The 57,671-nt window shown below is 38.2% G+C and carries 48 protein-coding genes and 1 pseudogene (1 of these 49 cut by a window edge); 21 read left to right on the forward strand and 28 right to left on the reverse strand.

Annotated elements, in window-relative coordinates; genetic code table 11:
* Window positions 1-22 precede the first annotated feature (22 nt).
* Complete coding sequence (locus DRF67_RS03460; protein WP_115926687.1) at window positions 23-1,642, reverse strand: phospholipase effector Tle1 domain-containing protein; 1,620 nt, start codon at window positions 1,640-1,642, stop codon at window positions 23-25.
* 36 nt (window positions 1,643-1,678) lie between these two features.
* A complete protein-coding gene (locus DRF67_RS03465; RefSeq protein WP_228435727.1) occupies window positions 1,679-3,652 on the reverse strand; it encodes a type VI secretion system Vgr family protein in 1,974 nt (657 codons plus the stop codon).
* A 396-nt stretch (window positions 3,653-4,048) separates the two neighbouring features.
* Between DRF67_RS03465 and ppk1 the strand changes: the two genes are divergently transcribed.
* From ppk1 to DRF67_RS03500, 7 genes are all read left to right on the forward strand, one after another.
* Entirely contained in the window at window positions 4,049-6,121 is a 2,073-nt protein-coding gene (ppk1, locus tag DRF67_RS03470; RefSeq protein WP_115926689.1) for a polyphosphate kinase 1, read from the forward strand.
* Window positions 6,118-7,002, forward strand: coding sequence for a Ppx/GppA phosphatase family protein (locus DRF67_RS03475; protein ID WP_115926691.1), 885 nt, complete (start codon window positions 6,118-6,120; stop codon window positions 7,000-7,002). Before ppk1 ends, DRF67_RS03475 begins: the two co-directional genes overlap by 4 nt.
* Before the next feature lie 284 nt (window positions 7,003-7,286).
* Window positions 7,287-7,940 carry an NAD-dependent epimerase/dehydratase family protein gene (locus DRF67_RS03480; protein WP_115926693.1) on the forward strand — a complete coding sequence of 218 codons (654 nt, stop codon included), beginning with the start codon at window positions 7,287-7,289 and terminating at the stop codon, window positions 7,938-7,940.
* Entirely contained in the window at window positions 7,937-8,086 is a 150-nt protein-coding gene (locus DRF67_RS21450) for a hypothetical protein (protein ID WP_165851733.1), read from the forward strand. Before DRF67_RS03480 ends, DRF67_RS21450 begins: the two co-directional genes overlap by 4 nt.
* Before the next feature lie 147 nt (window positions 8,087-8,233).
* Window positions 8,234-11,272 (forward strand): choice-of-anchor I family protein, encoded by a 3,039-nt coding sequence (locus DRF67_RS03485; protein WP_115926695.1) that lies wholly within the window; start codon window positions 8,234-8,236, stop codon window positions 11,270-11,272.
* A gap of 251 nt (window positions 11,273-11,523) precedes the next feature.
* Window positions 11,524-11,916, forward strand: a complete 393-nt coding sequence (locus tag DRF67_RS03495; RefSeq protein WP_115927076.1) for a DUF3060 domain-containing protein — start codon at window positions 11,524-11,526, stop codon at window positions 11,914-11,916.
* Between the two features lie 25 nt (window positions 11,917-11,941).
* On the forward strand, window positions 11,942-12,652 hold the full coding sequence (locus DRF67_RS03500; protein ID WP_115926699.1) for a barstar family protein: 711 nt from the start codon (window positions 11,942-11,944) through the stop codon (window positions 12,650-12,652).
* Between the two features lie 114 nt (window positions 12,653-12,766).
* On the opposite strand, the gene DRF67_RS03505 is transcribed toward DRF67_RS03500, so the two are convergent.
* Window positions 12,767-13,015, reverse strand: a complete 249-nt coding sequence (locus DRF67_RS03505; protein ID WP_002977212.1) for a NifU family protein — start codon at window positions 13,013-13,015, stop codon at window positions 12,767-12,769.
* A gap of 47 nt (window positions 13,016-13,062) precedes the next feature.
* Window positions 13,063-14,169: an Mrp/NBP35 family ATP-binding protein gene (locus tag DRF67_RS03510; protein WP_115926701.1), complete on the reverse strand. Its 1,107-nt coding sequence runs from the start codon at window positions 14,167-14,169 to the stop codon at window positions 13,063-13,065.
* 147 nt (window positions 14,170-14,316) lie between these two features.
* Here DRF67_RS03510 and DRF67_RS03515 point away from each other — a divergent pair, with 147 nt between their 5' ends.
* Window positions 14,317-14,775 (forward strand): hypothetical protein, encoded by a 459-nt coding sequence (locus DRF67_RS03515; RefSeq protein ID WP_115926703.1) that lies wholly within the window; start codon window positions 14,317-14,319, stop codon window positions 14,773-14,775.
* Window positions 14,776-14,778: 3 nt separating this feature from the next.
* Here the strand turns inward: DRF67_RS03515 and DRF67_RS03520 are convergent, their stop codons facing one another.
* The gene (locus tag DRF67_RS03520) at window positions 14,779-17,121 is read right to left on the reverse strand and encodes an outer membrane beta-barrel family protein (RefSeq protein WP_115926705.1); all 2,343 of its coding nucleotides are present in this window, start codon (window positions 17,119-17,121) and stop codon (window positions 14,779-14,781) included.
* A gap of 94 nt (window positions 17,122-17,215) precedes the next feature.
* Here DRF67_RS03520 and DRF67_RS03525 point away from each other — a divergent pair, with 94 nt between their 5' ends.
* Entirely contained in the window at window positions 17,216-20,017 is a 2,802-nt protein-coding gene (locus tag DRF67_RS03525; RefSeq protein ID WP_115926707.1) for a GH92 family glycosyl hydrolase, read from the forward strand.
* A 196-nt stretch (window positions 20,018-20,213) separates the two neighbouring features.
* On the opposite strand, the gene DRF67_RS03530 is transcribed toward DRF67_RS03525, so the two are convergent.
* Together DRF67_RS03530 and DRF67_RS03535 are read right to left on the reverse strand one after the other, a co-directional pair.
* A complete protein-coding gene (locus DRF67_RS03530) occupies window positions 20,214-20,936 on the reverse strand; it encodes a phytanoyl-CoA dioxygenase family protein (RefSeq protein ID WP_115926709.1) in 723 nt (240 codons plus the stop codon).
* A gap of 8 nt (window positions 20,937-20,944) precedes the next feature.
* Window positions 20,945-22,195 carry a dicarboxylate/amino acid:cation symporter gene (locus tag DRF67_RS03535; RefSeq protein WP_115926711.1) on the reverse strand — a complete coding sequence of 417 codons (1,251 nt, stop codon included), beginning with the start codon at window positions 22,193-22,195 and terminating at the stop codon, window positions 20,945-20,947.
* Window positions 22,196-22,415: 220 nt separating this feature from the next.
* Here DRF67_RS03535 and DRF67_RS03540 point away from each other — a divergent pair, with 220 nt between their 5' ends.
* The 4 genes from DRF67_RS03540 (at window position 22,416) to DRF67_RS03555 (ending at window position 28,233) form a co-directional block, all read left to right on the forward strand.
* On the forward strand, window positions 22,416-22,898 hold the full coding sequence (locus tag DRF67_RS03540; protein ID WP_115926713.1) for a BON domain-containing protein: 483 nt from the start codon (window positions 22,416-22,418) through the stop codon (window positions 22,896-22,898).
* A gap of 6 nt (window positions 22,899-22,904) precedes the next feature.
* Window positions 22,905-23,324 carry an SH3 domain-containing protein gene (locus DRF67_RS03545; RefSeq protein WP_115926715.1) on the forward strand — a complete coding sequence of 140 codons (420 nt, stop codon included), beginning with the start codon at window positions 22,905-22,907 and terminating at the stop codon, window positions 23,322-23,324.
* A 77-nt stretch (window positions 23,325-23,401) separates the two neighbouring features.
* Window positions 23,402-26,116 carry a TonB-dependent receptor gene (locus DRF67_RS03550; protein ID WP_115927078.1) on the forward strand — a complete coding sequence of 905 codons (2,715 nt, stop codon included), beginning with the start codon at window positions 23,402-23,404 and terminating at the stop codon, window positions 26,114-26,116.
* A gap of 257 nt (window positions 26,117-26,373) precedes the next feature.
* Window positions 26,374-28,233 carry a CocE/NonD family hydrolase gene (locus DRF67_RS03555; RefSeq protein WP_115926717.1) on the forward strand — a complete coding sequence of 620 codons (1,860 nt, stop codon included), beginning with the start codon at window positions 26,374-26,376 and terminating at the stop codon, window positions 28,231-28,233.
* Window positions 28,234-28,942: 709 nt separating this feature from the next.
* On the opposite strand, the gene DRF67_RS03560 is transcribed toward DRF67_RS03555, so the two are convergent.
* From DRF67_RS03560 to speB, 3 genes are all read right to left on the reverse strand, one after another.
* Entirely contained in the window at window positions 28,943-29,551 is a 609-nt protein-coding gene (locus DRF67_RS03560) for an alpha-ketoglutarate-dependent dioxygenase AlkB family protein (protein WP_115927080.1), read from the reverse strand.
* Between the two features lie 188 nt (window positions 29,552-29,739).
* Window positions 29,740-30,582 carry a bifunctional helix-turn-helix domain-containing protein/methylated-DNA--[protein]-cysteine S-methyltransferase gene (locus tag DRF67_RS03565; protein WP_115926719.1) on the reverse strand — a complete coding sequence of 281 codons (843 nt, stop codon included), beginning with the start codon at window positions 30,580-30,582 and terminating at the stop codon, window positions 29,740-29,742.
* A gap of 69 nt (window positions 30,583-30,651) precedes the next feature.
* Entirely contained in the window at window positions 30,652-31,509 is an 858-nt protein-coding gene (gene speB / locus DRF67_RS03570) for an agmatinase (protein ID WP_115926721.1), read from the reverse strand.
* Window positions 31,510-31,759: 250 nt separating this feature from the next.
* Between speB and DRF67_RS03575 the strand changes: the two genes are divergently transcribed.
* Window positions 31,760-32,419 carry an HAD family hydrolase gene (locus DRF67_RS03575; protein ID WP_115926723.1) on the forward strand — a complete coding sequence of 220 codons (660 nt, stop codon included), beginning with the start codon at window positions 31,760-31,762 and terminating at the stop codon, window positions 32,417-32,419.
* Between the two features lie 112 nt (window positions 32,420-32,531).
* Here the strand turns inward: DRF67_RS03575 and DRF67_RS03580 are convergent, their stop codons facing one another.
* The 6 genes from DRF67_RS03580 to DRF67_RS03605 form a co-directional block, all read right to left on the reverse strand.
* Window positions 32,532-33,926 (reverse strand): type III PLP-dependent enzyme domain-containing protein, encoded by a 1,395-nt coding sequence (locus DRF67_RS03580; protein ID WP_115926725.1) that lies wholly within the window; start codon window positions 33,924-33,926, stop codon window positions 32,532-32,534.
* 122 nt (window positions 33,927-34,048) lie between these two features.
* Window positions 34,049-34,924: a tyrosine-protein phosphatase gene (locus DRF67_RS03585; protein ID WP_115926727.1), complete on the reverse strand. Its 876-nt coding sequence runs from the start codon at window positions 34,922-34,924 to the stop codon at window positions 34,049-34,051.
* Between the two features lie 155 nt (window positions 34,925-35,079).
* Entirely contained in the window at window positions 35,080-35,709 is a 630-nt protein-coding gene (locus DRF67_RS03590; RefSeq protein WP_115927082.1) for a thiamine diphosphokinase, read from the reverse strand.
* The gene (locus tag DRF67_RS03595) at window positions 35,699-36,268 is read right to left on the reverse strand and encodes a cob(I)yrinic acid a,c-diamide adenosyltransferase (RefSeq protein ID WP_115926729.1); all 570 of its coding nucleotides are present in this window, start codon (window positions 36,266-36,268) and stop codon (window positions 35,699-35,701) included. Before DRF67_RS03595 ends, DRF67_RS03590 begins: the two co-directional genes overlap by 11 nt.
* 187 nt (window positions 36,269-36,455) lie before the next feature.
* A complete protein-coding gene (locus DRF67_RS03600) occupies window positions 36,456-38,876 on the reverse strand; it encodes a TonB-dependent receptor plug domain-containing protein (protein WP_115926731.1) in 2,421 nt (806 codons plus the stop codon).
* Window positions 38,877-39,209: 333 nt separating this feature from the next.
* A complete protein-coding gene (locus DRF67_RS03605) occupies window positions 39,210-39,794 on the reverse strand; it encodes a hypothetical protein (protein WP_123912702.1) in 585 nt (194 codons plus the stop codon).
* Between the two features lie 182 nt (window positions 39,795-39,976).
* Between DRF67_RS03605 and DRF67_RS03610 the strand changes: the two genes are divergently transcribed.
* Window positions 39,977-40,468 carry a DinB family protein gene (locus tag DRF67_RS03610; RefSeq protein WP_115926736.1) on the forward strand — a complete coding sequence of 164 codons (492 nt, stop codon included), beginning with the start codon at window positions 39,977-39,979 and terminating at the stop codon, window positions 40,466-40,468.
* Between the two features lie 146 nt (window positions 40,469-40,614).
* Here the strand turns inward: DRF67_RS03610 and DRF67_RS03615 are convergent, their stop codons facing one another.
* The 4 genes and pseudogenes from DRF67_RS03615 to lptB form a co-directional block, all read right to left on the reverse strand.
* Window positions 40,615-41,568, reverse strand: coding sequence for a helix-turn-helix transcriptional regulator (locus DRF67_RS03615; RefSeq protein WP_115926738.1), 954 nt, complete (start codon window positions 41,566-41,568; stop codon window positions 40,615-40,617).
* Between the two features lie 60 nt (window positions 41,569-41,628).
* Window positions 41,629-43,356, reverse strand: a complete 1,728-nt coding sequence (locus DRF67_RS03620; protein ID WP_115927084.1) for an ABC transporter ATP-binding protein — start codon at window positions 43,354-43,356, stop codon at window positions 41,629-41,631.
* A gap of 181 nt (window positions 43,357-43,537) precedes the next feature.
* The gene (locus DRF67_RS03625) at window positions 43,538-44,617 is read right to left on the reverse strand and encodes a baeRF3 domain-containing protein (RefSeq protein ID WP_115926740.1); all 1,080 of its coding nucleotides are present in this window, start codon (window positions 44,615-44,617) and stop codon (window positions 43,538-43,540) included.
* Between the two features lie 508 nt (window positions 44,618-45,125).
* A pseudogene (gene lptB, locus DRF67_RS03630) lies at window positions 45,126-45,851 on the reverse strand (LPS export ABC transporter ATP-binding protein); the annotation flags it as partial.
* A 224-nt stretch (window positions 45,852-46,075) separates the two neighbouring features.
* On the opposite strand from lptB, the gene DRF67_RS03635 reads away from it, so the two are divergent.
* From DRF67_RS03635 to DRF67_RS21455, 3 genes are all read left to right on the forward strand, one after another.
* The gene (locus DRF67_RS03635; RefSeq protein WP_185142043.1) at window positions 46,076-46,369 is read left to right on the forward strand and encodes a TM2 domain-containing protein; all 294 of its coding nucleotides are present in this window, start codon (window positions 46,076-46,078) and stop codon (window positions 46,367-46,369) included.
* Between the two features lie 77 nt (window positions 46,370-46,446).
* Window positions 46,447-47,175, forward strand: a complete 729-nt coding sequence (locus DRF67_RS03640; RefSeq protein WP_115926744.1) for a hypothetical protein — start codon at window positions 46,447-46,449, stop codon at window positions 47,173-47,175.
* Window positions 47,176-47,223: 48 nt separating this feature from the next.
* The gene (locus DRF67_RS21455) at window positions 47,224-47,397 is read left to right on the forward strand and encodes a hypothetical protein (RefSeq protein WP_165851734.1); all 174 of its coding nucleotides are present in this window, start codon (window positions 47,224-47,226) and stop codon (window positions 47,395-47,397) included.
* A gap of 201 nt (window positions 47,398-47,598) precedes the next feature.
* Here DRF67_RS21455 and hemB read toward each other — a convergent pair whose 3' ends face one another.
* Window positions 47,599-48,588, reverse strand: coding sequence for a porphobilinogen synthase (gene hemB / locus DRF67_RS03650; protein WP_115926748.1), 990 nt, complete (start codon window positions 48,586-48,588; stop codon window positions 47,599-47,601).
* A 118-nt stretch (window positions 48,589-48,706) separates the two neighbouring features.
* On the opposite strand from hemB, the gene DRF67_RS03655 reads away from it, so the two are divergent.
* The 3 genes from DRF67_RS03655 (at window position 48,707) to DRF67_RS03665 (ending at window position 51,390) form a co-directional block, all read left to right on the forward strand.
* A complete protein-coding gene (locus tag DRF67_RS03655) occupies window positions 48,707-49,057 on the forward strand; it encodes a T9SS type A sorting domain-containing protein (RefSeq protein ID WP_115926750.1) in 351 nt (116 codons plus the stop codon).
* A gap of 106 nt (window positions 49,058-49,163) precedes the next feature.
* Window positions 49,164-50,075 (forward strand): ABC transporter ATP-binding protein, encoded by a 912-nt coding sequence (locus DRF67_RS03660; protein WP_115926752.1) that lies wholly within the window; start codon window positions 49,164-49,166, stop codon window positions 50,073-50,075.
* A 4-nt stretch (window positions 50,076-50,079) separates the two neighbouring features.
* Window positions 50,080-51,390, forward strand: a complete 1,311-nt coding sequence (locus tag DRF67_RS03665; RefSeq protein ID WP_115926754.1) for an ABC transporter permease — start codon at window positions 50,080-50,082, stop codon at window positions 51,388-51,390.
* A gap of 130 nt (window positions 51,391-51,520) precedes the next feature.
* On the opposite strand, the gene DRF67_RS03670 is transcribed toward DRF67_RS03665, so the two are convergent.
* The 7 genes from DRF67_RS03670 to lpxD form a co-directional block, all read right to left on the reverse strand.
* A complete protein-coding gene (locus DRF67_RS03670) occupies window positions 51,521-52,189 on the reverse strand; it encodes a porin family protein (protein ID WP_115926756.1) in 669 nt (222 codons plus the stop codon).
* A 17-nt stretch (window positions 52,190-52,206) separates the two neighbouring features.
* Window positions 52,207-53,079 carry a succinate--CoA ligase subunit alpha gene (gene sucD / locus DRF67_RS03675; RefSeq protein WP_077419253.1) on the reverse strand — a complete coding sequence of 291 codons (873 nt, stop codon included), beginning with the start codon at window positions 53,077-53,079 and terminating at the stop codon, window positions 52,207-52,209.
* 90 nt (window positions 53,080-53,169) lie between these two features.
* Window positions 53,170-54,072, reverse strand: a complete 903-nt coding sequence (locus DRF67_RS03680; RefSeq protein ID WP_115926758.1) for a UDP-3-O-(3-hydroxymyristoyl)glucosamine N-acyltransferase — start codon at window positions 54,070-54,072, stop codon at window positions 53,170-53,172.
* A 67-nt stretch (window positions 54,073-54,139) separates the two neighbouring features.
* On the reverse strand, window positions 54,140-54,706 hold the full coding sequence (gene efp / locus DRF67_RS03685; protein ID WP_105701012.1) for an elongation factor P: 567 nt from the start codon (window positions 54,704-54,706) through the stop codon (window positions 54,140-54,142).
* Between the two features lie 84 nt (window positions 54,707-54,790).
* A complete protein-coding gene (gene lpxA, locus DRF67_RS03690; RefSeq protein WP_115926760.1) occupies window positions 54,791-55,585 on the reverse strand; it encodes an acyl-ACP--UDP-N-acetylglucosamine O-acyltransferase in 795 nt (264 codons plus the stop codon).
* The gene (locus tag DRF67_RS03695; RefSeq protein ID WP_115926762.1) at window positions 55,586-56,983 is read right to left on the reverse strand and encodes a bifunctional UDP-3-O-[3-hydroxymyristoyl] N-acetylglucosamine deacetylase/3-hydroxyacyl-ACP dehydratase; all 1,398 of its coding nucleotides are present in this window, start codon (window positions 56,981-56,983) and stop codon (window positions 55,586-55,588) included. It abuts the gene before it with no gap.
* On the reverse strand, window positions 56,976-57,671 hold the 3' portion of the coding sequence (gene lpxD, locus DRF67_RS03700; RefSeq protein ID WP_115926764.1) for a UDP-3-O-(3-hydroxymyristoyl)glucosamine N-acyltransferase. Its footprint extends 336 nt past the window's final position; only the last 696 of its 1,032 coding nucleotides appear in the window; its start codon lies beyond the right edge, outside the window; it ends in the stop codon at window positions 56,976-56,978. Before lpxD ends, DRF67_RS03695 begins: the two co-directional genes overlap by 8 nt.

A 57,671-nucleotide genomic window follows, 5' to 3' on the forward strand; every position in this document is an offset into this window, starting at 1 on the left:
ATATCTTATTGTATAAGGAGCGTTATCCATATTGTATATTTCTTGTACGATTTTTTCCACTTTCAACTTTTCCTACTCTTGGCCCGTATCCTATTTTAGTAGCACTGGCAGACCAGTGAAGATATTTATTTCTCAATATTTTAAGTTGATCCAAATCTACAAAATCTTCATAATGCAAAGTCTTTATTTTTGAGAGATAATCCCCTGAGGAATTACTCTTATTATATTCAGCAACATAGGTATTTCGCAGTGTATTACATGCATTCATATAATTTCTCAACTGATTATATATCTCAATAAGAAAAGCATCTGTTATTTTATGATTATCAATTCCTTTTTGTGAATATTTAACTCCAAACTGATCTTGACTTGAGTAATAAAACATTGTATTAAGCGAAACTTTATCATAGGTATTAAAGGGTCTTCGCGTTCCTACCAATATGTATTTGGTATTGACACCATATTTGTGGACTGAGATTATTTTTTTCACCACAATTTCTTCGGGAGTATACCAGCCTTCCTCTATCAGTATCTTCCTGAACTGTTCACATTTTCTCCCCTCATTTTCTCTTTCGGTATACAGATCTACTTTTTCTTCATTCTGATTGACATAACAGCCTCCGATATCAGAATGTACTCCAGGTAATATAAATTGTAATCCCTTTACTCCTGTACTGTTAATGTCCGTCAAGTCAAAATTATCACGATATTCATTATCAGCAGCAATCTGTAAAGTAAAATAAGCCTTTTTAACAGCATCCAGCCCAAGCTGTTGGGTATCCCCATGAATAATAGGAACTCCCCCCACCGACTTTAGACGGTGGTCCATCCCATAAGAAGCTACTGTATCATATAGTCCGGCAAAGTTGAATGTTATTTTTTTTGGCATGACCTTATTGTCAATTAAACAAGCTCCAAAATAACCATGATTGAGTATTAGACTATCATCTAATTTCACTTTTATTCTTTTACCTTCTGCTTCATGAGGAGGAATGGCCATCCCATCTTTACTAAATCCTTTAAGTATTCTGGCGCGATTAGTCGCTATATGCAGAAAATGCCTTGCAGCAGTAGCCCCACGGCTAAAACCAAATACGTTTACTTTCAAATGAATATCTTTTCCACTATATTTTGCCAGTTTTTTGCCTGCTTCTACACAGCCTTTGGTCACTTTTGCCCTCACTCCACGTCCATCTGTCCCAAATAGAATACCTGTATTAGGAACATTCCCCCACAAATGCATTTCACTTTCCCCATCTTTGGTTCCAATACCTTCTATATAAACACGGATTTGATGTTCAGCAGTGGGATCTACAGCATCAAAGCCCCTGGCTACATTAGAATAATCATTGGTATAGCTGTCATCATCATGATTGGATTCCTCATAATCTTTCCCGAGTTCAGTATTGGTTTTATTGTTTTGTGTGCCATCAAAAAAAAGATTGAGGCTCACTTCCAACAGATTAACGGGCCTGTCATTAGGATGTAGTGTTTTGGCTTTACCATAGCTAACCCCGGATTCTTTCCCGGATTGTTCCAGAGATACGGCAGCGTTGTGGGTGATATTTTCCTTGGAAAACACCAGATAATCTCCTTTTACCTGAGTTTTTATCTTCCCTTCTACTATATATTCTATACTCATAATAGCGGTATCAAAAATTCTTCCTTACTAAATTGATTAGTGGTTTTTAGATTTTTCATTGCTGTTGTTGTTGATTTCCTTTTCAGCATGATGCTCTATTTTATTCCCACTGCTTACTTCCATTCCTTTTAAGGAAATGGTTTTATGCTCCTTTTCACCGTAAGTCTCCATATCTCCTTTTACATAGTGGGTAAGCTTTCCGATGACATTAGTGACAAAGTCTTTTCCTACCGTCAGCATATTCATCATTCCCACACTGGAGGATTTGTTGATTCCTATAGATTCATTTGAGCTCATCTGAACTGTTGTACTCATATTTTGCCCCACATTAATCGATAAATTTCCACCTGCATTAAAGGTAATATCGTTGGGTGCAGTAATGATTATATTTCCCTGCCCATCCATCAGGTAATTATTTCCGCTTGGATCAATAATGTTCACACTTTTTTCATCATCATTCATCAGAATTTTTATTCCGGATTTGGTCTGTATGGATCTCATATGATTATTGGCTCCGCCCCCAAGGCCAGTTCCCCCATGAAACATGCCTCCCATCACAAAAGGCCTATCAGGATGTCCATGCTGGAAGTTAACCATTACCTGATCTCCTACTTCAGGAATTGCGACATACCCGCGATTTTGTGTAATCTGATCTGTTCCGCCGGCATCAGGACTCATCATCCGGATAAAATCAGTGGTCTCATTCAGCTGCCAGTCAAATCTCACACTAATTCTCCCTTGTCCTGAAGGATCAGTATTGGAAACTACCGTTGCAATCTGGGGCTCCGGTCTTGGAATATAAAATTCCGGCTTTGGCATATAGCCCGTTCCTTCCGCTACAGCCTCAAAACTTCCGGCATAATAGCCTCTGGCATTTACCTCATGGACCGCTTCGGTAATCATAAGTGTTGTAAGGTGGTTCGTTTTGTTGGAGTCCTGCTCCCGTATTTTTATATCGGCCACACATCCCGGATGAAGGAAAGGAATAGAAGTTAAACCTGAAACAGTCATCACTTCTACCGCTTTACTCCCGGAAGCACTTTTCTGTGAGTACTCCACATCCAGATGCGTAACCGCCCTTATAGGAGCAACTCTTAAAGAAGGGGTTTTATAAATTCCGGTATTATTTTTATAAGCTGTCTGAGCCAAATCTCCAAGGTGTTTTATAGAAGTTTCTCCGGAAGTCAGCTTTTTATTTTCATTACTGTTATAGCCGTAAAATTGTGGTTTAATGGGAACTGCCCTAAGCTCTATTCTTACATCATTCACATTACTTCCTTCAATTAACTGGATGTGTTGATTACCGGATTTTGGAAGCTTTCCAAAGTGCAGAACATACCCATCATAAAAGAACTGTTCTCCATAGGCTTCAGCCATTCTTGCGAGGTAATTATAATGGGTTTCTTCATACTGACTGCTATAAAGGATCTGGGAGGTATCATTGGGATCAATATTAAAATCAAAATCAGAGCTGTCAAGTCCCTGTTTGAGAATTTCATTAGCAATAATTCCCATATTTACAGATTGGTTTCCACCAAAGCTTTGAGTATGGGGAGCTCCATCCAGTAAAATCGTAGGACTTTGCCCTTTAAGGACAATATCTCCCAGACTGGTCTTTTCCCGGCTGAACCCTACCTCAGTAATCACTCCTACAAATGACATGCTGGGTGTATCTTCTACATCCTTATAGGAGAAAGTAGCTGTCAGTCTTTTTCCCAATAGCTTATGGGCATCTTCCAGGCTCTGAGTCTGTCTGTTTTCCAGACTGTCGTGGGCAAGGATAATTTCAAATTCATGGTGCTTTATGGCACTTTGTATTAGTTTGAAGTGTTTAAAATGCGCGACAGGTTTGCCATTGGCGTGAATTTCAAGTTTTACCACCCGATTAATTCCCGGTATTTGATTTTCCGAAATCGCTTTAGCATTGCTCTGGTTGATAAAGGCTGCTTTTTTTAATTTTGAATACTCATCATTGGGGGGAATTTCATTGTTGTTGATTTTGTTTTTCATTTGTGTGTTTTTTAAAATAGTTAGCAAGTCTCCCAAAGGGAACTTACTTTTATGAGTCGTTCATATTTTGTGGATCATTTGGTTCTCCATTCCATAGGTTAGAACAATCTATGGAAGTAAAAGCAAATCTCATAGAAGAGATTAGGTAATATATCATTTGTGCTGTTTTAGTGTTTAAATTCAAATATAATAAAATATTCAAATAAATCACACATGATGGAAACATATGCTATTCTCTAAATAACAGTATTCAAAAATAAATGTCACGATGATGCTATCATAAAAAATGTATGGTGCCCCAACGTTTCTGATATGATAAAATTAATCAAAGTTTAACTTTATTAATAGAGGCAGAAACTTCACGAATTATTATTTTTGATAAAATATACATTTAGAATGTCATTACACTTTAATCCACGGGATATTACATGGCTGGCCTTTAATGAAAGAGTTTTACAGGAAGCCATGGACGAGAATGTTCCCCTACATTTAAGAATACGTTTTCTGGGAATTTTCTCCAACAATTTAGACGAGTTTTTCAGGGTACGGGTTGCCGGATTAAAACGTGCTATGGATTTTAAGGAAAAAGTGATCGCCGAGTCATTCTATCAGCCTCCTTCCAAAATTCTCCAGCGGATCAATGAAATCGTCATGCGTCAGCAGCTTAATTTCGACAAAACCTGGAAAAAGATTCTGACTGAGATGGCTGATCACAAAGTTTTCATTAAAAATTCGAAAAATCTGACGGCAAAACAGAAAGAATTCGTGAGACAATATTTTGATGAAGTTGTGGAATCCAATGTAATCCCTATTCTCCTTCATGAGAATACGCCAATGCCATATCTTAGAGATAAAAGTCTTTATCTTGGAGTGGCCATGAGGAAAAAAGACTGGCAATATTCCAGCAATTATGCCATTATTGAAATTCCGTCGCGATTCGTTGGAAGATTTGTATTGCTTCCCACTGAAGATCCTGAAGAAAAAAATGTAATGCTTCTGGAAGACGTCATCACTTTCAATTTACCGCACATTTTCTCATATTTCGGATATGATGAGTTTGCCGCCAATGCTTTTAAAGTCACTAAAGATGCTGAGCTGGATCTTGATAATGATATCCGGACCAATTTTGCCGAGAAAATAGAAAAGGGGCTTAAAAACAGAAGAAAAGGAAAACCTACCCGCTTTGTTTTTGATAAAGATATGGATAAAGCCCTGTTGGAACTCTTGATCAGAAAACTAAATTTAACGAAGAAAGACAGTATCATTCCCGGAGGAAAAATCCATAATTTCAAACATTTTATGGACTTTCCAGACGTTTTTGAAACCTATGAAAGGCCTGTAGAAAGAACGTCTTTCACCCATCAGGCCTTCGAACATGGAGAAAGAGTGACGGATGTTATCCTGAAACAAGACGTATTGCTTACCTTCCCCTACCACAAATACAATCCGGTCATTGATCTGCTTCGGGAAGCTGCGATGGATCCGGACGTAAAATCTATACAGATCACAGCTTACCGTCTGGCAAGCAATTCAAAAATTATCAACGCTCTGATCTATGCTGCCAGAAATGGCAAGGAAGTTACCGTTATGCTGGAACTTCAGGCAAGATTCGATGAAGAATCTAACCTTGAATGGAAAGAAATGCTGGAACCCGAAGGAATCAATGTATTGGTAGGACTTCCCAATAAAAAGGTTCACGCCAAACTCTGCATCATCAAAAAGAGGGCACACAACAAAACCATTCAATACGGATTTATAAGCACCGGAAACTTCAACGAAAAAACAGCAAGAATCTATGGCGACCACCTTGTGCTCACCGCTGACCGTGGCATTATGGCAGACATTAATAAAGTTTTTAATGTTCTGAAGAAACCAAAAGACGATTATCTTCCTGTTTTGAAAACATGTAAAAATTTAGTAGTTTGCCCGCAGTTTATGCGTGAAAAGATCGTTCACCACATCGATAAGGAAATTGAGGAGGCCAAAGCAGGAAGAAAATCAGAAATCATTGTCAAAGCCAATTCATTGAGTGACAGATTACTGATCGAAAAATTATATAATGCAGCTACTGTGGGAGTTTCCATACGCCTCATCGTAAGAGGGATCTACTGCGCCGTTAACCAAAAAGAATTTAAAGAAAAAATAAAAGCAATAAGTATCGTAGATGAATATCTGGAACATGCCAGGGTCATGTATTTCTATAATAAAGGTGCCGAGGATATGTATATTTCTTCTGCCGACTGGATGACCAGGAACCTTGATTACCGGATTGAGGCCGCAGCGAAAATCACTGACAAAAATCTTAAAAAGGAATTGAAGGATATTCTTGACATCCAGCTCAGAGATAACGTAAAAGCCCGGATTCTGGATAAAAAGCTGAGCAACGAATATGTAAGAAATGACAAAAAAGAATGCCGCTCACAAATAGAAACCTATATATACTTAAAAGCTAAAACCAATAAGAAATGAAAATAGCAGCGATAGACATAGGAAGTAACGCCGCCCGACTTCTTATCAATGAAGTAAAAGTAAACAACAGAAAACCTGAATTCATTAAATTAAACCTTTTAAGGATTCCTCTCAGACTGGGCATGGATGTCTTTACCCTGGGAAAAATAGGCCCCGAAAGAGAAAAAATGGTCATCGATTCTATGCAGATCTTCAGTGACCTGATGAAGATCTATAAAGTAGACCATTACAGAGCCTGTGCTACCAGCGCGATGCGCGATGCCGCCAATGGTGATGAGATCATCAGGCAAGTGCATGAAACTTCGGGAATCAATATAGAGATTATCTCCGGAGATGAGGAGGCTACCCTGATCTACGAAAATCATGTAGCAGAAGGTCTTGACAAAGAATTTGCCTATTTGTACATTGATGTGGGTGGTGGTTCCACCGAACTTACCTTTTACGAAAATGGCAAAATGGTATATGAACGCTCTTTCAATATTGGAACGATCCGCCTCCTGAATAATCTTGTCACAGCGGATAACTGGAAAGAGATGAGAGAAGAAATCAAAAAAAATATCATCAGCAAAAAGCCTATCGTAGCCATCGGATCGGGTGGTAATATCAACAAGGTATTCTCCATGAGTAAAACCAAAGATGGAAAACCCATGTCCCTCTCTCATCTTAAAAAAGTGTATAAAGAATTCAATGAGCTGTCTGTGGAAGAAAGAATGACCAAATATAGCCTCAGAGAAGACAGAGCCGATGTCCTGGTACATGCTCTTCATATTTTCAACAATGTCATGTCCTGGTCGGATATCAGTCGGATTTTCGTTCCTAAGATATCTGTGGCAGACGGATTGATCCAGAATATTTACAATCAGTTACAACATAAAGAATAATTTATACAAGATACTATCTGAAAGCCGGGCCCATTTGTCCGGTTTTTCGTTTTTCAGAAGCTATTTGCTGTTATTCATGATCTAAAATTAGGTTGGGGCTAAAGCCAGAGATACTATATTGCTTGATGAAAGCGGACTAAAGTCCACTCCTATTGAATTGTAACAGCAGTATCTTGACTCTTGACTCTTTGTTCTTGACTCTTTATTCTTTAAAATAAAAAATTCCCTAACTTTAAAGTAAATCCTATCTCCCATTCGTCGTACAACTATTTAATAGCAATACAATGAACCCGATCAAAATAATTATTACAGGTGCTACAGGAATGGTAGGTGAAGGTGTTTTAATGGAATGTCTAGAAAATCCTCATGTTTCCGAAATATTAAGCGTAGGAAGAAAAGCCTCCGGAAAAAAACATGCTAAGCTAAAGGAATATATTGTTCCCGACTTTCTTTCCATTGATCTCAATGATGAAAATCTGAAAGGCTATGATGCCTGCTTTTTTTGTGCAGGGATCAGCAGTGTAGGAATAAATGAAGATGCTTATACCTCCATTACCTATGATACCACCATTCACTTTGCGAGAGCCGTTCTCAGTCAGAATCCGGGATTAGTATTCAATTATGTTTCAGGGGCAGGGACCGACCGGTCAGAAAGCGGAAAGGTCATGTGGGCAAGGGTAAAAGGCAGAACAGAAAATGCCCTCAAGAAAATGAATTCTGGAGGGGTTTATAATTTCCGTCCCGGATTTATGAAACCTGTTGAGGGACAATTGAATGTAAAATGGTTTTTCAAACCTTTTATTTGGTTTTTTCCTGTTTTTTTACCGTCAAAATCCTTAACTTTACACGAAGTGGGAAGAGCGATGATCAATACCACACAAAAAGGTTATCCTACCTCAACCTTAGAGATCAGAGACATTAAAAATTTAGCGATATGAGAGATATGTTAAAAAGAATTGTTCTTGTTATTTTTGTACTCTTACTGCTTACTGCTGTTTCGGGGTTTTTCTATATGCAGAAACATCCTCTTGAGGGAAGCAGATCCGGGAAGATTTTAAATTTTTCAGGTCAGCATTCCAAATAACAGCATGGTAGCGTACTGATCTCTGTTTCACCCTTATTTTTTGTCTTTTATCGGAAACAAACCTATTTTTTAAACATTTCTTAAGATTCCATTAAAACAGTTGCAAAGGAGAAAGTTCATTTTTGTATTTATCTAATTGAAATAAAAATGACCCACAACTACTTATTAAAAGGGTCTGTCATTGCCGCTTTCTTTTTACATAGCGGACTTTTTGGACAGACGCTGATCCATTACTGGAATTTTAACAATAATACTTCAGCAGCTTCAATTACCACCCCTTCTTCTACATTGGTGAACGGTTCACTTCTGCCGGTTGCGGGAGGAACAAGCCTTATAGATTTTGCAGGAGGAACCGGACAGAACTTCAATCTTGATAATCTGAATGCGAGAAACGGAGATCTGCCGGGTACTCATCTGCGATTTAATAATCCTATCGGAGGTGCTTTGCAGTTTAACCTTCCTACTACCGGATATAATAACGTGATGGTCAAGTTTTCCACCAGAAGATCCGGCCAGGGTGCGGGAACCCAATTATGGTCTTATTCTACAGACGGAGTCACTTTTACTCCGTACCAGAGTGTTATGCCTCAGGATGCCAACCCACAGCTGGTTAGTTTCGACTTTTCAGCTGTATCAGGGGTTTCCGACAATCCCAATTTCAAACTAAAAGTAGAATTTTCAGCCACAGGAGGAGGAACAGGAGGTAATAACCGTTTTGATAATTTTACAGTAGATGCTTCACCTGCAGGGGGCATAGACACTACACCGCCTGCGGTCACCTATCTCCCTGCCAATACTACCAACAATGCCTCAACAACCGCAAACCCTACCATTTCCTTTAATGAAAATGTGAGGATGAAAGATAATTCAGTAATCAACGATTCTAATGCACAAAGCCTTGTAGAACTCCGTCAGGGAAGCGCTACAGGAATTCAGGTTCCCTTTACCACCACTTTCAACAACAATATCATCACCGTTATTCCGGTTACCGCTCTTGTTCCGGGACAGACTTATTATCTGGCATTAAAGCCCGACACAGTAGAAGATTTCAGTGATAACGGGGTAACGGCAGCAACTTCCAGCACATTCAGCACTGCCGGAACTTCTGTTTCTTTGGATAAAAACTTTATAAAGGTTAATGAGAATGCAGGCAGCCTGGCATTCAAAGTCAATGTCACTAACCCTTCAGCAGCGACAGTCAATCTTGTGGTAAAACCGGCACCCTTCAGCACTGCTGATCATAACGACTTCACTTTATCCAGCCAAATTATTACGATTACCCCTTCTACTTCAAGTTATACAGTTAATATTCCCATTATTGATGACATGCTGGAAGAGCAGCAGGCGGAATATTTTGTACTGAGCCTTGAAAATCCTGTAGGTACTACGATCTCAGGGGAGCCTTCCGCCACGGTATATATTGTAGATAATGATAAACCTGCACCAGTACCTTCTCATCAGATCCAGCTGAACTATATCGGCAGCTTTGATCCTTCGGGAAATAACAGCAGCTCCACGGAAATTGTTATTCACGATCCTGCAACCCAGCGGCTTTTCACGATCAGCTCAATTACTGATGTTTTCGATATTATCGATTTCAGTGATCCAATGGCTCCTTCCGTGATCAAAACAGTTAATATGGCTCCTTATGGCGGGATCACCAGCATCGCTGTAAAAAATGGGATCATTGCCGCAGCATCTCCCCATTCAGATCCGCAACAGAACGGCTCAGTTGTCTTTTTTGATATCAACGGAAACTTCCTGAAACAGGTAACGGTAGGAGCATTGCCAGATATGGTAACATTCACTCCGGACGGCACTAAAGCCGTTACCGCTAACGAAGGAGAACCTAATGATGCCTATACCATAGATCCGGAAGGAACCATCAGCATTATTGATATTTCCGGAGGAATCAGTAATCTTTCCCAGAATAATGTAACGACACTCAACTTCAATAGTTTTGACTCACAAGTTGTATCTCTGACAGCTACAGGACTAAGAAAAGTAAGAACAAACAATACCCTTTCCCAGGATCTGGAGCCTGAATACATTACCATCAGTGCCGACAGCCAAAAAGCGTGGGTAACACTTCAGGAGAACAATGCTATTGCAGAAGTTAACCTGACCACCAAAACCATCACCAATATTTGGGGGCTCGGAAAGAAAGATATGAGTATTCCCGGAAACGGTTTCGATGCGTCGGACAACAATGGCGAGGTTCTCATTGCCAACTGGCCTGTGAAAGCCTATTATATTCCGGATGCGGTTCAAAACTATAAGATTGGTAATACCAACTATATCGTGACCGCCAATGAGGGAGATGAAAAAGACCTGTCAGGATATAGTGAGCGAACAACGGTTGGGGCTAATACTTATACTTTAGATCCTGTTATTTTTCCTCAGTCATCTATTCTGAAAGCGGCTTATAACTTAGGGAGATTTAGAGTTTCATCTGCTACCGGAAATACTGACGGCGATGCAGAATTTGAAGAAATCGCAGCGTTAGGAGCCCGTTCATTTTCTATCTTCAATGCAGATACCCAACAGCACGTATATGACAGCGGAGATCAGTTTGAAAGATACATTGCAGCTTATCAACCATTACTATTCAATGCTGATAATGAATCCAATGCTGTGAAAAACAGAAGCCGCGCAAAAGGTCCTGAACCTGAAGGCGTGGCACTGGGGAACATCAATGGACAGACCTTTGCCTTCATTACACTTGAAAGAACGGGCGGTGTGATGGTGTATAATATTTCAGATCCTGCCCATCCTACTTTCACAGACTATAAACACTCCCGGTCTACATCAGCGTATGGTGGCGATAACGGCCCGGAAGGCATTATCTATATCGCTCCGGAAAATACCACTACCGGTAAAGGCTACGTCATTATAGCCAATGAAATAAGCGGAACTCTGTCAACCTATGAAGTAGCCCTATCACCAACATTGGGAACTGGAGAAACAAAATCTGAAAAGGCCACTTTCAATGTGTTCCCAAATCCTGTGAACAAAGGAAATACTCTTTATTTCAACAGAAAACAGGATTACGAATTATATGATATGTCCGGAAAGCTGATTGGAAAAGAGAAAAATGCTTTAACAATAAATACCTCAAATCTTTCAACCGGTGTTTATCTTATAAAAACATCAGAAGGGCAAATAAAAAGAGTTATTGTAAAGTAAGCCTAGTTTATAGGTATCATTGTGTATAGGCTCCGGATTTTCCGGAGCTTTTTGATTATGAATAAAAGGGATACTCATTGCAAAGGCAGCTTCTTGATGCTCCACCGTTGAATCTTTACCTTTTAGCATGACCTGCAACTTTTGTACGTGAACCATTTTTAAAACCTGTTATTTACGATGATTTAACTTTTGAAATGCCCGAAAAAAACCATTTTATTTCTATATTTACCATCACCAAAACCAAATTCACAATGAATAGTATTAAAACTGCAGGAATTATTGCTTTCCTGCTCATGGGAACAGCCACCGCTTTCTCACAATCAAGAAAAACAGAATCTTCAAAAGGCGTTGAGCAATCAGACAACGATAAGAAAATACAGGTAGACGGTGTAGGACACAAGCTCAACTATACGCTCAACGGCGGAGTCGTTGAGGTAGAAGGTGGCGACAATACCGTAACGATCAAAGGAAGTGCTAAAATGATTGCTGTTTCGGGTACAGGTAACAAAGTATACATTGATAAAGTGGATAGAGTAACAATAGAAGGCGGTGATAACGTAGTCTATTACCGTACTTCCGGAACGAAATCAGGAAAACCGAACGTTGCCCTTACCGGGGTGGGAAACAGGGTAACAAAACAATAGATAACATTCAGAAAACACCAGCTCCATGTTTGGATTTGCATTAGATACAGGTGGAGAGCCTGAAATGATCACATTAATTGATCATGTGAATAACCTTGAAGGCCGCTATCCTATAACTTATAAAAAAGTCAGGCTGATGAATGTTCACAACACTCCTACTCTTGTGTCTGCTATAAAAACTTCATCTGAAATGTATCAAAACAATGGTTTAGTCTGCAGGCTTGACCACGAGAATAATATAATATCAAGCACCTTTATCAGCAGCATCAAAATAAGCAAATCCAAAAAAGGATTGATCTTGAATGGCTTTGTATGGACCCACCCAAAAGGATATCAAAAAGCCATGGATATGAAGCTGAATAATGAAATTAATGAAAAGAATGTGTGGAAAAAATTCCAAAAAGATGAGCTTCAGGGATGGCTTGCGTATGCACTAAATACAGGAAAAAAGCCTGAAAAAAACAGGGAAAATATAACCGTCCGGATTAATGGGAATGATTTTCATAATCTGGATGGTTTTTTCTGTACTTTAGGAGAAGAGATCAATGGTATATCAGGTTACTTTGGTCGTAATTTACCGGCTTTATATGATAGTCTCCGTGGAGATTTTGGAGTAAAATCCATTTCAGAACTCAACTGGACCAATCATATGAGAAGCAAAGTACTATTGAAATCAAAATTTACAAAAATTCTTGAGATTTTTGAAGATTATAGTATCAAGATTGTATTGAACTAATTCTAAAATTCTAAAAGTTCATCCGTTTTCTGTACTTCCACGCTATTGGATAGAAGCAAAATAAAAAAGACAGGACTGTAAGCCCTGTCTTAAAAAAATATCTCAGATATAGTTTTATTCTACGTTGATTACTTTTTCAATTTCCGGAGCATGTTGTTTGATGGTATTCTCAACTCCTAATTTAAGGGTTGAAAAATTCAGTGAACATCCGGAACAGTTACCCAGAAGTTTTACAAAAACCTGATTGTCTTTCACATCAATAAGCTCAATATCACCTCCATCTTTGTTCAAAAACGGTCTGATGCTTTCCAGTGCCTCCATGACTCTTGTTACTGTATCTTCGTGCGTTATGTTTGTTTCCATATTTTTTCAGTTCAATTCGGTTTTTTCAAATTTAATTGAAGTTGTTATTATTTTGCTTTTGGTGAGCATCCTGCCATTGTGGAGATCTTTACCGCTTCAGTGGGAGGAAGGTTTTTATTTCTTTCCACCAAGCTTTCCACCATTTTTCTTGCGGTGTCTGTATAAATATCTGCAATTTTAGACCCTTCCTGAAGGGCCGCAGGTCTTCCTACATCTCCGGCTTCTCTGATACTTTGGATCAACGGGATCTCTCCCAATACCGGAATCCCTAAATCTTCAGCAAGATACTGTGCTCCCTGGTTTCCAAAGATATAATATTTATTCTCAGGAAGTTCTTCCGGCGTAAAATACGCCATATTTTCGATTAATCCAAGCACAGGAATATTGATACTTTCCATCTGGAACATGGCAATCCCTTTTCTTACGTCTGCCAGTGCTACATGCTGAGGGGTACTTACAATCACGGCTCCTGTCACAGGAACTTCCTGAATGATAGACAGGTGGATATCACCTGTTCCCGGTGGAAGGTCAATTAACAAGAAGTCCAGTTCTCCCCATGCCGCATCTCTGATCATTTGATTTAATGCTTTTGAAGCCATGGGTCCTCTCCAAACCACAGCCTGGTTGGATCCTGAAAAATATCCTATTGAAAGCATTTTTACGCCATAGTTCTCAATAGGTTTCATCAGACTTTTACCATTCACTTCTACAGAAATTGGTTTTTCCCCTTCTGTATCGAACATGGTAGGAACAGATGGCCCGTAGATATCGGCATCCAATAAACCTACTTTAAAGCCCATTTTTGCTAATGTTACTGCCATATTTGCAGAAACAGTAGATTTTCCTACGCCCCCTTTACCGGAAGCGATAGCAATAATATTTTGAATCCCAGGAATCTGTTTTCCTTTGATTTGACTTTGCTGAATTTCACTAGGTTCCGGAGAAGCAATTTTAAGTTTTAAATGAACATCTTCTCCAAACTCGCTGGCGAAAGCCTGCTTCATAGCAGCCTCCAGTTTTTTCTTTTCGTGCATTGCCGGTGAATGGGCGGTCATATCAATATAAACATCATTACCCATAATCTGAAGATTATTCACCAAATCGTCTACTTCTATTTCTTTAAGGAAATCTTGAACCTTTTCTTTCGTCAACATATAAATATAAATTGTTTACAAATTTACGGAATTTTTCGGTAATTTAGAATCAATAAAATCTATAATATCAGGTGATAAATCAGATCGTTAAAAATTTTGTTTATTGCTTTTTTTATTTCAGGACTATAGCTCATTACGCATACGATCATGACAAATTTCAACATTTATCCACCCAAATATGCCTCCTCAAAAGGAGTTTTCACTGTGGGAAAAACCAGGTTCAAATGGTACAATCTTGCTTCTGATCCGGCAGAAGTTGTATGGAAGGACATTCAAAAAGCCAGATTTTGTATTGAGAATGCCTCTGAAAACTTCCGGGATATTGATGACCTCGGATTTGTCATCATGCACCGGTGTGGAGAACACTATCTTCTGTTGGTATGTACCTGGAGAAGCGAAAATGAACTCTGGGAAAGTGTCTATTACGACGGATCAGGTGATTTTGAAGTCTGGGACCGAAACAAAACCCATCTTCCGACCTATTGTGTCTGGGAAATGGGCATTGTATATCATGAATCTCAGGCCTGGAAGAGCTATTTGGGATCGGCTAGGGATGAAAATAATAGAATCGACTATCTCAATAACTTTTTTGAAGGGGAAGTCTAACGCCTAGTTTGCTCTGTACTTTTCTTCAAATTTTATATTACGCTCCGCCCCTTTCACTTTTTTATTTCCGAAAGTGTACGTAGCTGAGAGCGTAAGTCTTCTTGCATCGTAGTAATTGTTGAAAAAATGAGTCCCTGTCGTATAATAAATTTGACCAAGGCTTTTGGATTGTTTGAAAATATCAGATACCATCATATTGATCTGAAGATTTTTTTCCATTAAACTCATCTTTAGTCCTGTAGTAAAGTTACCTAAATAATCCCACCGTACATTTCCGGAATCTGAAGGCAGACGCATCCAATAATTGAGAATTATTTGAACAGTTTTGTTAGTATTTAAAGATAGATTATTCTGAAAATTAAATTCATACGCACTTCCTTTTCTTGAAGCGGCGTCAGTAGCAAAAACATCTGTTTTCATATAGGATATATCTGCAGTATAATTAGCTTCCCAGAATTTGAAAAAAGTATCTGAATAGTTCAGGGTAAGCCCTACACTGTTCTGGTTATAATAATTCGCGAAAGTACTGAGCCTGTTTTCCCCGTCGAGATTCACGATCTGGCCAAATCCTTCGAGAGTTCTCTGGAAATAGGCTGAAGCAGATAATTTTCCTTGATAAACGTAAGAGAATTCGAAATTATGGTTGACTGAAGGCTGCAGAAACGGATTTCCGGTAAAATAAGAATTGACATTGATATACCACCGGTAAGGATTGATCGCGCGAAATCCCGGCCTGTTGATCCTTTTGGAATAATTCAGACTGAATGTATTATTTTCATCGCTTTTATAGGAGACATAAGCGGTAGGGAAAAATTTTCCGTATGAATTTTGTGACTGCTGTCCTGAGGTCAGCGAATTCCCGATGACCGTAGAATATTCGTAGCGCAGTCCCGCTTTGGCAGACCACTTTTCACTGAAAGATTTTTCAAAACTGAGGTAAGCTGCATAATTTTTCTCATTATACTGGAATACATTACTTTTTACAGGATCTGTGACATAATTCCCATTGTCCAGGTTCTGATAGGATATTTCTGAATCATTATCAAAATTAGTAAACTTCACCCCTGCTTCCGTCTTTGCAAACTGATAAGGCAATGTAAGATCTGCCTGTCCGGAATAAATTGTATAGTCGACCGTTGAAGGTGATCTCACGATAAACTCCTGACCTGAATTTTCAGTCGTTATAAAATCAATAGTAGTTCTGGGGCTATTGGAAAAATAATTTCCTGTGATGCTTAATTGATGATCCAGCTTTCCGAATTTCATATCGTAATAGGCGCTAACAGTCTGCTGTATGTTTTTGGCTCTATGTTCGGCAGAAGTCGATAAGGTATTTGTATAATTTCCATTTTGAAAATAATCCGACCGGTTCATAACATCCATATTGGAATGTCCGGATCCGTAATCGTAAATAAGTCCTATTTTGGATTTTGGACTCAATTGGTAATCAATACTTACATTAGCTCCTGCTCCATCGCCGAAATCTCTTCTGTCATCCGAGCTTCGAAGGCCATCCGCACCTTCTATCCGATAGTTTTCGTAAGAATGCTTTTCATTTTTTTGCTGTCTTAATTTTAATGAAGACCGTAATTTTTCACTTTGATAATTGACCGTGACACTGTTTGATGTCCCGGTATACGTCTGTTGCTGGAGCGTAGTAGTAAGGCTTCCGTTCCAGCCTAGATTCTGATTTTTTTTTAGAACAATATTGATCAGTCCACTATTTCCTTGTGCTTCATATTTTGCCGGAGGGGCCGTTATCACTTCAATTTTCTCAATATTTTCAGACCGAAGACTTTTAAGGTACGCGACAAGCTCGCTTCCGGAAAGATTCACGATCCTTTCATTGATCATCACTGCTACACCATTTTTTCCGGCAATTGAAATTCCTGAATTGTCATCTACCTTAAGCAGCGGTGTCGTAGCCATCGCTTCTGCCCCATCCATTCCCTGAGAAGCAACAGAGTTGGCTACGTTGAAAATCAACCGGTCTGCTTTTCTTTCGATCAGCTTTTTCCTCGCAGTAAGCGTAACTCCCTCAATTTGTTTTTCTTTCTTTTTGATAATAAAAAAATCCTGTTTTACATCTCCCTTTACTGTAACATCCCTATTGGATACTTCCTCACCGTCCAGAATCAGCCTGATATTGTAATTTCCGTCTTCCAGAAGTTTCAGTGAATAGTTTCCCTTTTCATCAGAGATAGCGGTTTGCTTTTTCTGATCTTTTACCGCTACAATTTCAACATATGATGCTGCCTGTCCTTCGTTCGAGACTTTACCTGTTATTCTCTGGGAAAATCCGAGTACCGGTACCAGCATAATCACCGCAAATAATGTTTTCTTCATGAATTCAATAGTTTTCAATAAGACAAATCATCTCCTTTCTATATTACATTGATCTGGTTGTTTTTCAATATATTCGCTGGTATAAAATTTAAATATGAAAAAAAAGCTGGTTCTGTTTTCGTTGCTGATGGCACAGTTGATTTGTGCTCAAAGCTATTCCCGATACGTCAATCCATTCATAGGAACCGGAGGGCATGGCCATACCTTTCCAGGGGCAACAGTGCCTTTCGGAATGGTCCAGCTTTCTCCGGATACCAGAATAGATGGAAGCTGGGATGGATGCAGCGGCTACCATTACTCGGATTCTGTGATCTACGGCTTTTCTCATACCCATCTCAACGGAACAGGGGTTTCCGACTACGGAGACATCATGCTGATGCCTACAATGGGTACACCGTCTTTGAGTAGTAAAGAGTACTCATCAAAGTTTTCACATAAAAACGAAAAGGCTACAGCCGGATTTTATTCGGTAAGGTTGGATAAAAATAATATTGATGTTCGTCTTACCACGACCAAAAGAGTCGGATATCATGAATATACGTTCAATAATGCAGGAAGTGCCAATATTATTTTGGATCTGAATCACCGGGACAAGCTTCTGGAAGGAGAGGTTAAAATAATCGATGATAGAACTGTTGAAGTATTCAGGAGAAGTGAGGCATGGGCTCTCAACCAGTACATCTACGCCCGGATTGAGTTTTCAAAACCAGTGAAAATTTCCCGTAAAGAAGTTAACGGAAAAGATGAAAATAATCACTTTACAGGAACAGAGCTGGCACTGGCTTTTTCTGCTTCCGTTAAAAAAGGAGAAAAGATCAGTGTCAAAGTAGCTCTGTCACCAACCGGTTATGAAGGAGCACGAAAGAATATGATGGCAGAAGGGGGGGCGGAAGATTTTGATACGGTAAAAAAGCAAGCGGAAACCGTTTGGGATAAAGAACTTTCTAAAATAGAAGTAACGTCTGAGGATAAAAATAAACTTTCTGTTTTTTATACGGCACTGTATCATGTTTTCAGTCAGCCCAATATCAATATGGATGTTGACGGAAGATACAGAGGCCGGGATAATAAACTTTACACTGCGAAAGATTTTGAGTATTACACGGTATTTTCACTTTGGGATACTTTCAGGGCTGCCCATCCCCTGATGACTTTGATCGACAGAAAAAGAACAGCTGATTTTATCAATACTTTTATAAAACAATTTGAACAGGGCGGAAAGCTTCCCGTGTGGGAGCTTGCCTCCAACGAAACCGAATGTATGATCGGTTATCATGCCGTTTCCGTTATTGCTGATGCCATGTCCAAAGGAATTAAAGGGTTTGATTATGAAAAAGCATATCAGGCTTCCAAAAGCTCAGCCATGCAGGATATTTTTGGTCTGAATGCTTACAAACAGAATACCTACATCAGCATTGATGATGAACCTGAAAGTGTTTCCAAGACTTTAGAATATGCGTATGATGACTGGTGTATTGCCCAGATGGCTAACATTTTAGGCAAAAAAGAGGATTATCGCTACTTTATGAAACGTTCTCAAGGCTGGAAAAACCTGTATAACCCTAAAAACGGCTTTATGCAGCCAAGAAAGAATGGAAATTGGTATGAGCCATTTGATCCGAGAGAAGTGAACAACAATTATACGGAAGGCAATTCGTGGCACTATTCCTATTCTGTACAGCAGGATATTCCGGGACTTATAGCTGCCCATGGTGGGAAAGAAAAGTTTGAACAGTTTATCGATGCTATTTTTGCTGCTCCGGATACAACAACAGGCAGAGATCAGGCAGATATCACCGGCCTGATGGGGCAATATGCACAGGGTAATGAGCCCAGCCATCATATTGCCTACCTATACAATTTTGTAGATAAACCAGAAAAAACAGACGCCAAAATTAAATATATTCTTGATCATTTCTATAAGAATACTCCCGACGGACTGATCGGAAATGAAGACTGCGGGCAAATGAGTGCATGGTATATCTTAAGCTCTTTAGGAATCTATGCGGTCACACCGGGATTACCGGAATGGCAAACCACTACGCCCTATTTTGATGAGGTTAAAATCCATCTTGAAGATGGCACGACCAGAATCATTACGAAAAATACGGCTAAAACAGAGCTCAAAAGATTGGGGTTTGAGAATGTGCAGCCTGTCAAGGATCTCAAATATGCCCAATTAACACCTTCCCCAGTCATTTCAGCAGACAGGGTTTTTGATTTTTCCACTAAAGTTGAGATCACGCCGCTGAGCCCACATGATAAAGTCTATTACATGACGATGGATGAAAGCGATGCCAACAAAAGAAAAACATTTATCCCTTACAGAGGTCCTGTAACGGTTACTACATCCACCCAGATTATGGCATACGCTGAAAGAAACGGCGAGAAAAGTGCTGTAACTAGAGCCCAGATCAACAGAAGACCTAATTACTGGGACATTAGTGTTCTTTCCAAAGCTACTACTCAATATACAGCTGGCGGAAAGCTAGCGTTAATCGATGGAATCCGGGGCGATATCAACTGGAGGAAAGGCGAATGGCATGGATACCAGGGACAGAATTTTGAAGCGGTTATCGATTTTAAATCACCTCAGCAGATCACCAAACTGTCTTCCACTTATCTTCAGGATAGCAAAGCATGGATTCTGATGCCCAAAAAAGTGGAATATTACGCTTCAATGAACGGCAAAGATTATATTCTTCTGGAAACAGTCACCCATGATATCGATCCGAAAGATGAAAAAGTTCAGACCAGAGATTTCGCCACTGAAATTCTTCCTACAGAAGCCCGATACCTTAAGGTAAAAGCCTATCATTTCGGAAAACTTCCGGAGTGGCACCAGGGAGCAGGAGGCGAAGCCTATATCTTTATTGATGAAATTTCTGCACGATAATTTAACGTGGAAAAAGGAAGTATGAAAGCAAAAACAGATAATGACCTGCTTCGTGAAGTTTTTGGTCGAAAGCTAGCCATCAACAGTTAATCAATAATTGCAGACTGACCACCGCTCAAGCAGAAACTTTCATCGTCCTGCATTCACGTTCAAGCTATAAAAAATGCCCTCCAAAATTACGGAAGGCATTTTTTTTCTAATTCAGTTTTTCAGACCATTTCAAAGCTTCTGGAAGTTCCCTATCTGAAAACTCGATGTGGATTACGCGTCTTTTCTTTCCGTTGGTTGTTCTGTTTGAGCCGTGAAGGGTAAGCGGTTTCATGATCATAATGCCGCCTTTTTCTACCATGCAGATTTCTTCTGTTTCTTCATTCCAATTGATGCTTTCAGGTCTGTAGATTCCTTTAGCATGGGAGTTTGGGATAACTTTTAAAGCTCCGTTATTTTCATCCGTATCATCCAGGTGGATTCTGATCGTATATATATTTTCCAAAATATCTAATGGAGGCTGCACCGCAAACTGATTTTGCTTAGTCGTCCAGGGACCGAAGCCCGGTAAGTCCATTTTCTTATCCACAGAAATAGTAAGATCCTGATGATACGCAACATACCAGTTGGAAGTTTCAGGTTTGTCAAAATAAATACTCTTCACTACAAAATATTTCTCCCCAAAAATTTCTTTAACAACTTTTTGAATATTATCATTAAAAATGAGATCCCTGATCTCTGGGATTTCTTTTAAAAACTGCCTTATCGCAAAAAGGTCCTTAGATTTCCTGAAATTCTCACGGGAGGTATCTATATGGTTAAGAACATCAATTATTTTCTGAATTTCTTCATCAGAAAAAATGTGATTGATAACAGAAAAGCCATATTCGTGAATATGGCTTTTATATAATTCTAAGTTTTCTAGACTCATTATTTTATTTAAATTTTATCTAAAGGCTCAGTTAATTGTCCCTCCCATTTTGATACGGCAGAAGTGGCCAGTGTATTTCCTAATACGTTGGTCATACTTCTTCCCATATCACAGAAGTGGTCGATTGGCAGAATTAAGGCAATCCCTTCCGGTGGAATCCCAAACATAGAGCAAGTAGCAACAATAATAACCAGGGAAGCTCTCGGAACCCCTGCAATACCTTTTGAAGTAAGCATCAGGACCAGAAGCATAGTGATCTGCTGTCCAATCGTCATCTCAATCCCGTAAATCTGTGCAATGAAGATCGAAGCAAAGGTCATATACATCATACTTCCATCCAGGTTAAATGAATATCCTAAAGGCAGGATGAAAGACACTACCCTGCTGTTGCACCCGAATTTTTCAAGCTCTTCTACCAGTTTTGGGAATACCGCTTCCGAACTTGTCGTAGAAAATGCAATCAGTAAAGGCTCTTTAATTCTTTTCATGAGATCAAAAAGACGGTTTCCTAAGATAAAATAACCTACGATCAGAAGAACGACCCAAAGTACTGCCAGCGCAAAGAAAAAGTCTCTCAGATAAATGGCATAAACTTTAAATATTTCAAATCCATTGGTAGCAACTACTGCTGCAATAGCTCCCAATACTCCTAATGGAGCAAACCACATGATATATCCAACCATTTTCAGGATTCCATGTGCCATGATATCAAAAAGTTTTACCACAGGTTTAGAATATTCTTCGCCCAAATTAGCCAGGGCAACACCAAACATAATGGCAAATACCACAATCTGCAATACTTCATTGGTAGCAAAAGCTTCGAATAAACTTTTAGGAATCATATGCTTCACAAAATCTTCAAGGGAAAAGCTCTTGCTGCTTTTCAAAAGCTCTTCAGCAGAGGAAACATCCTGTATCGGCAGTTTTGTTACATGTCCAGGCTCAAGCCAGTTCACGAGGATCAACCCTATAAAAAGTGAAATTAAAGAAGCTGAGATAAACCAAAGCATGGCTTTTGTTCCTACCCTTCCAATCATTTTGATATCACTCATTTTGGCAATACCCACTACCAGTGTTGTAAAAACCAATGGCGCAATAATCATCTGTACCAACCTGATAAAAACGGTTCCCAGCAATTTGATATTATTGGAAAAAGGTGCTGCGCTTTCCGGATACTTTACATGTACAACGCCTCCGATTCCTACTCCCAGGATAAGCGCAATGATAATTGCTATAAAAAGTTTATTCTGTCCTTTCATATATATAGTTCAATTTGCGCAAATATAATGGTTTTTCAATTGGCAGAAGATTTTCTTCGAAGCGTATTAATTTTCCATTAAGTTTTTAATCCCTGAAAATTAATTCTCTGGTTTAGAAAATATTGTAAAAAATTTAAGAAAGATTTATTGAATTTTTATTCTTTTGGTACAAATTTTATTGTTACATTTGAGAGTATAACAACATTAATAAATATACAATATGAAAAAAACTATCGCAATGGCTGCATTAGCTGTAGCTGTATCTTTCGGGGCAGTTTCTTGTAAAAAGAAAGTTTCTGATGCCGATCTTCAGACTCAGGCTACAACTGTAGTAACTTCTAATCCCAATGCTTCTGTTGAAGTAAAAGAAGGAGTAGCTCACCTAAGCGGAACTTTCGCAGATCAACAGTCTAAAGACGCTATGATTGCACAATTAAAAGCAATCAATGGGGTTAAAGATGTAATGGATATGTCTACTGTAGCTGCTGCACCGGCACCTGTAGAAACTAAATCAGCTGTAGATCCTGTAGTTCAGAAAAAAGTTCAGGATGCTGTAAAAGACTTCCCTACGGTAAAAGTAGAAGTAATCAATGACGAGCTTACTTTAACAGGAAATGTATCCAAGGAGCAGGCTAAAAAAATCAAGCAGTCTGTAGACGCTTTAAAAGTGGGTAAAGTAAAGTATAACTACACGGTAAAATAATTTAAGATGAGCACATTACAAGATAAATATTCAAGCGTAGTTTCAGCAGCGCAGTCTGCAGGAATTTCAAACCTTCAGGTTCAGGAGCAGGACGGTATTCTTTATGTTTCCGGAGCAGCTTCCAACACCGCAGCTAAAGACGCAGTATGGAATGCTTTAGGAGCTATCGACTCTACTTATTCTGCATCCGACATCAATATCGATGTACAGGTAGCAGGTCTTTCTTCAGGAGCTTCTTTAACGGTAGCCACTGAAGATTCTAATCTTAATATCAGACAGGAGCCTTCTACTGAAGCCGCTGTAGTAGGTAAAGCAGCAAAAGGTTCTGCAGTTACCTTAATCGAGCAGACTTCTGATGACTGGTGGAAAGTGAAAACTGCCGATGGCCAGGAAGGATATGCATATTCCAGATATCTGAGAGCATAAAATAATTTTTTAGAAATATTTCTATAAGACATCCCTATATTGGGATGTTTTTTTATTTTTACTCCTTTGAAGAACCGATGAAGAAAATCTTACTGCTATTGCTACTAATGTGTAATTTTTTGATTGTAGATGCTCAGAAACTGCACATTGAAGGAAAAGTACATGATTCAGGAAAAAAACCACTGGAAAATGCTACGGTCTATCTGCTGAAGATCAAAGATTCTTCCATTGTCAATTATACAGCCACCAATAAAGAGGGTAAATTTTCGTTGAAAATCGATGAGGTGAATGAACCGTCAATTCTGAAAATTGATGCTGATCAGTTATTGTATTCGAAGACATTCGAAAATATTGACCGTTCTTTGACGTTAGGAGATATTGAGCTTGAAAAAAAGCCTGTGATCAATATTGACGAGGTAAAAATCACGATTTCGCCGGTAAAGGTAAAAAAGGATACGATCGAATTCAATGCTTCGGCTATTAATGTACGTCCTGACAGCAAAATTGAAGAACTGCTGAAACAGATTCCGGGAGTAGAGGTAGGCAATGACGGAAAAATTACAGCCAATGGAAAAGAAGTAGACCAGATTATGGTTAATGGAAAACCTTTTTTTGATAAGGATGGCAAAATTGCCCTGCAAAACCTTCCCGCAGATATCATTAAAAACATACAGCTTACCACCACCAAGACAAAGGAAGAAGAACTTAGCGGAAAGCCACCGAAATCACAGAATACCACCATCAATTTTAATATCGATGAAAAGAAAAACAAAGGGCTTATTTCAAGAATTACTGTGGGCTACGGATCAGATAAACGGTATGAGGGAAACGCACTCATCAGCTATTTCAAAGGAGATACCAAGATAAGCCTTCTGGCCTCTTCCAATAATATCAATTCAAAAAGTATCTCTGCTGATGATGTTTTTGATAATATGGGAAGCAGGGGCTATGGATCCCAGAAAAGTGGCAGCGGTATTGAGAAGTCTTCTACAGTTGGGGTTAACTACAATGACAAGCTTGGAAATGATTTGGACCTGGACAACTTCAGCCTTAAGTATTCAACCTCAGAAAAAGAAACACGTTCCAAGGTTTCTAAAAATACACTTCTTCCTGATTATACCCTGAAAACCAATTCTGAAAGTAATGGGCAGAATGAATCAAGACAATATACTTTCGACAGCTCGGCCAGAATAAAACTGGATTCATTGACCAATATTTACATCGCGCCCTCGTTTTCAAAATCAGAAGATTTCAGCTTCAACAGATCAAAATCTACCTCTTCAAGAGATGAAAGAATGCTAAATGAAAGCGGCTCTTCAAGTAGTAATAAAGGAGAAAGCAACACGTTCACTCCCAATATCTATTTTTCCAAAAACCTGAAGAAAAAAGGTCGCCTGATCTCTGCGGTTGTAAACACCACTATTTCCGAATCAAAAAATGACGATATCAATCAGTCACAGAATACATTTTATCAGGAATCAGGAACAACTACTGATAACCGGGACCAGCAACAGAAAAGCAGAATACAGAACAATTCATACAGCTTCAGTGCGGGATATACAGAACCTATCTCCGATTCCGCAATGGTAAGTGTCCAGCTGCAGTATAGTTCAAAACTGTCAAGAAACATAAAGGATTTTAATGATTTTGATCCGGCTACCGGACAGTACTCAAAATACAATATTCTTCTTTCCAACAGCATGGATCAAAGAATTAATCAGATCTCACCTGAACTTTCTTTTATGCTTTTTAAGAAGAAATTTAACACCTGGGCAACCGTTAATCTTGATATCTCGGATATGAAGGTAGGCTCCGTGTATCAGGGGCAGCAATATGATCTTCAGAAAAGCTTTGTTCTTCCGCGGTATGCTGTCAATTTTCAATATGCTTTTTCTGACCGCAAAAGGCTGACGCTATCTCATTTTTCCAGCTTTAATATCCCGGGAGTGGAACAGCTCATTCCATTCAAAGATGAGTCTGACCCGCTGATCACCTATACCGGAAATCCTGACCTTAAAAATACATGGACAACCACCAATACGATTTCCTTCAACGACTTCAACATTATCAAGAAGTTCAACTATTATATCAACGCGGGATTCACCTACAAAAACAATGATGTCATCAGATTTTCCCGATATGACAATTCTGGAAAACAAATCGTTACCTACGATAATATAAGCGGAAATAAAAATCTCAACGTCAGTACAGGTCTTAGCAAAACCTTTAAATGGAAAGATCACAAGCTGACCATTAATCCTAGATTTAACATGAATTATAATTTCAATAATGGCTTTATCGACGGACAGGCCTACAAAAGCAATTCGTACAGCTTAAACCCGGGATTGAATATGAGCTATGAAATCAAGGATAAATTTATGATCAAACCTTCATATAGGCTTGGATACAGCTTCTCAAAATATTCCAACTACAATGTAGGTCAGGTAAATACAGCCAATCAGTCACTGAAGCTGGAACTAACCAACTATCTTTTTCAAAGCAGATTCGTCTTTGGTAATGACTTTGAGTACAATACCAATTCCAATATTGCTCCAGGATTCAAAAAAGACTTTTATTTCTGGAATACAAGCATAGGCTATTCCTTTTATAAAAAACAATTTACTGCCAAAGTAAAGATTTACGATGTGCTGAATCAAAACCAAAGCGTGAGAAGAACGATCACCGATTCTTATTTCGAAGACCGTGAAGAACTTATTCTTAGGCGGTATATTATGTTTTCGCTGAGTATGAAGCTAAATAAGTTTGTCGGAAAAAAAACGAAAAAGAGCTAACACCCTACATTTATATTTTCTTAATAATGGCCGGATCTCCGGCTATTTCTCGATTACAAGGCTTACTTTTCCAATCACAAAAAGACAAAAAATTTCCAGCATCAAGTTTTTAAATCTCAGACTTTGTTCGCAAGTGTTTTAGAATTATCCCATTTAACTAAAAAAAATACAACCATACTTCATTTTTAGAGGAAGATTCATACGATACGCTACGAAAAGAGTATATTTATTTATAAATTAGCCGTAAATTTTTTTCTATGAAAACCCCTATTTCATTTTTCTTCATTCTTCTTTTCATTCTCGGAAAGGCTCAAAAGACTGAACAGAAAGATCCATTCGTTAAGGATAATTTCACTAAAAAGGAATTCTATATTCCGATGCGTGATGGAGTAAAGCTTTTTACAGCAGTGTATATTCCAAAAGATATTTCAAACAAAAACAAGTATCCTTTCCTGATGCAGAGAACCTGCTACAATATCGCACCGTACGGAGAAAATGAGTACAAAACAAAGCTTGGCCCAAATACTTTCCTGATGAAAGACAAGTATATTTTTGTCTACCAGGATGTCCGCGGAAGATATATGAGTGAAGGAACTTTTACCAATATGACTCCACAGGTGGAACGTAAGAGCAAAAAAGATGTGGACGAAAGCACAGATACCTACGACACCATCGAATGGCTTTTAAAGAATATTAAGGATAACAATGGTAAAGTAGGACAGTTCGGGACATCGTATCCAGGATTTTATACTGCTGTCGGTACTCTGGCGCAGCATCCGGCGTTGGTAGCATCTTCTCCTCAGGCTCCGATTTCAGATTTCTGGAACGATGATTTCCTTCACAATGGGAGATTTATGCTGGGCTACTTCCGTACCTTCCCGGTCTTTGGAGTTCAGAAAACAAAACCGGAAAAACAAGCTTGGTATATGGATTCTTTTGTAAAGCAGACTTCTGAAGATGGTCTTAAATTTTACAGAGACATGGGAACTTTAAAGGACGGTTATGAAAAATATTACAAGAATAATTTCTTCATGACAGAAATTATGAATCACACCAACTATGATGAATTCTGGCAGAAAAGAAATCTCCTTCCCCACCTGAAAAACATCAGCCACGCGGTAATGACTGTTGGTGGATGGTTTGATGCAGAAGACCTTTCGGGACCTCTGAATATTTATAAGACCATTGAAAAAACCAGTCCCAAAGCAAAAAACACCATTGTAATGGGGCCTTTTTCACATGGCGGCTGGTCCCAGGAGCAAGGGAAACATTTTCACAGTGAGACATATTTTGGAGACAGTATTGCAACGTATTACCAGAAAAATGTAGAAACAAAATTCTTCAGCCACTATCTTAAGGGCAACACCAAAGAAGATGCCGGACTTCCTGAAGCTTTGATGTATGATACAGGAGCTAAAGAATGGAAAGAATTCGCTTCTTATCCTCCTAAAAATGCTCAGAAAGTTAATTTTTACCTATCCGACAAAACCCTAAAGAAAACATCAGGACAAGGGTATTCAGAATATTACAGTGATCCCTCTAATCCTGTTTTAAGTTCTGACCATTTCAAAGATTTCAATGGTTTTACCCCTAGAAATTATATGTCTGAAGATCAGAGATTCTCCGTAGGAAGACCCGATGTATTGACATTCACAACTGACGTATTGACGGAAGATATTACTTTTGCTGGAGAAATTATGGCTAAGCTGAATATCGCCTCTTCATCTACTGATGCAGATTTTGCTGTGAAGCTTATTGATGTTTATCCTGAGGATTTCAAGCCTGTAGAAAAGAAAGATGGAGTTGTCTATGGAAACTATCATCAGATGGTGAGAAGTGAAATCATGCCTGCAAGATTCAGAAATACGAGAGAAAAAGGAGAAGCCTTGATTGCGAATCAAAAGACTGCTGTAAACTTCAGACTTCAGGATGTGGTTCACACATTCAAAAAAGGGCATAAAATACAGATACAGATCAGCAGTACGTGGTTCCCGCTTTTTGCGGTCAACCCACAGAAATTTTTGGATAACCCAAATTTCGCTACGAAGGAAGACTATACAAAAGCCTTTATTAAAATATATGATGACAGCTCCATTGAAGCTGAAATCTTGAAATAAACTGAAAAAGCTGTTCGTTTGGACAGCTTTTTAATTTTTAACTTCTCACTGATTGGGCTGACTTATCAAATGATTATGCTAAAAGATTTCTCTTGATTTGAAAGCTAATGTATTGTTCTGGAAATGAATACTGAATGTAGTTTATTTCCCACAGATTTCACAGATCTGCACAGATAATTGCGCGTTATAAATTTGCGTAATCTGCGAGAGTTTATTCTTCAATTGTTCTGGAAATGAATAATTGGATGTAGCTTATTTCCCATAGATTTCACAGATGTGCACGAATGATTGCGCGTTATAAATCTGCCTGATTTGCAAAATCTGCGAGAGTTTTTATTCTTCAATTGTTCTGGAAATGAATAATTGGATGTAGCTTATTTCCCACAGATTTCACAGATGTGCACGGATGATTGCGCGTTATAAATCTGCCTGATTTGCAAAATCTGCGAGAGTTTTTATTCTTCAATTGTTCTGGAAATGAATAATTGGATGTAGCTTATTTCCCATAGATTTCACAGATGTGCACGGATGATTACGCGTTATAAATCTGCGTGATCTGCAAAATCTGCGAGAGTTTTACTCTTTAATCGTTCTGGAAATGAATAAGTGAATGTAACTTATATCCCACAGATTGCACAGATTTGCACAGATTTGCACAGATGAATGCGCGTTATAAATCTACTTAATTTGCGTAATTTGTGAAAGTTTGTTACTCTTCAATTGTTCTGAACGTAAGATTCACTCTCGGGGTTTTCACTTTGGTGGTGGGTGGAAGCCTGTGAAGCCAATGGTCCTGAGTAGTGCCTTTCATAACCAGCAAACTTCCGTTTTCCAGGAATACTTCTACCTTTTCTTTGGTCTTTTTATGTTTAAATAAAAATTTTCTTTCTGCGCCAAAGGTCAGAGAAGCAATTGCCCCATGTTTTTTCAGGTCTGTTTCACCATCGCTGTGGTAGGCCATTCCTTCACTTCCGTCATGATATAAATTGAGCAGGCATGAATTGTAGGTTTCACCTGAAACTTCCTCACATTTTTTCTTTAATTCCAACAATTCCGGAGTCCAGAATCTGGCATATTTTGTCCGTTTAGAATAAGTATATTCAAAAGGTTTTTCTCCAAACCAGGCCACTTTTCTTTTGGTGAGAATTAACTTTCCAAAGATGATGGCTTCGTCATTTTCCCAGGGAATCTGGTTCAGCAAATAGGTATAAAAAGAATCAGAAAGTTCTTTAGAAAAAACCTTTCCGTAATAATGGACAGTTCCGTCATTAGGAAGTATATTGATCGGATAATCTGATATTTCTTCGAAGAGACTCATCATAATTTTTAAATTTAAATGCTTTCGTCCTGAAAAAAGTACAATGTATTTACAATTCTTCAGCTAAAAATAAATTACTCAAAATTTTTCATGAACACAATAAGAGGTATCAATAGGACCGGACTGAAATCCGTTCAATAAACAAATCCTTCGCTGTCTTTAGCCCAAACTTATCAGTGTGCTCTATATCAGGAGTAAATACGTGAACCCTCCCAACCTACGATCAGCTGTTTTCTGTCACTTCCCCAACGATAGCCTCCCCAATGTCCGCTAGACTGAATGACACGGTGACAGGGGATAAGAAATGCAACCGGATTACTTCCTATTGCGGTCCCCACTGCTCTTGAAGCCTTGGGATTTCCAATTTTTTCGGCCAGACTGCCATAAGTAGACAGCCTTCCCATCGGAATAGACAACAGGCTTTCCCAAACCTTTAGTTGGAAGTCCGTACCTTTTAAATGAAGCTTGATGGTGTTGAGTTTCGACCAGTCTTTATCGAAGATGGACAATGCATTTTTCTGGAGAGCATCCTGCTTTTCAAAAAAAGAAGCATTAGGAAATTTATGTTTCAAATTTCCCAATGCTGATTCTTTATCGGTTTCAAAAGCCATATGGCAGATTCCTTTTTCTGTGGAAGCTACCAATATGTTTCCAAAGGGACTTTCGGAAAAACTATAATTAATAGCCAGGCTATTTCCACCATTTTTATATTCTGCCGGAGACATTCCTTCTATTTTCACAAACAAATCATGTAATCTGCTTGTACTGGAAAGTCCCGTTTCGTAAGCCGTGTCAAAAAGACTTGCTTTTTCTTCTTTTAATAAACTTTTAGCGTGTTCAAGACTGATGAACTGTAAAAATTTTTTCGGACTTGTTCCTGCCCAATCTGTGAATATCTTCTGAAAATGAGCCGGACTCAAGTGAATATTCTCTGCCACTTCCTCCAAACTTGGCTGAAGCCTGAAATTGCTCTGGATATATTCTATCGCCTTGGCAATTCTGTTATAATCTATTTGATTTTGTGTGGACATTTCTTGATTGTTTTACCTCACAAATTTCCAAAGAATATACGGCAGAAAAAATCCGATTCTTGCGGAATATTAGTTGTTGTTATAAATATCGTTATAAGCCAGCATTTTGTAATATAACTTGGCAGACAGGAAAGCTGTCGGCTTAGCCATTGGAGAATCCATTAATTCTACAATATCGAATGCTACAACGTTGCATTTTTCGAATACTTTTCTTAATAATTCCAATGTTGGATACCATTGTAAACCACCTGGCTCTGGAGTTCCAGTAGAAGGAGCGATAGAAGGGTCGAAAGCATCAAGATCAATCGTAATATATACGTTCCCTGAAACTTTTTCCAACACATCATTGATCCAGTTCTCATTATTGGCAATTTCATGTGCGAAAAACACTCTTCCTTCCGGTAGGTATTCAGCTTCCTCAATATCCATAGAACGAATTCCCACCTGCACTAAATTATGCTTCTGGTTAGCTTCAAAAACTGCACACGCATGGTTTGATGTGGAACCGTGGAAATCGGGACGCAGATCTGTATGAGCATCCAGTTGAAGAACAGTCAGATTTTCAAATTTCTCCCCTACCGCACGGATAGAACCGATGGATACAGAGTGTTCACCACCGAAAAGAGTAAATAATTTGCCTTCATTGTTCAAAAGCTCTTTAGTTTTCTGATAAACAGCTTCTGTCATGGCTTCGGGAGTGGAGTTTTCAGAAACTTCTCCAGCAAGGTATACACCCTGAAGATATGGCTCTGTTTGGGTTTCAATGTCATAAAGCTCCATATTTTCTGAAGCATTTAGGAATAGTTCCGGGCCTTTGTCAGCTCCTTTACCCCATGTTGAAGTCCCATCATAAGGAACCGTTACCAACATTACTTTTGAATTCTCTAACGTTGCGTTTTCTTCGGGAATTCCTGCGTATGTTTTCATAGATAATGATTAATTAAAAAATTAAATGATTCCACAAAGATACAAAGACTTTATGAGTTGGAGTGAAAGACTGCAGGAGAGTTTGTAGGTCCTCATCCAATGGGTAATTGGCTCAAAATCTGTAAAATTTAAATCAAAAAATCTACTCCCTCACCTATTATCATAACCTCGTGGACCAGTTCATAGCCCGTAGCTCTTTATTCACTTTCCACTCTCAACTCAAATAGCTATTTTTGTAAAAACTTTAAATATGTCTTTAAAAGCTGTTCTTTTCGATATGGATGGGGTAATCGTAGACACAGAACCACTGCATAGAAAAGCCTATTTCAAAACGTTTGATGAATTGGAAATTGCAGTTTCCGAAGATCTGTACACTTCTTTAACCGGAGCATCTACCAAAAGAGTTTGTGAAACATTGATCAGTCAGTTTAGTTTAGATCATACACATGAAACTATTTCCGGTATCAAAAGGGCCCATTTCAAAGATTATTTTTATAATGATGATGAGTTTGACTTAATTCCAGGGGTAAGGAATCTCATTGAGCATTACCATGAAAATGGTATTAAACTGATATTGGCATCTTCGGCTACAATGACGACCATCAATATGGTCTTTGAAAAATTCGGTCTTGAAAAATACTTTAAAGGAAAGATCAGTGGTGCTGATCTGAAGGAGTCCAAGCCACATCCTGAAGTTTTCCTACTGGCTGCAGAAATGGCTGGTGAACCTGTAGAAAGCTGCATGGTGATTGAAGATTCCACCAACGGAATTCTGGCGGCCCACAGAGCAGAAATTTTTTGCGCAGCATACAGAAGTCCACATTCAAAAAATCAGGATTATACACTCGCTGACACTGTCATTTCGGATTATGAAGATCTCGAACTGGATAAAATTTCAAAATATTTTTAACTATAAAAAGCTCTCAGATTCTGAGAGCTTTCGTTTTCTATAGGTTTGGCTAAAGCCAATGGAATTATTATTTTTGGTATATGGGCTAAGCCCATTTCTAGTGATAACAATATTATTTGTAACCAAGAAGCTTCAGGATATCTTCTGGTTCCTGTTTTTCACGGAAAATCTCATATTGTAATTCTCCATTTTCATCCTTTTGAATCAGGACGTGTCTTGGCTGAGGCATCAGACAGTGGTGTACGCCTCCATACCCCCCGATGGTTTCCTGATAAGCTCCTGTATGGAAAAATCCGATATACAAAGGCTTCGTATCGCTGAAAACTGGTAAGTAGATTGCATTGGTATGCTGCTCAGAGTTGTAATAATCATCTGAGTCACACGTTAAGCCTCCCAGAAATACTCTTTCATAGCTATCCTCCCAACGGTTTAATGGAAGCATGATAAAGTGTCTTGAAATAGCCCACGTATCAGGAAGCGTCGTCATGAAAGAAGAATCGATCATGTTCCATTTCTCTCTGTCATTCTGACGTTTCTGAGAAATGATCTTATAGAGGTTTGCCCCACTTTCTCCAACGGTAAAGCTTCCGAATTCAGTATAGATGTTAGGCTCTTCCACTCCTTCTTCTTCACAGAATTTTTTGATCTGAGAAACAATTTCTTCTACCATATATTGGTAATCATAATCAAAGTTCAAAGAAGTTTTGATTGGAAAACCACCACCAATGTTCAATGAATCCACTTCGGGAGCAATTTTCTTCAAACGCGCATACACACGGAGACATTTGTACAATTCGTTCCAGTAGTAAGACGTATCTTTTATTCCCGTATTGATGAAGAAGTGAAGCATTTTCAATCTTGCATTCGGGTGCTCAGCGATTTTCTGACTGTAGTAAGGAATGATATCTTTATATCCGATTCCCAATCTTGAGGTATAAAATTCGAACTTAGGTTCTTCCTCTGAAGCAATTCTAATTCCGATATTAAATGTGGAATCTATACTTTCCGTTAGTTTATCCAGCTCACGGTAATTATCCAGAATCGGGGTAATATTTCCAAAACCATTATTGATCATATCTGAAATTTTTGTCAGATAATCATCTGTTTTGAATCCATTACAGATCACCTCAATGTTTTTATCTACCTTCCCTTTCTCATAAAGAGATTTTACAATATCCATATCATACGCCGAAGAGGTTTCAATCGAAATATCATTCTTCAGAGCTTCTTCCAATACGAAATTGAAATGACTGGATTTTGTACAGTAACAGTAGGTATAATTCTTTTTATATTCAATTTTCTCAAAAGCTTCTTTAAACCAGCTTTTAGCTTTTTGAATATTTTGAGAAATTCTCGGCAGATAGCTAATCTTTAGCGGAGTGCCAAATTGCTCAACAACGTCCATCAATGGAACATCGTGAAACAACAAATTGTTCTCAGAAACATTAAACTCCTCTGTAGGGAAATATAATGTCTGATCAATAAGTTCCGAGTACTTTATTTTCATTTCTAAACAAGTGAATTAAGAAATGCAAAATTGCTAAAAAAGTTTGATTTTTAGGTGTTAAAATTATTATAATTTTAAATATTGCCCCAATATGATCTTCCGTTATAATTTACCTCTGATAATCAATAGGTAAACTTTTGAATGTATTCTGCTCTTTTTGTATCAGAGATACCTAATACCTGCCGGATGTAAGCATCTGTAGAACCATACTTTTTATTGATCTCCTCAAAAGCTGCATCAAGGTATCTTTTTTCTACCCAGCTCAATTTTTCCAGGACCTGCAGATCCATCTTGGGGTATAGAAAGTGTAAGCTGTTAGCCAGACGGAGTCTCTTCTGAACGAGATCTTGTCTGTAATTATTGGAAAGAAGGTATTCGTTATAAATTGTTTCTTTATCAAATTTTAATATGGTTAAAATTAAAGCGGTGGTAATTCCTGTTCTATCCTTACCCGCTGTACAGTGATACAAAATGGGATCTTTAGAATCCAGGACCTCAGTGATGATGGCTTTTATGATTGCAGGATTCTCCGTAACATACTCCCGATAGAAATCGATCATCCTTTTATCTGCATCTGAAGCATTTACTTTTCCTTTAAGAACCAGTTTTCTGGCCTGTGCCAGCTGGTCACCTTCATCTTCAAAAGCTGAATATTTTTTGTAAACAATTTCAGCAGGAAGCTGATCCGGCTTCTGCGCGATCTCTTTTGAGTTTCTGAGATCAATGATTTCTTTGATCCCCAATTTTTCAAGATCATCAAATGATCTCTTTTTAAGCTTATGGAGGTGGGCACTTCTATAAAATTTCCCCGCTCTTAAAGTTCTCCCTTCAGTATTCTTAATGTTTCCAACAGTCCGGAAATTAGTTACTTTTTTGATCTGAATAACTTTCTCAGCGTCAGTTTTACCATATTCGGGTGTTATGAAATGCTGCGTTTTACACGAGAAAATGCAGAACAGCGCAATGCTAACAATGGGTATTTTAATGAATGTATGCAAAAGTTAATAAGTTTGGGCTAAAGCCAATGGATTTATTATTTTTATTAACTGGGCTAAAGCCCAGTTCTATTGATAGTATAGCAAACTGTTTCTATCCTCAAAATTTGGTTAATTTCATTACTGAAGGCTATTGGTATAATAACAACTTCCTGAAATTACAAATAATTTTTCCCAATAAAAATCAATAAGTCCCCTTTTTCATAGGTAATAGAAACCTCATCCTCCACTGCAAAATTCCGGGTTCCGATTCTTGAAGTAATGCTTAGATTTCCGTTATTCAAAGGCCAATTCAATCCTTTTGTTGTAATATTTTCAGCTGCTGGAAAAGGATACAGGGAAATCATCTTATCTTTTATTCCCTTCACTATCATTTTTTTAGGAATGAAAAAATATTCAGAAAATTCATCATAAAATTTCATTTTCAATCGATCTTTAAAAGCATAGGCCACTGTTAGATTTCCTAAAAAATGATCCTGTTCACCTCCACTTCCACCCCAAACATCTACATTTTTTCCTCCTTTTTCTATAATGATATCCAAGGCCTTATAAAAATCCGTATGATTCTGATCGGGCGTATGGATAAATTTTTCCTGATAAATATTTTCATCTGATCCCGAATGGGAATCAAAATCACCCGATATAAAATCCAGCTTATCCAAAGGAAAGCCTATTCTTTTGAGATAATGAAAAGCACCATCTGTACAGGCAATCAAATCATAATAATCCGGATTAGGAAAGTTTTGGGGAGCCTCTCCATTGATGAAAAGTAATACCTTATCTCTCATTCGGGTTCCAGTATTCTTCCGGTTCATTGTTTAATTTTGAGATGTACCTTGCCAATACAAAAAGATAATCTGAAAGCCTGTTCAGGTATTTGATTAATTCAGGACGTACTTCTTCAGACTCGTTTAAAAACACCAATGACCGTTCAGCTCTTCTGCAAATGGTTCTGGCAGCATGTAAAAATGTTGCTGGTTTTCCGCCACCGGGAAGGATGAAATACTGAAGTGGTTCCAATTTGTCTTCAAAAGCATCCATCCATTGCTCTAATTCTTCAATTTCAGTTTCTGAAATTATGATCGGAAGACGTGATTTTCCATTAGCCAGCATCAGTTTATCTGCTGGTGTAGCTGCTTCTGAACCTACCGTAAACAAATCAAACTGTATTTTCTTTAGCTGTCTCAACACTTCTTCATCTTCGATATGACTTTTTGCAATCCCTATGAATGAATTCAGCTCATCTATATTTCCATAGCTGTCTACTCTGGCACTGGCTTTAGAAACTCTTGTTCCGCCATAGAGTGCAGTTTGCCCTTTATCTCCTGTTTTTGTATAAATTTTCATAGTACTAAAATACCCTTTTTTGTAGAATGTAAAAAGCAAAATATAGTAATAACTTCCTATTCTGCGTGAAAAAACAATTAGCTGACATTATGAATGAATGTCAGCCAATTGTTTATGTGGGTTTTATATTTTTTGAGATTGCCTCGCCTTTGTTAAGCATAACAATGTCAATTCCTTTATTTATAGATTAAAAAGTATAATTAACATTGAGCTGAAAAATCGTTCCGTTAAACCCAAACTGATTCACCTCCCAAGGGTATTTGAACCTTCCTCCAAGATCTGTCACTATATCTCCTTTGCTATCTATTACATCCGGATAAATATTAAACAAATTATTTACAACTCCGGAAATTTTAAGGTCATTCGTGATTTTATATGTTAAAACGATGTCTGTAACTACCTTACCAGAAAATGTCTGATCTTTGGCAGGATCAGTTGCGTGCTGCCATGTAACAGAACCAAAATAAGTATTATTAAGATTAAAGTTAAACTTTGAAATATCATAAGAAAGACTAAGAATAGTTTTTGTTTTGGGTCTTGCAGAAGTAATTCTGGATTGTTCTTTTCTATCAAAAAAGTTTTCTGAGTAATCATTTTCAGCCAAAATAGGCGGAACGGCAATATTATCTACTATTTTAGTTTCGTTATAATTGAAAGCAGCAATAACTCCCAATCTTCCTTTGCCTATAGCGGAAGTATAATAATTTGCAACGAAATCTACCCCTTGAGTAACTGTATTTACCGCATTGGTGAAAAACTTCAAAGAGGTTATTTTATTATTGTCTAATATTACTTCCACGGGGTTTGTTATATCCGGGCTACCCGGAGCACCGGTTTTGTAACCAATATCTCCTGAGAAAAGTACCCGGTCTTTAATTTTTATTCTATAATAATCTGCTGTAATCGTTAGGTTTTTAAAAGGTTTTACGGCAAATCCCCCAGTAATGTTAAAAGCTTTTTCAGCATTTAATTTGGCTACACCAAGATCAGATCTTACAATTTGAGAGTCATTATTAAAAGTACCCTGATTAGCTACAGTATTTCCTGTAATTTTGGTTTGAACATTGGAATAATAAATCTGGTGTAATGAAGGTGCACGAAATCCCGTAGAAACAGACCCTCGGAACACCAATTTATCATCTAACAACTTATACCTTGCATTTCCTTTCCAGGAAACATTATTTCCAAAATCACTGAAGTTTTCATATCTCACAGTTCCTCCAATCAACAGGTTTTTCGTAACATCCCATTCAGCATTCAGATACGCTCCAATATTCTGACGGTTTTTATTGACTTCATTTTGAGGCTGCAACCCTGGAAATGATTCTGCACCACTTCCTATATAAGACGCTTCCTCACCTGCCTTAGCTTGATAGTTTTCATTACGCCCTTCAACTCCGACTCCTAAAACAACCGCACCAAAATCCCTGTTGATATCTATGTTTCCTATGATATTACTAAACTGATGACCTCCTGCTCTAAAACGGGTTGGTGAATTGGCTCCCAAAGATGTATTAATGGTATTTGCTACAGCATAATCTACGGCATTAGAACCAAAGGTTGCACTCCCATCAAAATTCCACTTTCCAAACATGCCTTTCCACCCGGAGGTTAAATTATAATCGTAAACATCTGTTTTAAATTGCGGTTGAAATCCATTGTAAGGTTGTCCTTGTGGAGTTAATAAACCAAAATCTGAAGCTACCCAATAGGGAGTTCTGTACAAAGCAAAACTGGTCCCACTTCTGTAAGTTGTACCCCCAAAAGTGTAAAATTTGCCTGTTTCACCTGTTGGCAACTCAAAATTGACAAACATATTACCCACTTTTGTTTCCGGCTGCCCTATAATCATTCCCAGACCAGGATTAGCTTGCGTCCAGGCATTATCTACACCAAAAAGGTCATCTTTTGTAACAGTACCTGCACGGTTAGTTTTATTTTGGGAAGAATATCCGAATGTAAGATTCAGACTTCCATTTTTGGCAACTCTGATTCCAGTATTAAAATCTGCTCCGATATTAAAGCCGTCTCCTTCCGAAGTAATCCCTGAAAAAAGATTGACTGTACTTTTTCCAACACTGTTCTTAAGAATAATATTGATTACTCCTGCAATAGCATCAGAACCGTATTGTGCAGATGCGCCATCTCTCAATACCTCTACGTTTTGTAAGGCTGCTGAAGGAATACTTTTAAGATCTGTACCTACTTCACCTTTTCCAGGGGTATCATTTACATAAATTAAAGCACTTTGATTTTTTCTTTTACCATTTACCAAAACCAATGTTCTGGATGGGCCTAATCCTCTTAAATCTGCCGGATCAAAATGAGCCGTTGCATCAGAAACAGTTTGTTGTGATGAATTAAAAGATGGAACAGCATAGGTTAAAGCTTTATCAAAAGTAGTTTGTCCTGTGGATTTTAATTGTACAGCAGAAATATTATCAATAGGAATTGCTGAGGTAATGATGGTCCTGGGCTTAGTTCTACCCGTTGTAACCACAACTTCATCTATTTTATTTTGTTTTATGCTGTCCTGAGCATATCCCATTGCACCAGCTCCGCTTAATACTAATGCATAAATTTTTCTATTAAATAAATTCTCTACCATGTGAATTGATAATTATTCAATAAATCTAGTAAAAAAATTAATATTAAACATAAAAACGAATCATTATATAATAATTCATTTACATATTAACGAAAACTATACCATTTAATAAAAACAACAATTAATTTACAAAACATAAAGTTATTTATTAATAACATGAAAAAAAATAAATCAATAACGTCATGTTTGTATAAAAAAATTAATTCATCCACATCAGAAATAAATATGATTTCATTCTTTCTGATAAGTAGTATTCAACGGGTTGGGATTGCTTCGCCAATGGCTTGCAATGACAGGGTATAAAAACGGCCGGTAAAAACCGGCCAATCCAAATTATTTATTTACCTCTACGTATTGTATGATGGTCTGATTTTTTGGGTTGTAGATGATTGTACTGCTGTTAGGGAATCTTTTCAGTTTATAATACTGAATATCTTTATCCGTCCTGATATCCTCCAAAAAGCTCGTATCAATTGTATTTTCAGGAAGAAATTTTGAAATAAAGCTTATTTTATCAATGATACTTTGACCGTCAATCTGGCGGGCTTTCTTTTCAGATTTACTTTCATTGGAAGTAGGCTGGTTCTCCAGGAACGGAAGCAGTACAGCGATATCAGCCTTATACTTAAAGATGAACCCTTCTGTACCGTTGGGAAATGTAAATTTCTTTCCACGCTCTTCTGAGACTACAGATTTTCCTGCATCAGGAAAAACCTCATTAAACTTTATATCCTGAGAACTGGTTAAAGAATTTATAGATTCACTGACCGTTTTTTTAACAGTTTCCTCTACCGCCTGCTGGGCTTTCTGTTGTACCGTTTCAGTGGTCTTCTGAACAGTCTGGTCTATTTTTTCCTCTATTTTATTACATGACATTAATAAAAGAGCTGCCATAACAGGCATAGTGTACATCTTCATAATTCTATTCTGGTAGGTCAATTTCTGTTTTTTACTAATTCACTTTCTTTCTAACGGAAAAGTAGGTCCGGATATTTTAGCAAAGAAAAAATATTTTTTTAAATATTAAAAATCCTGCTGACAAACTGTTGTCATTATCTGCTCTTACCTTTGTATCAACAACAAACAAAAACCATACTATTATGACAACTACAGCAACAGCAACAAAACAATTCATGACATCTGATCAGTTATTAGAAGATTGGCAAGGGCACAGAAACCTTACCAGAAGAGTAATAGAATCTTTTCCAGAAAAAGAATTATTTGAATTTTCAGTTGGAGGCATGAGACCATTCGCGAAACTGGCAACAGAATTGATCAGCATTGCAGGGCCGGCGCTAAAAGGAATTGTTGAAGGAAATATGGAAGCCTATAGTGAAGAAGCTTTCAATCCCAAAACCAAAGAAGAAATCTTAAATAAATGGGATGAAGAAACGGAAGTGATCAATCAGTATTTTGGGCAGATTACAGAAGAGCGTTTCCAGGAAACCTTCAATCTGTTCGGACAATATGAATTCCCGGTATATCAGAACATCCTTTATTTCATTGATAACGAGATCCACCACCGTGGCCAGGGTTATGTATATCTGAGAGCCTTAAACATCGAACCCCCTTTCTTCTGGGAAAGATTTTAATATAATTATAAAGCGTAAAAAGGCAGAGAATACACGATTTAGATGTATTCATTGTTTGTCTTTTTTCACTTTCAACACCATAAACCATTCATCTATTTTTGCCTCAATAAAGTCAAGTCTAACCTCAACAATATTTGTTGGGGTTTTTATTGATGTCTTTCAGTCATCCTAATCAGCAGCTCATTCAGTCTTGTCCGAAGGCTTTCCGGCTCCAAAACAGTGGCATAATCAGCAAAAGTAATCAGCCAACGGGGAAATCCATCATCAATCCATTCTGTTTCAAAGGTGAGCTCTATTCCCTTGTCGGTTTCCACCTCTTCAACCAATCCATAATATTTTTTGGAATTCACCAGATGAGACATGATCTTTTTGTCTACCAAAAGTTTTGCTCTCACTGGATTTCCATTTGATCTTTTGCGGTAGTCATTCACCTGCCCATACTCCTGTAAAAATGGGTGTTGTGTTTTGGTGATCTGTAAGATTCTGTCTACCCTGAATTGTCTGAAGTCCTTTCTTAAAGTACAAAATGCCATGATATACCAGAAATTGAACTCAAAGAAAATGCCTACCGTTTCAATGGTTCTGCTGGTCACCCTGGAGTCTACGGTCTGATATTCTATATTCAACTGAGTCTTTTCCGCAATGCTTTCAAGAATTATAGGAATTACATTTTTTAGCGAGTCACCGCCATGGTTATGGAAGCTAAAAACATCAATCTGCTTTTCAATATTCTGTATGAGGTTTTTATCCGAATGCCTCAACACAGAACGAACTTTTTCCATAGCAGCCTGATAATGATTCCCCAGACTTTGATGCGAAAACTTCTGCATCAGTTTTTCGGCGGTAATGAAGCTCAAAACTTCTTCTTTTGTAAACATAATGGGCGGAAGCTTATAACCATCCATCAGAGAATATCCATTACCTGCTTCACCTACAATAGGAATTCCGGCATTTTCCAGTGTTTTTACATCACGATAGATCGTTCTGATGCTTACATCAAATTTTTCGGCCAGGTCCTGTGCTCTTACAATGGGCTTAGACTGCAGCTGGGTAAGAATCGCAGTTACCCGGTCCAGTTTTTTAAGGTAGTGATCGTTCATAGTACTCAACAAAATTAAATTTCTTTTGTGAGGTATTGCTTATACACAATAACTTTTAGTTTAATTTTCTTTATAAGTGCTCACCAGCTTATCCAGGTTTAAGCTTCGGGCCGATGCATCAAAAATCTCCCGGTAGGTGCCATCTTTACCGTAAAGTTCATCATGAGTTCCGTTTTCAACCACCCTTCCCTTTTTCATCACATAAATGGTATCGGAATCTAAGATCTGAGACAGGGAATGTGAAATAATAACAACTGTTCTGCCGGCCTTTATTGCATCCAGAGAATTTTTGATCTGTTCAGTTGCAATAGCATCCAGGCTCGCTGTCGGTTCATCCAAAAAGATAATCGGGGGATCTTTCAAAAACAGTCTTGCAATAGCAATTCTCTGCTGCTGACCTCCTGACAACTGGGTAGCATCGTGTTGATATTTATCAGGAAGATCCATAACCTGCTCATGCAGATATGCTTTTTTGGCTGCCTGCTGAATTTCCTCAAAATCAGCATTCATATTTCCGTAACGGATGTTATCTTCAATACTTCCCTGGAAAATATGGTTTCTCTGAAGCACAAGACCGAGATCACTTCTTAAAAAGGTGTTGTCGTATTCATTAAGGTTGACCTCATCCAACAAAACTTCTCCGGAATCCGGCAGATAAAATTTACATAAAAGATTAATGACCGTTGATTTTCCCGCACCACTTAACCCTACCAGAGCCGTTGTTTTTCCGTTTTCAATCTTCATGGAAACATTATGCAATGCTTGTGTCCCGTTGGGATACGTAAAATCAACATTTTTAAGCTCAAATGTACCTTTAATCTTTTTTTCTGTAAAAGATCCGTTGGCTTCTGTTTCATCATCAGCATTTAGGATCTCGAAGTAGCCTTCAGCATAGATCATCGCATCATTCATGTCATCATAGATCCTGTGCAGCTGGCGTATAGGTGCTGAAACATTGTTAAAAAGCATAATATGAAGCATAATTGCACCAATGGTCATCTGCTGGTCGAGAACAAGGTAAACCGTTAAAAGAATAATCAAAACCACTCCAAACTGTTCGATAAAAGTTTTCAGCCCATCATAAATAAAATTGGTTTTTCTGGTGAACATTTGGCTTTCCATCAATTGCATCTGCAAATCATATTGCTTTTTACCCTCAAACTTCTCACGCACAAAACTTTTAATCACCATAATGGAATTGATCAGGTTTAAAAGTCCGGACGTCTTTTTTTCACGCTGATTTCTGAGCTGACGACGGACTCCACCCAATTTTTTTGCTTGCAGAGAACTTATATAAAAGTAGATCGGAACAATAATGGTAGAAACCAATCCCACGTATAGATTCTGCATATACATAATGATCAGGGCAATAATTGCATTGGAAAAAAGCGGAAGGATATCAATGAAAAAATTCTGAACCAATTTTGTCAGGCTTTCAATCCCACGGTCTATTCTGATCTGCAGCTTCCCCGATTCATGATTCTCATCGTTAAAGTAAGCCACCCTATAGGTCAGAATTTTATCAATGGCTGACTGTGCAAGCACGGAACTCACGTTGATCCGGATCTTTTCACCATAAAATTTCTGGCCGAAATTGATAAAAATATTCAGCAGTTCCTTCCCCAGTAAAATAATGGAAATAATGATGAGGATATGTATCCCTTCAGACATCGGATGAGGTAGGTGGGTAAGCTCGGTCACTTCATCTACAGTATACTTCAGAACGATCGGGTTTACCTGCGCCGCCAGAGCTCCCAGAAAAGTAAGAAACAGGGTACCATAAATCATAGGCCTGTAAGGTCTGATAAAGGGGACAAGCTGCTTATAAATTCCGAATAGGGTGACGGTTCTGTTGAAAGGTTTTGCCATAAATGTATAGTAAGAGATGTAGTAAAAATAAGGCTTTTTTGCTAAAATTCATAAGAAAAGCCTGCATTATGCAGGCCCATTCTATTTTATATACGGTCGGTTAGTATCTTGTTTTCAAAACAATTTCTCCCAATTCCAGAAGCTCATCCTGATGCGTGAAGTGAACTCTTCCTTTTTTTGAAAACACATCCCAGGAAATAAGAGAGACAATATCGTCGACCACACCGGGTTCTTTTGAATCATCAACATATTCAAATGTTCTTTCATCAATCATTTTTACCGGCTGTTCAAAATCCTGATGAACAATTAAGAGATCTCCCCTTCCATCAATCGCAGCCTGATAAATTTCCTGCAAGTCTGTAAGAACAGTACCCTGGGCAACAGCTTCTTTCACTTCTTCTATTGCTAATGTACGTTTCTCCTTTTGCTGAGCCTTCACAATTTCATAGGCCTGCTCTACAATATGATGTTCTTCTGCAGAATCATAATTTTTGTTCTGATGACCTATATAGATCTGAGGCATATCAGCAACTTCCAAAAGCTTACTGAAATTATCTGCAGTACTAATCACCACAACATTAAGATTCAGTTTCTTATGAATCTCGACTACGGATTTGTCAACCCTGTTGAAATATTCTTTGATTTGATTGTCTACCTGCTTGGCATCACTTCTCACATCGGAATGCGTGATATAGAAAGGATTCTGCGGAAACGGAAACCCATCTTCCCGGATTTCGCTGACAATAGAGTCATTTAATGCCTCATACAATTTCGTACCGCTCTGGGTCAATACGAGAATAAGATATTCCTGAGCTCTTACTGCCGCCTTAATAATAGGCCTTACTGCAAATTTTTCATCAACTTCAACCACATTTCCTCGTGACTCCCAGGTAGACTTTATGATTTCCTCGGTATCCGCAGACAAGAAAAGATGTAAACTTTCAAGATTGTGCTGATGATCTATTTTGCCGGCAATATTTTCCAGTTTTTCCAGTACTGCGGCTGCAGGTCTTTTGCCATATTCATCAATCACACGATTTTCTGCTTCTTTGATTAGGTTCTTAAGAACAATTTCATCCTGCTGGTTTTCCGGAAATGTTCGATGTGTATTCAGTGAAATACTTACACAAGGTTCATTGGTTTCATGGGCTAGTTTTTGTAATTTTTCCTGTAATGACATAATTTGTATTTTTTGATTGTAGTGAATTCGATGGTAGCTTTTACCCCGATCGCACTAACATATACAAAAACTACACCTTTAAAGTCTGCGATACAGATCTGAATTAAAAAAAATAAAAATTAAACATAGGAATTACAGTCTGTCTTTCCAGCTTAAAAAGTAGTCTAATGTCTTATCCTTCGTACATGTAGGTGGTCAGATAATGCAGTTCGGACCTGCTGGCCTCTTTTGAATCTGCTTCGGCCTGTTCCAGAGAATACTGACTATTAATTTCTTTTCTTTGGAAAACAAACGCGTTGTTGGCATTTTTATCTACAACGTCATTAAAAATATGTTCGATTTCAGAATTGGCTAATGAAGCAAAGCTGATATCTTCAAAACCATACATCAGTCTCAGATCATCAAACTGTTTGAAATTTTCATCAACAAAACCCTGCAGCTGTGCTTTAGAATCAAAGTTACCGGCCCAGATGTTATAGGCATATTTCTTCTTCTTGGGTTTATCAAGAATACTTTGGTATACGAAGTTTTCACCCAGATAGGCCTCTCTTACCTGCGGGTCGTTGGCCAGGTCTTCCGGAAGTCCTTCTTTCAGGATCTTTCCTTCAAACATAATGTATGTTTTATTGGTAATTGCAAGGGTTTGCTGTACGTTGTGGTCGGTGATCAGAATTCCGATATTTTTATCGACGAGGCTTCGTACAATCTTCTGAATATCTTCTACTGCAATTGGGTCTACCCCTGCAAAAGGCTCATCCAACAGGATAAAATTCGGGCTGGTTGCAAGGCAGCGTGCAATCTCAGTTCTACGTCTTTCTCCTCCTGAAAGAAGATCTCCTCTGTTTTTACGGACATGCTGTAAAGAAAACTCTTCAATAAGCTCATCACATTTAATCTGCTGTTCACGTTTTGACAGTTTGGTCAGCTGCAGGACTCCCATTATGTTTTCCTCTACAGAAAGTTTTCTGAAAACAGAAGCCTCCTGAGCCAGATAACCGATTCCCTTTTGGGCTCTACGGTACATTGCATCTGTGGTGATTTCCTGCTTGTCCAGGAAAATCTTTCCTGAAGTGGGCTTAACCAACCCTACGATCATATAAAACGATGTGGTTTTCCCTGCTCCGTTCGGACCCAGTAAACCAACAATTTCTCCCTGTTCAACCTGTACAGAAACGCCTTTTACAACTTTTTTAGGACCGTATTCCTTGATTAAGTTTTCTCCTCGTAAAATCATAGGGCAAATATATCAAAAATATAAATTCACCCGGAATAAAAACTTTTGAAACCCAAAACTGCTACGGATGATACTAAAAGGAGAAAAATTGCAGCAGCAATTGAAAAAACCGGTCAAGATGAAATCTGCTGTGTCATATACTGACACGTATTCCATATTGTAACTTTCAGTCATTTTCATCTACCTATTAAAAAACAGTTCAACACAATTATAAATCATAAGAAATGGAAAATTACGGATACACAAAAACAGAAAATACACAAAACACTCAAAGCAATATCCCTTACCGTTCGGAAAAGAAAATTCCTGCAGCTCTATTAGGCATTCTTGTGGGCTGGCTGGCATTAAACAAGTTCTATTTGGGCTATACCAAAGAAGGTATTATTCAGCTGGTTCTTAACATTGTCACTCTTGGTGCAGCATCTATTATCCCTTTTATTGAAGGTATTCTGTATCTTTTTATGAGCGACAAGCAATTTGATGACACGTATGTATATGGACGAAAGGGATGGTTGTAAAATAATTACCCTTCATTATCTGGCGTTTCCAGATTTATTTCCATAATTTTATAAGTCCAAATCAAGAATTACATAACATGGAAAATAACCAGGAATTAACGGACCTGCTGGCGCTGGATCTAGGCATCAATATTATCAACCGGCGGCCTTATGCCAAGGAAGTATTCAAATGGCAGGATATGGATTTGCTCCCCCATTCTTCCACCGATACGTTACTTTGTGAAATCTTTGAATGGAACGGACGCAACTGGAGGACTACGGGAAACAATCTGATCGGATATTTATTCTCTGACGGAATTTTAAGCACCGTTAAAGATCAGCTCATCAATACACCAAAACATCCGGCTCTGATCCCTGATTTTGAGTTCACCAAAGAAAGCATGATCGAATACGGGCTTTCGCTGCCTTCTCTATTCAATATAGGAGTCAATGGAGATATTAAAAATGCGAAGAACTTTTCAGTACGGGTCAATAATGTGACTAGGTCGAGAATTACAAATATCGATTCTCCCGGAATTGAAATCCTGAAAAATTATTCCCAGTTTACCCAGGCTAAATCTAAAACCTACAGAAAAAACATCAAATTTAATTACCTGAGCACCTCTCTGTTTTATGCAGAAAGTGTGGAAATTTTTCTGGAAAAAGACTCGAACACCGGACTGGATGTCAGCTTTCAGACTCAGGATGTGGAAGTAGATGCTAAACTCAATACCGATACCCAAAAACATTTTGTTCTAAAATATTCAGGAAATCAGGCTCCTCTTGCTGCGAAATTTACAAAAGGAAAAGACTTCAACATCATGTGATATAATTTTGTTATTTTAGTTGAAAACTAATTGATAAAATATTTTACCATGAAAAAATTAACAAAAAGAGATTTAAAGAAAATCAATGGTGGGTATTATACCTATCCTAATGCTAACGGAAACTGTTTTCCAGGATGGATCCTTTGCCCAACCAAAATCTGTCTGTTGGAAGAGCCTGGAAATCCTATCGATGAAAACCATCCGTTCTGTGCCGAAAGGTAATGAAAATAGACTGAATAAAACAGGCTGCCTCTTACTGAGGCAGCCTTTGTTCTTTGATAAGGAATATAACTCCGGATTTAATCAGGACAGGCAAGATGTTCCATCACGCACGGATACCAAATTCCTTTACACCAGGTTCCACAATTTGGATTATCAATAATTACTTCACCACCTCCTTATACCGGCTTGGGATCCCAACCGTTATTTGTTCAGCAGGATCGCTGCTTCCTTCGCAAAATAAGTAAAGATAAGATCTGCTCCGGCTCTTTTGAAGCATGTAAGGCTTTCAATAATGGTTTTATCATTATCCAGCCAGCCGTTCTGCGCTGCGGCTTTTACCATGGCATATTCCCCGCTTACATTATAAACGGCAATAGGAAGATCGATCGCTTCTCGTACTTTGGAAACAATATCCAGATAAGGAAGTCCTGGTTTAATCATAATAATGTCCGCGCCCTCATCAATATCTTTATAGACTTCGTTCAATGCTTCACGCGAGTTGTGGAAATCCATCTGATACGTCTTTTTGTCCTTTGGAATTTCCATATTATCTTTTGGAGCGCTGTCTAATGCACTTCTGAAAGGTCCGTAAAACGAGCTGGCATATTTCGCCGCATAGCTCAGAATTCCTACATCTGTAAAACCACTTTCTTCCAGAGCTTCCCGGATTACCTGTACCCTCCCGTCCATCATGTCACTGGGTGCCACAATGTCAGCTCCTGCTTCTGCATGGGAGACCGACATTCTCGCTAATGCATCATTGGTTGCATCATTTAAGATTTTTCCGTTTTCAATAATCCCGTCATGACCATAGATGGAGTAAGGATCCAGTGCTACATCAGGCATTACCACCATTCCCGGAACCGCATCTTTGATTGCTTTGATCGTCTGCTGCATCAGACCATCTTTGTTCCACGCTTCTTTTCCGGTATTATCTTTCAGGTGTTCAGACACTTTCATGTACAAATTGACAGCTTTTACACCCAGAGAAAATAATTCTTTACATTCTTTGACTGTTAGATCTATACTCCGCCTGAAAATTCCCGGCATCGACGGGATCGGTTCCTGCATGTTTTCGCCCTCCATTACGAAGATAGGCATTACAAAATCATCAGTTGTAAGCACATTCTCTCTTATCAAACCTCTGATAGATTCATTAACTCTAAGTCTTCTATTTCTTGAATGTATCATTTTGGAATACTTTTTGAATAAGTTTCTGCAAATTTACTACAAGTTCTATAAAAAACTATTGTATGAAATTGTAGAATGTTTTATATTTGTTATATATATTCGAGAAAATATAAATTTGATGAAAAAACTTTTACTTTTAATTCTATTTACAGGCACTTTTGTTGGATTTTCCAACAATTTAAAAGCTCAGCTTAGAGAGCCGAATTCCATCACGCAAAAAGCTGACGATGGTGTACTGCTTGCCTATCCAAATCCTGCAAAGGATTTCCTTATCATTAAGGCAAAAGATTCTTCTTTAAGAATCAAAAGTGTGACTTTTTATTCTATTTTGGGTATGCAGGTCGCCAATTATACAGTCAATATGAATTCCGGTGAAATCAATATTGAGAAATTAAAACCCGGAAAGTATATGATCCGTTATATTTTGAGCGACAATACGCAGAAAGTTACTCAAATCGTAAAACAATAAATTAAAATCCTGATAATCATCAGGATTTTTTCTTTTACATTAATTCTGTTTCAATATTTCCGTAACTTTAGGCACTTTTTTATACTAATTGTAAAAAAACAATTTAATGCTAAAAGCAGAACATATTAAAAAGACCTATAATGCCGGAAAAAAGGTCGCATTGGATGATTTCAGCATCCATGTACCGAAAGGAAGCATTTATGGTCTTTTAGGGCCTAACGGAGCCGGCAAGACTTCCTTTATCCGTATCATCAACCAGATTACCCAGGCCGATTCAGGAGATATCTTCATCAATGGAGAAAAACTGAATTCCAATCACATCAAAGATATTGGCTATATGCCCGAAGAGAGAGGCTTGTATAAAAATATGAGCGTAGGTGATCAGATCCTGTATTTTGGAGAGTTAAAAGGGATGAGCAAAAGCGATGCCCTGAACGAAGCCAAAATGTGGTTTGAAAAACTGCATATCGACCAATGGTGGAAGAAAAAGCTTTCTGAGCTGTCGAAAGGAATGGCACAGAAAATTCAGTTTGTAGTAACAGTGCTTCACAGACCTCACCTTCTGATTCTTGATGAGCCTTTTTCCGGTTTTGACCCGGTAAATGCCAATCTGATCAAAGACCAGATCATTGATCTTAAAAATAATGGGACAACGATTATTCTATCTACCCACAGAATGGAAAGTGTAGAAGAAATGTGTGATTATGTAGCACTGATCAACAATTCAAAGAAAATAATTGACGGAAGGGTATTTGACGTAAGGGAAAAGTTTAAAAAAAATATTTTCGGGATTACACTGTCAGAAGTCAGCAGTGATCAATTTGAGAGCTTCAGGAATAAGTACGAAATTTTCAATTTTTCAAATGAAAACAATCTTGTTTCTTTCGATCTGAAAAATGAATCGGGACAGAATGAGATTCTTCTCGATCTGGTACACGTGGGTAAAGTAAGATCATTCGACGAAAGGATCCCGAGCATGAATGAAGTGTTTATTAATGCCGTAAGTAATCATTCTTAATTTTATGAAAAATATTTTTTTAATTACAAAGAGAGAATTTCTTACGCAGGTTAAGAAAAAATCTTTCATCATACTGACCCTTCTTGCTCCGGTCCTGATTATCGCTTTTGGTGCAGTGATTGGCCTGATGTTCAAAGCCAATGAATCTCACAGTGTTATAGAAGTGGTAGACAAAAGCGGTTTATTCAGGAACCAGCTTATCTCTGGCGACAAGTTAAATTATGTATTTGTTCCTGCTGCTGACGAAAAATCCAAGGTTAATAATCTGAAGGGAAATGAATCACTGGATGGTATTCTGATTTTACCAGAACTGAAAAATAATAATTTTGACAACCTGGAAACAGAGACAAGACTGGTCATCAACAGCAAAATAGGTTTTGATACCAAACAGAAGATTGTTTCAGACATATCCAATGTTATTAAGAAAGAAAAGATCAAGCAACTGGGTATCGAGGAAACGCAGCTTAATAGCCTTGATAAAAGTTTCAGTCTGAAAACCATAAATGTTGCTGATAACAATAAAGAGGATTCGGATCTTGCTTTTGGGGTAAAATCCGGGCTGAGTATGGTTTTGATGTATGTTACCTTTATGTTTATCATTATTTATGGAGTAAGGGTCATGCGCAGTGTACTGGAAGAGAAAAACAATCGTGTTGTAGAGATCATTATATCCTCTGTGAAGCCTTTTGAGCTGATGATGGGAAAAATTCTTGGGGTTACTCTGGTTGCATTAACGCAGTTTCTGATCTGGATCACGATGTCCGTGATCGGAGCATTGGTACTGAATACCGGTTTTTCATCCATTCAGAAAAATATTCCCGGGGGAAATGAGCAGATCTCTGACAAGCTGGATATGGCGCAACTTGCCACCCAAGTTTCACACAGTTTGCTGGAGTTGAATTTTCCGTTAATTATTTTTGTATTTATAGTCTTCTTCCTTCTAGGATATATTTTCTACAGCTCTATTTATGCTGCTATAGGTTCTGCAGTAGATAATGAAACGGAAACGCAGCAATTTACTTTATTTGCCATTTTACCTTTAACTTTAGGAATGTATGGAAGCTTCACTCTGATGAACAATCCTGACGGTCCGCTTGGATTTTGGCTGTCAATCATACCATTTACATCTCCTGTGGCCATGATTGCAAGGATCCCTTTTGGAGTTCCCGCGTGGCAGATCGCACTGTCTATTATATTATTACTAACTACGACTGTTTTCATGATATTCCTGGCAGGTAAGATCTACCGTGTGGGGATTTTAATGTATGGAAATAAGGCTACACTAAAGGAGCTCTGGAAATGGATCAAAGGATAGACTAAAGCTTAAGTAATAGTACCAAAGAAGTGAATCACTTAACAAGGTACATACAGATGAGTTACTCATCTATGAAATAAAAATCCCGGAAAGATAATTTCCGGGATTTTATATATTCTGAATAAATCGTTTATTTGAATATGTAGCTTAAAGTCAATGCAAGAACCTGCTCAGATTTTTTCTTGTCAGTACCTCCTTTTTCTTTCGCAAGACCAGGGTATGTATCTGAAAGTCCTAAATCGTATCTTAAAGCCAGTTCAACCTGTCTTTTATAGCTATATCCTACTCCTAATCCTATACCCCAATTAAAGCTCTTCGCTTTACCGTTTACGGCAGGGTTTGTAGGATCGGCAACATCAGGATCATAATATGGTCTGCCTACCGGAGGGTTTTTAACATCCTGGCTTACCAGAAAGTTAAATCTCGGGCCTGCCATACCAAAGAATTCCGATTCAGCTTCTGAAAAGTATCCTTTAAAATATAAAGGTACACTCAGATAGTTATTGGCATACACTGCATCGTAACCATCTCTTCCTTTGGCGTCCTTATCTTTTCCGGTTTCTCCTGCACCATAGTACATTACTTCGGGCTGAATGAAGAACTGATTTGCCTTCCCCACGGGAATTAAGGCCAAAGCACCACCTTGGAAGGCGAATCTTGGACCAGAAGGGTTATGGGCATTGGCCACTCTGGAATAGTTGAGCCCTGCTGTAAGACCGAATCTGGTATTTTTCCATTGCATTTGCGCAAAGGATAGAGCAGACAGGGTCAAAGCGGAGGCTAATAAAAGTTTTTTCATATGATGTGGTTTTAATATTATCCTAGAATTTTAGCTACAGTAGCACCGATATCAGCAGGAGAATCAACAACGTTGATACCATTCTCTCTCATGATTTCCATTTTAGCCTGAGCTGTATCTTCATCACCACCTACGATAGCACCAGCATGTCCCATTGTTCTTCCTTTTGGAGCAGTCTGTCCTGCGATAAATCCTACTACCGGTTTTGTAGATCCGCTAGCTTTGTACCATCTTGCAGCTTCAGCTTCCAATCCACCACCGATCTCACCAATCATAACAACAGCCTCAGTTTCAGGATCGTTAATGAATAGTTCTAATGCTTCTCTTGTCGTTGTTCCGATGATTGGGTCACCACCGATACCGATTGCAGTAGAGATCCCGTAACCTGCTCTTACTACCTGGTCAGCCGCTTCATACGTAAGGGTACCTGATTTTGAAACGATACCTACTTTACCTTTTTTGAAAACGAATCCTGGCATAATACCAATTTTAGCTTCTTCAGAAGTAATAATTCCCGGGCAGTTTGGTCCGATTAATCTGCAGTCTCTGTCAGCGATATAAGATTTTACTTTTACCATATCAGCTACCGGAATACCTTCAGTAATACATACAATTACTTTAATACCAGCTTCAGCAGCCTCCATGATTGCGTCTGCTGCAAATGCCGGTGGTACAAAAATGATACTTACATTGGCTCCAGCTTTTTCAACAGCATCAGCTACTGTATTAAATACAGGTTTTCCCAAGTGCTCGCTACCCCCTTTTCCTGGAGTAACACCACCTACTACATTTGTTCCGTATTCAATCATCTGACCTGCATGGAAAGTACCTTCGTTTCCAGTAAATCCTTGTACAATTACTTTAGAATCTTTGTTTACTAAAATTGACATTTTATTGTTGTTTTAATTTATTTATTATTTTATTAATGCTCACAAATTTACTCAAATTTCTTTGATTTTGGATAAAACCTGTGGAATTGTTTATTTGAGATTTCTCAGTTTTACTTCTTTTTTCAGATAAGTCTTAAAATCTTCTGCAAACATCCCGATGTAGGTTCCCTTTTCCAGATCTCTGTTTACTCCGGTTTTACCCAGAATTACAGATCCTGCCTCAATTTTATTTCCGGAAGCGATTCCTACCTGTCCCCATAATGTCACCTCATCACCAATGATACAGCAGCCAGCGATTCCAACCTGAGAAGCAATCAGACATTTTTTCCCGATAACGGTATCGTGCCCGATCTGAATCTGGTTATCTAAAACAGACCCTTCACCAATGACGGTAGAATCTGTAACCCCTCTATCAATGGTACAGCCATTTCCAATTTCTACATTATTTTCTATAATAACATTTCCTACAGAAATCAGGCGGTCAAAATTTCCATTGACTTTTCTGTAATAAAACGCATCACCTCCTAAAACAGTGTTGGACTGGATAATCACATGATCACCAATTACTGTACGGTCACCGATTACAACATTGGGAAAGATAAGTGTATTCTTTCCAATTTTCACATTATTTCCGATCACTGCAGAAGAGTGTATTTTCGTACCCTCTCCTATTTCAACATCATGGAGTTCTTCCGTGAAATTATATATTCTGGTAAAATGAGTATTGATTTTATTAAAATCTCTGAATGGATCATCAGAAACCAAAAGTGCTTTGCCAGGAGGGCATTCTACTTCTTTATCAATTAAAATAATGGTGGCTGCCGAATTTAATGCTTTGTCGTAATATTTGGGATGGTTTACAAAAACGATATCACCTGGCTTTACCATATGAATTTCATTGGTCCCTAATACTTCAAAGTCTTCTGGCCCTACCCATGCTGAGCCTATCAAATCAGCAATGGTTTTAAGCTTTTGCGGAGAATGGAATCTCATAACAATAGATTTTCTTATAAAACAAAATTCGGACTGCTGATGCAAACCGAATTGATGTAGATTGTATTTATTCTTTTACTCTTTCTAAGTAGCTGCCGTCTTCGGTGCTTACTTTAATTCTGTCTCCCGGCTCAATAAATAAAGGAACCATTACTCTTGCTCCTGTTTCAACGATTGCGTTTTTCAGAGCATTTGTTGCTGTATTTCCTTTTACTCCCGGATCAGCTTCTATCACATCCAGATATACAGACTGTGGAAGTTCAGCAGAAAGAGGGGTTTCGTCAGCTTCTTTCAAAATGATCGTTACCTCTTCACCAGCTTTCATAAACTGAGCGTTCTCTATCATTTCTTTGTTGATATACAATTGAGAGAAGTCATCATTGTTCATGAAATGGAATCCGTTCTCGTCATCATACAGATACTGGAACTTTCTTGTAATTACTTTTACTTCGTCAATTTTATGTCCTGCAGAGAAAGTATTATCAATTACTTTACCGTTGGTTACTGACTTTAGTTTTGTTCTTACGAAAGCAGGTCCTTTTCCTGGTTTCACATGAAGAAACTCGATTACTTTAAAAATATCATTGCTGTACTCAATGCAAAGCCCTTTTCTGATATCGTTACTTGTTGCCATTAATATATATTATCTTTTTTTTACTTAATCTTCACTGGACTATCCAGCTAGCTGATAAATTGCAAATTGACCTTTCAGTCCTCTTTAGTTGCTGTCTTTGCTGGTACCATACCCCTTCACAATACCTCTTGGAGAGTTCTGGATAAATTGCAGGATTTCATCTCTTTCTGCGGTAGGCAGCATTTCTTTTTCAATGTATGCCAGTGCCTGGGAAACGTTCATTTTCATCTGGAAAATCGCTCTGTAAATTTTCTGAATTTCAAAAATCTTTTCATTAGAAAAGCCTCTTCTTCTTAAACCTACCGAGTTAATTCCTGCATAAGAAATAGGGTCTCTTGCTACTTTTACATAAGGAGGGATATCTTTTCGGATCAATGATCCTCCGGAAATCATGGTATGTTTTCCGATTTTACCAAATTGCTGAACTGCTGAAAGTCCTCCCATTACCGTAAAGTCTCCGATCTCCACGTGCCCTGCAATTCCACAGCCATTGGCGATAATCACATTATCTCCAATAATACAGTCGTGAGCAACGTGTGAAGTAGCCATGATCAGGCAATTGCTTCCCACTCTTGTGAATCCTAGAGCTTTCGTTCCCCTGTTTATGGTGACACATTCTCTTAAAGTGGTATTATCTCCAATAATTGTCTGTGTATCTTCGCCGTCGAACTTCAAGTCCTGAGGAATCGCAGAAATAACAGTCCCAGGGAAAATTTTACAGTCTTTCCCTATTCTGGCTCCATCCATGATGGTTACATTAGGACCAATCCATGTACCTTCTCCGATCTCTACGTCCCCTGCAATTGTAGTAAATGGTTCTACAATTACATTTTTGCTGATTTTTGCACGTTTATCAACGGCTGCTAACTGATGAATCATTTAATCAACTTTATTTTTTGCAACTTGAGCCATAAGCTCTGCTTCTACGGCCACTGTATCTCCTACATATCCATACCCCTGCATATGAACAATACCTCTTCTGATAGGCTCTATTAGCTCAATTTTGAAGATCAGCGTATCTCCCGGAATTACTTTTCTCTTGAATTTTACCTTATCAATTTTGATGAAATAGGTAGAATAATTTTCAGGATCAGGAACGCTGGCCAATACCAGGATACCGCCTGTCTGTGCCAATGCTTCTACCTGAAGAACTCCAGGCATTACAGGTTCTTTAGGGAAGTGTCCTACGAAGAACGGCTCGTTCATAGTCACATTTTTCAGTCCTACTACGTGAGAGTCTGAAAGCTCTAATACTTTATCGATTAATAAGAACGGAGGTCTGTGAGGCATAAGCTTCATGATTCCGTTGATATCGAATACGGGTTCTTTTGTCAGATCAAAATCTGGAACGTTTTTCTTTTTCTGCAATTTCCACTGACGATTTAATTTTTTTGCAAACTGAGTATTCACATAGTGTCCCGGTTTGTTGGCAATAACCTTTCCTTTTATTTTCACTCCTGCTAAAGCCAGATCACCAATTACGTCGAGTAGTTTGTGTCTTGCAGCTTCGTTAGGATAATTTAAATTTAGATTGTCAAGAATTCCATTGGGTCTGATGGATACATTGTCTTTCCCAAAGGCTTTCTTTAATTTTTCTGTAGTTTCAGGCGTAAGATCTTTATCTACATACACAATCGCATTAGAAATATCTCCGCCTTTGATCAAACCGTGATCTAAAAGCATTTCCAATTCATGCAGGAAGCTAAAAGTTCTTGCTGATGAAATTTCGTCTTTAAATTCTGAGATATTTTTAAGAGTGGCGTTCTGGGTACCCAATACTTTAGTCCCAAAATCTACCATTGTTGTTACTTCATAAGTATCAGAAGGAATGATTGTAATTTCTGAACCCGTTGCCGGATCACTGTAGGTAAGCACTTCTTTTACTACAAGATATTCTCTGGCAATATTCTGCTCTGCAACCCCAACACTTTCAATAGCTTCCACAAAGTATTTTGAAGACCCATCCAAGATCGGCGGCTCAGAGGCATCCATTTCCAAAACAGCGTTGTCTACATCACAGCCTACCAAGGCAGCCAGAAGATGTTCGCATGTAGTAATTTTCACCCCTAGCTTTTCCAGTGTTGTTCCTCTTTCGGTTGCTACTACATAATTTACATCTGCTTCTACCTGAGGATGCCCCTCCAAGTCTGTTCTTACAAATACAAAACCTGTGTTTTCTTTGGCAGGTTTAATGGTAAGTTTTACTTCTTTACCAGTGTGAAGTCCAATTCCGGACAGAGTTACCTCTTCCCGAAGTGTTTTTTGCATATCACTCATTAGTATGATCTTTTGAGTTATTCTCAAGATTATTTATTCTGCTTACTATTTCAGTGAAGTTTCTGAAGTGAACGTAGTTTCTCAAATAGTCGTTGTAACTGATGGCTGGCGAACCATACAAAGTTTCCTTATCATTTACACTTGAATTCACACCGCTCTGGGCCTGAATTTTTACCTGATTTCCTATTTTGATATGGCCTACGATTCCTACCTGACCTCCAATCTGATTCCAATCGCCTATTGTGGTAGAACCTGCAATGCCGGCCTGAGCTGCAATTACATTATTCTGACCGATTTTTACATTATGGGCAATCTGGATCAGATTATCTATTTTTGTTCCTTTTCCAATAATTGTCGAGCCTATTGTTGCTCTGTCTATGCTGCAGTTTGAGCCGATTTCCACATCATCTTCAATAATAACATTCCCAAGCTGCGGAATTTTTTTAAATCCTTCAGCAGTGGGCTGAAAACCGAATCCATCCCCTCCTACTACGGTATTGGAATGAATAACACAATTGTCACCAATGATACAGTAATCATAAATTCTGGCTCCACTGTCAATTTTACAGTTTTTACCAATTTTCACTCCTTTTCCGATATACACCTGCGGATAGATCTGTGATCCTTCCCCAATTTTTGCTTTCTCAGAAACATACGTAAATGCTCCGATATATGCTTTATCTCCTAT

It is taken from the genome of Chryseobacterium pennipullorum, from assembly GCF_003384725.1.
Taxonomy (GTDB): domain Bacteria; phylum Bacteroidota; class Bacteroidia; order Flavobacteriales; family Weeksellaceae; genus Chryseobacterium; species Chryseobacterium pennipullorum.

What these genes read in the sequence shown, in the direction of transcription:
- DRF67_RS03460 (WP_115926687.1), bottom strand. Translation starts at nt 1,642, where the DNA reads ATGAGTATAGAATATATAGTAGAAGGGAAGATAAAAACTCAGGTAAAA.
- DRF67_RS03465 (WP_228435727.1), bottom strand. Translation starts at nt 3,652, where the DNA reads ATGAAAAACAAAATCAACAACAATGAAATTCCCCCCAATGATGAGTAT.
- ppk1 (WP_115926689.1), top strand. Translation starts at nt 4,049, where the DNA reads ATGTCATTACACTTTAATCCACGGGATATTACATGGCTGGCCTTTAAT.
- DRF67_RS03475 (WP_115926691.1), top strand. Translation starts at nt 6,118, where the DNA reads ATGAAAATAGCAGCGATAGACATAGGAAGTAACGCCGCCCGACTTCTT.
- DRF67_RS03480 (WP_115926693.1), top strand. Translation starts at nt 7,287, where the DNA reads ATGAACCCGATCAAAATAATTATTACAGGTGCTACAGGAATGGTAGGT.
- DRF67_RS21450 (WP_165851733.1), top strand. Translation starts at nt 7,937, where the DNA reads ATGAGAGATATGTTAAAAAGAATTGTTCTTGTTATTTTTGTACTCTTA.
- DRF67_RS03485 (WP_115926695.1), top strand. Translation starts at nt 8,234, where the DNA reads ATGACCCACAACTACTTATTAAAAGGGTCTGTCATTGCCGCTTTCTTT.
- DRF67_RS03495 (WP_115927076.1), top strand. Translation starts at nt 11,524, where the DNA reads ATGAATAGTATTAAAACTGCAGGAATTATTGCTTTCCTGCTCATGGGA.
- DRF67_RS03500 (WP_115926699.1), top strand. Translation starts at nt 11,942, where the DNA reads ATGTTTGGATTTGCATTAGATACAGGTGGAGAGCCTGAAATGATCACA.
- DRF67_RS03505 (WP_002977212.1), bottom strand. Translation starts at nt 13,015, where the DNA reads ATGGAAACAAACATAACGCACGAAGATACAGTAACAAGAGTCATGGAG.
- DRF67_RS03510 (WP_115926701.1), bottom strand. Translation starts at nt 14,169, where the DNA reads ATGTTGACGAAAGAAAAGGTTCAAGATTTCCTTAAAGAAATAGAAGTA.
- DRF67_RS03515 (WP_115926703.1), top strand. Translation starts at nt 14,317, where the DNA reads ATGACAAATTTCAACATTTATCCACCCAAATATGCCTCCTCAAAAGGA.
- DRF67_RS03520 (WP_115926705.1), bottom strand. Translation starts at nt 17,121, where the DNA reads ATGAAGAAAACATTATTTGCGGTGATTATGCTGGTACCGGTACTCGGA.
- DRF67_RS03525 (WP_115926707.1), top strand. Translation starts at nt 17,216, where the DNA reads ATGAAAAAAAAGCTGGTTCTGTTTTCGTTGCTGATGGCACAGTTGATT.
- DRF67_RS03530 (WP_115926709.1), bottom strand. Translation starts at nt 20,936, where the DNA reads ATGAGTCTAGAAAACTTAGAATTATATAAAAGCCATATTCACGAATAT.
- DRF67_RS03535 (WP_115926711.1), bottom strand. Translation starts at nt 22,195, where the DNA reads ATGAAAGGACAGAATAAACTTTTTATAGCAATTATCATTGCGCTTATC.
- DRF67_RS03540 (WP_115926713.1), top strand. Translation starts at nt 22,416, where the DNA reads ATGAAAAAAACTATCGCAATGGCTGCATTAGCTGTAGCTGTATCTTTC.
- DRF67_RS03545 (WP_115926715.1), top strand. Translation starts at nt 22,905, where the DNA reads ATGAGCACATTACAAGATAAATATTCAAGCGTAGTTTCAGCAGCGCAG.
- DRF67_RS03550 (WP_115927078.1), top strand. Translation starts at nt 23,402, where the DNA reads ATGAAGAAAATCTTACTGCTATTGCTACTAATGTGTAATTTTTTGATT.
- DRF67_RS03555 (WP_115926717.1), top strand. Translation starts at nt 26,374, where the DNA reads ATGAAAACCCCTATTTCATTTTTCTTCATTCTTCTTTTCATTCTCGGA.
- DRF67_RS03560 (WP_115927080.1), bottom strand. Translation starts at nt 29,551, where the DNA reads ATGAGTCTCTTCGAAGAAATATCAGATTATCCGATCAATATACTTCCT.
- DRF67_RS03565 (WP_115926719.1), bottom strand. Translation starts at nt 30,582, where the DNA reads ATGTCCACACAAAATCAAATAGATTATAACAGAATTGCCAAGGCGATA.
- speB (WP_115926721.1), bottom strand. Translation starts at nt 31,509, where the DNA reads ATGAAAACATACGCAGGAATTCCCGAAGAAAACGCAACGTTAGAGAAT.
- DRF67_RS03575 (WP_115926723.1), top strand. Translation starts at nt 31,760, where the DNA reads ATGTCTTTAAAAGCTGTTCTTTTCGATATGGATGGGGTAATCGTAGAC.
- DRF67_RS03580 (WP_115926725.1), bottom strand. Translation starts at nt 33,926, where the DNA reads ATGAAAATAAAGTACTCGGAACTTATTGATCAGACATTATATTTCCCT.
- DRF67_RS03590 (WP_115927082.1), bottom strand. Translation starts at nt 35,709, where the DNA reads ATGAGAGATAAGGTATTACTTTTCATCAATGGAGAGGCTCCCCAAAAC.
- DRF67_RS03595 (WP_115926729.1), bottom strand. Translation starts at nt 36,268, where the DNA reads ATGAAAATTTATACAAAAACAGGAGATAAAGGGCAAACTGCACTCTAT.
- DRF67_RS03600 (WP_115926731.1), bottom strand. Translation starts at nt 38,876, where the DNA reads ATGGTAGAGAATTTATTTAATAGAAAAATTTATGCATTAGTATTAAGC.
- DRF67_RS03605 (WP_123912702.1), bottom strand. Translation starts at nt 39,794, where the DNA reads ATGAAGATGTACACTATGCCTGTTATGGCAGCTCTTTTATTAATGTCA.
- DRF67_RS03610 (WP_115926736.1), top strand. Translation starts at nt 39,977, where the DNA reads ATGACAACTACAGCAACAGCAACAAAACAATTCATGACATCTGATCAG.
- DRF67_RS03615 (WP_115926738.1), bottom strand. Translation starts at nt 41,568, where the DNA reads ATGAACGATCACTACCTTAAAAAACTGGACCGGGTAACTGCGATTCTT.
- DRF67_RS03620 (WP_115927084.1), bottom strand. Translation starts at nt 43,356, where the DNA reads ATGATTTATGGTACCCTGTTTCTTACTTTTCTGGGAGCTCTGGCGGCG.
- DRF67_RS03625 (WP_115926740.1), bottom strand. Translation starts at nt 44,617, where the DNA reads ATGTCATTACAGGAAAAATTACAAAAACTAGCCCATGAAACCAATGAA.
- DRF67_RS03635 (WP_185142043.1), top strand. Translation starts at nt 46,076, where the DNA reads ATGGAAAATTACGGATACACAAAAACAGAAAATACACAAAACACTCAA.
- DRF67_RS03640 (WP_115926744.1), top strand. Translation starts at nt 46,447, where the DNA reads ATGGAAAATAACCAGGAATTAACGGACCTGCTGGCGCTGGATCTAGGC.
- DRF67_RS21455 (WP_165851734.1), top strand. Translation starts at nt 47,224, where the DNA reads ATGAAAAAATTAACAAAAAGAGATTTAAAGAAAATCAATGGTGGGTAT.
- hemB (WP_115926748.1), bottom strand. Translation starts at nt 48,588, where the DNA reads ATGATACATTCAAGAAATAGAAGACTTAGAGTTAATGAATCTATCAGA.
- DRF67_RS03655 (WP_115926750.1), top strand. Translation starts at nt 48,707, where the DNA reads ATGAAAAAACTTTTACTTTTAATTCTATTTACAGGCACTTTTGTTGGA.
- DRF67_RS03660 (WP_115926752.1), top strand. Translation starts at nt 49,164, where the DNA reads ATGCTAAAAGCAGAACATATTAAAAAGACCTATAATGCCGGAAAAAAG.
- DRF67_RS03665 (WP_115926754.1), top strand. Translation starts at nt 50,080, where the DNA reads ATGAAAAATATTTTTTTAATTACAAAGAGAGAATTTCTTACGCAGGTT.
- DRF67_RS03670 (WP_115926756.1), bottom strand. Translation starts at nt 52,189, where the DNA reads ATGAAAAAACTTTTATTAGCCTCCGCTTTGACCCTGTCTGCTCTATCC.
- sucD (WP_077419253.1), bottom strand. Translation starts at nt 53,079, where the DNA reads ATGTCAATTTTAGTAAACAAAGATTCTAAAGTAATTGTACAAGGATTT.
- DRF67_RS03680 (WP_115926758.1), bottom strand. Translation starts at nt 54,072, where the DNA reads ATGAGATTCCATTCTCCGCAAAAGCTTAAAACCATTGCTGATTTGATA.
- efp (WP_105701012.1), bottom strand. Translation starts at nt 54,706, where the DNA reads ATGGCAACAAGTAACGATATCAGAAAAGGGCTTTGCATTGAGTACAGC.
- lpxA (WP_115926760.1), bottom strand. Translation starts at nt 55,585, where the DNA reads ATGATTCATCAGTTAGCAGCCGTTGATAAACGTGCAAAAATCAGCAAA.
- DRF67_RS03695 (WP_115926762.1), bottom strand. Translation starts at nt 56,983, where the DNA reads ATGAGTGATATGCAAAAAACACTTCGGGAAGAGGTAACTCTGTCCGGA.